Source organism: Actibacterium pelagium, from assembly GCF_002285415.1.
Classification (GTDB): Bacteria; Pseudomonadota; Alphaproteobacteria; order Rhodobacterales; family Rhodobacteraceae; genus Actibacterium_B; species Actibacterium_B pelagium.
On record NZ_NSBU01000005.1, the window covers coordinates 1 to 56,074 of the forward strand.

Genomic DNA, 56,074 nt, shown 5'->3' on the forward strand with positions numbered 1-56,074 from the left:
AACTTCGAGCTGTTCGACATTGATGGTACGAAGTTCGACGATTTGGACGGTGACGGCTCGATTGAAGATGGAGAGCCTGGCCTTGGTGGTGTGACGATCTTCATTGATCTGGATGGCAACGGCGAGTTTGACTGGACGGATACCGAAGGTGAGGAGAACGGTGTCTGGGACGCAGGCGAAGGGGATCGCTGGACGGTGACGGCCAATGATGGCACGTGGTCGTTCACGGATCTGGACTGGACCTACGACGAAAAGACGGTCTACGAGGTTCTGCCGGATGGCTATGTGCAGACGGTGGGTGCTTCGGGCTACGAGATCGACGGCACCTCTGGCAATGACCAGTCGAACCTGGACTTTGCGAACTTCGAGTTGGCCAGTATTGAAGGCTACAAATTCTGGGATCTGGATCGTAGCGGTACTTGGGACTTCGTCGATACTAATGACAACGGTATTCGCGACGGAGACGAAATCACGGCCGAAGGCGGCGAGTCTGGGGCCCAGGGTTGGACCATCCTGCTGTACAAAGACGATGGGGACGGCATCTTTAATGAAACTACAGCAATAGACAGCACTGTTTCTGACGAGACCGGATACTGGTCATTCGACGGTCTGATGGCAGGCACTTACTTCGTCAAAGAGCAACTTCTGGCAGGGTATGTTCAAACGACACCTGATGCATTTGGAGATGGCTACTTCAAAGTGGTCGTCGATACGTCCGGTCAAGTCGTGATCACCGACGTGGAAGATAACTTGCTCCTCTTTGGCAATGACCAGATCGACGGGCCGGGTGTTCGGACTCCGGGCTTCTGGCAGGGTCAGTTGGGACAGACGTACTGGGATGGCAACCCGGATAATGATGGCATTATCCCCGGTACGGGTAACACCGAGGAGAAAGAAGGAGCTGAGTTCGCCGAGAATGATGTGATCGTCATGAACTATGGCGGCAACTTCGACGCTAATGGTGAATATGTCGATGGTGGGGACCCTGACTATTGGGATCGCGTTGCGGCGACGGACCCAGACGATCTTCTGTTACTGATCGGTGACTGGAACTTCGACGGGAACGATAGCGGGGAAGATTGGTATAAAGACGGAGAGGGAGTGACACTGACTGAGGCCCTCTACGCGCTGCAAGGTTATGGTTTGGATGGTACAAAGGACCGAGGTAAAAATAAGGATTGGGGAAAAACTGAACTGATTGAGCGTGACCTTGTCGCAGCCTGGCTGAACGTGATGGCGGGTAACGAATATCAGACGGCTCCAGAAGATGGGGAGTCGTTTGAAACTGCCGAATATTGGATTGATCAGGCCATTGCTTACCTCAACTATTACTATGATGAAGCTAGCCCCCAACATAAAAAATCGGCTTGGCACGACGGCTTTAATCCGGATGGCATTGACGGAAACGGGGACGAGATTGTAAGCGGTTCTGAAATCCACAACGCGCTCGACGGCTGGAACAACTCAGGTGAATTGGACGGTTTCTACGTTGCCTTCGATGGTGACAATGGTGGAACCACTACAGCCCTGTCTTACTTCGCTGCAGAAGAGAATTACGACTCCGTTGCCTAAAACTTATCTCACGGGTCGGATCAATTCGACCCGTGTGGCCCCTTTTATTACTGAACGAGTTAGAGTGAGAAGAGTATGTTGAATTTACTTAAGAACGCTGCCCCTTTGTCAAAAGAGCAGCACAGTGAAACCTACCTTGAAACCGGTATGGGATATGATTTTACAAAGGGCATGGCCTTTGTGCCAACCCTTGTGACAGAAATCCCCAACCTCATTTCCGACTATGCGTTGGCATTTGTCGAGAAGGGCGGAAATGTTGCACTGGTGGCTCTTTTGGGGCTGAAGGAAGGGGAGAACCTATATCTCAATGCCGACGGTACTTGGGCCGCCGATTATGTTCCGGCCGTTCTGCGTCAATATCCCTTTGCGGCGATGATGGGCGGAGAGGGCCAAGAGCGCCGGGGCGTTCTGTGTATTGCGGAAGATTTTCCGGGTATAAATACCGAAGGAAAAGGAGTGGCGCTGTTTGGTGAAGACGGCGAGGCGAGCGATCTTGTGACATCTGCCCAGAAGATGGTGACGGAATTCGCGAGCGGGGCTTTGCGTACTAAGGCTTTCAACGCTGAGCTTCAAAAGCACGAACTGCTGAAACCCATGCGGGCCATTTTGAAGAATACATCGGGTGAAGAACGGCGAATTTCTGGGCTACTGGCAGTGGACAGAACGGCCCTGAAAGAGCTACCTGCCGAAGACCTGAAAGCATTGCAGGACTCTGGTGCTTTGGAGCTGATTTATCTTCAGTTAGCCAGCATGAAAAACCTGCGCGAATTGGCTTCGCGGATTGGAGAAACACCGAACGCCACGCTCAATTGATGCCACACCAAGTTACAGGAGGGAGAAGAGCCTCCTGACAGAAGCGCATTTCTTACCTAGAATACCGATGTATTTGAGTTGAAAGGTATTCCCAATGGCGCAACCTACGTTGTTCGCGCAGACCATGCGGGCCGGGCGAAAACATTCTACGGGGTTGTTTTTGCTAAGTTTTTTGGCCAACCTTTTGTTGTTGGCTTCTTCCGTCTACATGCTTCAGGTGTTCGACAGGGTGCTGGCCAGTGGATCGTTCGACACGCTGATGTGGCTGTCGGTGATCGCGCTTTTGGCGATCGTGACCTACGGATTTCTGGAATTTGCCCGTCGCAAGGTCCTGTCGCGGACAGGAGCTTGGATATCTGCCGAACTGTCGCCCGAGGTGATCCGCAGGTCGATCTCGGACCGGTTGGAAACGGGGCGAAGTCCGGCGGGGCTTGGGGATGTTCAGGACATTCGGAATTTCATTGGCGGTGACGCAATTCTGGCGTTTCTGGATGCGCCTTGGACGCCGGTTTTCATTGCTGTGATCTGGATGATGCACCCGGTATTGGGTGTGATCGCTGTTGCCGGGGCCATCGTGTTGTTCCTGATTGGGGTTCTGAACGATCTGGTCACGCGACGGCGGCAGGCCGAAGCCAATGTCAAGCTGCGGCAAGTTCAAAACGATGCTCAGGCTTTTGTTGAAAACGCCGAGACTCTGACGGGCATGGGCATGATCGGGTCTGTGCTGGCGCGGTGGCAGGCGTCTCGCGATGTGGCGGATCAGGAAGGGGCTGGCGCCACAGAGTTGTCGTCAGTTCTGTTCAACCTGTCGCGGGCAATCCGTCTTGGGTTGCAGATTGCTATTCTGGGGGCAGGCGCGGCTTTGGTTTTGATGACAGAGTTGACGGCAGGGGGGATGATCGCCGCCTCAATTATTTTGGCGCGCGCCTTGTCGCCGGTCGAGCGGGCGATTTCCGCGTGGAAGGCATTTGGGTCCTACAGGTTGGCTTCGCGCCGGTTGGAGGCTTTGTTCCGCGCCACCAAGGAACCGACCAAGCGGGTGTCGCTGCCCAAGCCAGATGGCAAGTTGTTCGTGAAGGATCTGCGCTACTTCGCGCCGGATACGCGCGCGCCTTTGGTGAAGTCGGTCAGTTTGCAGTTGGAGCCGGGGCAGCTTTGCGGGGTTCTGGGCCCTTCTGGCAGTGGCAAGTCCAGCCTGTGCCGCCTTCTGGTTGGTGCGTGGCGACCCAGCTTCGGTGAAATCCGCCTTGATGGGGCAGAGCTGGCAGAGTGGGACAGCGAAGAACGCGGACGCTATGTCGGCTATCTGCCGCAGCAGGTAGAGCTTTTTACTGGCACCGTGGCCGAGAACATTGCCCGCATGGGTGACGTCGATGACGCCAAGGTTTTGGCGGCCGCCAAGAAGTCTGGTGCGCATGAGATGATCCTTGCGTTGCCAGAGGGCTATGAGACGAGACTGGGTCAGTTTCGCGACCAGCTTTCTGGAGGGCAGAAACAGCGGATCGGCTTGGCGCGCGCGCTTTATGATGATCCAAGCCTGATCGTTCTGGACGAGCCGAACTCTAACCTTGATGGGAATGGTGAAATCGCGCTGCAACATGCATTGGCCGGAATGAAAAAGGCTGGGCAAACCGTGGTGGTCGTGACCCACGTGCCAAGCCTCTTGCGGCAGGTGGACAAGGTTGCGGTTATCAAGGACGGCACGTTGCAGAAGTTCGGTGATCGGGATGAAGTGCTGCGCGAGATGATGGCGAAGCCACGCCCAGCCCCGACCCAAACAAAAGAAGCGGCGGAATAGTTTCATGATGAATTGGGATGCCATCAAATCCGACCTTAACCATCTGAATGAAATGCTGTTTGGTATTTGGCGCAAGGTGACCGCGGCCAATTCGATGGATGCGCCCCTGACCACGACAGAGATTGCCGTGGGGACAGGTGTCTTCCTGCTGGCGGTGATTTTTCTTGTGCTGCTGCTGTCCCTTGTCCGGCCCGCCAGAAAGACGGTTTCGGGCAAGCCGCTGTCCGGTCAGACCCGTGGTGCCCGGATACTTGGCTATGGCGTTGCCCTGCTGTTCTTCGGGGTTCTTGGGGTGTGGTCGTGGTATGCGCCGCTTTCCAGCGCCGCACTGGCGCCGGGTGTGGTCAGTCCGGATGGCTCTCGGAAGACGGTGCAGCATCTGGAAGGCGGGATCATCCAGCGCATCCATGTGCGCGAAGGTGAAACAGTCGCGGCAGGCGATACGCTGATCACGCTGGAAAACGTCCGCGCTCTTGCGCGGCTGGACGAGTTGCGGGAACGGATGATCTTCCTTCTGGCGACCGAGGCGCGGCTTTTGACCGAGGCGGATGATCGCGACACCATCAATTTCGACTTCCCCGCTGATCTGATCGAAGCCGCTTCGGCGCAGGTCGAATTGGCGAGCCGTGGTCAGAGGCAGCTGTTCGAAAGCCGCCGGGAAACGCAGGACGCGCGCGCCCGCATCCTTGCCAAACGCATCGACCAGTTGAACGAAGAGATTACCGGCCTTGAAGAGGTCATCGCAGCCCAGAACGAACAGTTGGGCCTGATCGGTCAGGAACTTCAGGCGACCAAGGAACTTTACGATCAGGGTTTGCAGCGCTTGTCCCCGTACCTCGCGCTTCAACGACAAGAGGCCGACCTGAAGGCAGAGCGGGCCGCCAACCGGGCCTCGATTGCGCGCTTGGGTCAGCAGATCGGTGAAACAGAGCTTCAGCTTTACGCGATCGGCCAGCAGTCGCGCGAAGAGGTGAACGAAGAGCTTAGCCGCGTGCGGACCGAACTGGCGACGATCCGGTCACAGATACCGGAACGCGCCGACGCCCTTGAGCGCACCACGGTCACAGCGCCGATTGCGGGTCAGGTCCTGAACATCCGTGTCACCACCGAAGCCGGCGGCATCCTGCGTCCGGGTGGCGAGATTCTGGATATCGTACCGGACAATGCGACCATGATTGTCGATGCGCGGGTCAGCCCGCAGGACATCGACACGGTTTATCCGGGGATGAGCGCTCAGGTTCTGCTGACGGCCTATGCGCAGCGCAACCTGCCGAGGATTTATGGAACGCTTCAAAGCGTCTCTGCCGACCGTCTGGTGGATGATCGCACCGGAGAGCCATATTTCCTGGCCAAGGTCTTTGTGGATGCCGATGAGCTGGCGGCTTTGGCCGAAGAGGTCGAGCTGATGGTGGGTATGCCCGCGGATGTCATGATCCTGACCGGAGAGCGGACCATGCTGGACTATCTTCTGAAGCCCTTCTCGGACAGTTTGCGGGGGTCCTTCCGCGAAAGCTGATCTTGGTGCCTGCCTTCGGGCGGCCCAAACACCCGAGCCAGACAGTCGCAGTCTTTCTTTCCTTGATGTGAGGTGGTTAAGTTCCGTCGACGCGCTTTGAGGCGGGGCCAATAGAAATGGTTCAGAGGTAGACATGAAACCACTCAATCCACACTTTTCACCCCCTGCCGACGCACAAGATCGTAAGTCAATTTCGCCGGTGATTTGTTATTCACCGGAAACACTCCCAAACCCCAATCTGGGGGTTCTTCAGGCGCTTCGTACCCAAGCAGAAAAGACGGGCGAGTTGATCGTAGCACCACGAGATGCCGGGTGCTGTGACGTTCCTGCAGGAACCTTCTTTCGCATTTCTTCAATCGAAGGGGCGCAAGTCGGAGACATGAACCTGTGGAGCAAATCGGATCTGACCGAGCGTTTCTATTCGGGTAAGACGCGCGCATTGCACGGGACGCATGTCTCGACAGGGGATCGGCTTTGGTCAACTTTTCCCAACATGCGTCCGATGGCAACCATCACGGCTGACACATTGGACTGGTATGGCTTCGATGAATTCGGAGGGTCTGTGCATGACGTGATTGGCACGCGATGCGATCCTTACACTCACCACCTTTTGCAGCATGACGATTATCACTACTGTTGCCACTCGAACCTTACGCGCGCCCTTGCAAAGCACTGCGATCTTTCGCTGGACGAGGCAGAGCGGCATGTGCATGACGTTTTGAATGTCTTCATGTGCACCGGTTTCACCCGGGACACAGGGCAATATTTCATGAAAGCAAGCCCCGTACGACCGGGTGACTACCTAGAGTTCTATGCAGAGATCGACCTGATCATGGGGCTTTCGGCATGCCCCGGCGGGGATTGCTCGCAAGAGCATTCTTCTGATGCGGCCGCTTGCTACCCTTTGTTGGTCGAAGTGTTCGATCCCGGTGAAGAAGCGCGCGCGGCTCATAGAATATCGGCCCCGTCCGGTTACGACCGATCCCACGGAACGAAGTAGTATCAAAGGCGATCAGCATTTTCGTTTTGCGCGCAATTTCTTGACTCAAATCCCTCGGTGAGTTTTCGTCAGGCGATCAGACAATGGAGATCGCAGCATGTACATCCTGAACAATCCCCATCGGTCTGGCGCAAAACTAGCCGCAAATGCCCCATATCCGTCGGTTGAGGCAAGCAAGGTTGGTGCTTTGCTTTCGCGATGTCCGGCGGCAAAAGAAACGCCGTTGGTGGATGCCACAGGTTTGGCCCCGGTTGCGAAGTTTTGGATCAAAGACGAACGCGAGCGGATGAACCTTGGGTCGTTCAAGGCGTTGGGGGCGGCCTATGTCATCGCCACCCACGCCGTCGCCGCATCGCCCACCCCTGATGCAACCACGTTACGGGGAAGAACCTATGTCACCGCGAGCGCTGGCAACCACGGCATGAGCGTCGCCGCAGGCGCAAAAGTGTTCGGCGCGCAGGCCGTTGTTTTCATTTCCGAAACCGTGCCAGAGACCTTCGCCGAGCGCTTGAAAGCGCAAAATGCAACGGTGGTGCGAGATGGGGCAGATTATGCCGCCAGCATAGAGGCCGCGATGAAGGCCGCAAATGCAAATGGCTGGACACTCCTCTCGGATAGTTCGTGGGACGGCTACGTTGATCTTCCGCACCTCTTGATGGAAGGCTACCTGCAAATGGCCGCTGAAGCCGTCACCCAATGTGATGCGGTGCCAACCCATATTTTCCTACAGGCGGGTGTGGGTGGAATGGCCGGCGCAGCGGCGGCTTATGCTCGTAAGGCTTGGGGCGACGAACCGCAGATTATCATCGTGGAACCAGATGCCGCCCCCGCGTTACAGGCCAGCATTTCGGCGGGCAAAAGCACCTTTGCAGATGGTCCGGACAGCATCATGGGCCGGCTTGACTGCAAAGAGCCATCGCTCATTGCCTTGAACGGGTTGGCCCGAGATGCCGACAAGTTCCTGACGTTGTCGGATGATGAAGTACTGGAAATGCTGCCAGTGCTGGAACAACACGGGCTTTCCACAACAGCATCGGGCGGGGCAGGCATCGCAGCCGCCATGCGACCTGACGTGCAAGAGGCTTTGGGCATCGGTCCAGAAAGCCGCGTTTTGTGCATACTGTCCGAGGTTGCGGAATGAGAGGGTTCGCGCGCTCTGAGTTCGAGGCGCGGACAAGACGCGCTCAGTCGATGATGGCCGAACATGGGGTGTCGGCCTTGCTGCTGACGACAGAACCTGAGCTGCGCTACTTCACGGGATTTCTGACCCGGTTTTGGGAGAGCCCAACCAGACCTTGGTTCTTGGTCGTGCCTTCCCAAGGCAAGCCAGTCGCGGTGATCCCCTCGATAGGCGCAGACTTAATGGGGCAGACATGGATAGACGATATCCGAACTTGGAGCGCCCCTGACCTTGAGGATGACGGTATCTCATTGCTTGCCGACACTTTGGGCGAGCTGACCCCGGTTGTCGGAGTGGTCGGCATTCCCGACGGTCACGAGACCCATTTGCGCATGCCGATCGCGGACTTTGATCGGCTTCGAAGGTCCTTGGGTAAACGAACAATCGCTGGCGATCATGGGATCATGAAAGCGATGCGGATGATCAAATCTCCTGCCGAGATAGAAAAGATTGAAACCGCTTGTTCAATTGGCGGGCGGGCATTTGCGCGTGTTCCGGAAATCGCAAGGCAAGGCGAACCGCTGGAAAGGGTTTTTCGAAAGTTTCAGATGCTATGTCTGGAAGAGGGGGCTGATTGGGTCCCCTATCTTGCTGGCGGCGCAGGGCAAGGCGGATACTCGGACGTGATATCGCCTGCAACTTCCGCGCCGTTGGTGGCAGGTGACGTCCTGATGTTGGACACCGGGCTGGTATATGATGGGTACTTCTGCGACTTCGACCGCAATTGGTCTGTTGGACCGGCAAGTGCAGAGGTGCGGGCCGCTCACGCGCGACTTGTGGAAGCGTCCGAGGCCGCGTTTCAGGTCGCACGACCCGGCGCAACGGCTGCGGATCTGTTTCACGCAATGAACGATGTGCTTTCGGGCGAAGCCGAAGGTACCGATGCAGGGCGGTTGGGCCATGGCTTAGGCATGTCCCTGACCGAATGGCCGTCGTTGATCCCCACGGATTCCACCCGGCTAGAGGCCGGAATGGTGCTGACCCTCGAACCGGGCATTGCGGTTAACGACCGGATACTCGTCCATGAAGAGAACATCGTTGTCACCGAAAAGGGCGCGCGTTTCCTTAGTTCGCGAATTGGGCCGGAGCTGCCAGAGCTATGACCCTGCTTCGCTACAAACTGGATTTGGATGACCCCAATTTGTCACCGCTAGGCCTGATCGTGTTGCAGGTGGACGAGACGCTGGAACCAGAGTTTCACGAATACTTTTCAGACAGCAAATGCCCGATCTACGTCTCGCGCATTCCAAGCGGGGCAGAGGTGTCGACAGACTCTTTGGCCGAGATGGAGGTTACCCTTCCGGCCGCCGCCGATCTTCTTCCGAAGGCGCGACCCTACAAGGTTGTTGGCTATGCCTGCACCTCCGCAAGTTCGGTGATTGGATCGGAACGGGTCGAAGAACTGGTGCAAGAGACCTGCGACGTTGCTGTTGTGACAAACCCGCTTCGGGCAGCGGTGGCGTGCGCGGGCGATCTGGGGGTGTCAAAGCTTGCCTTGCTCTCCCCCTATGTCGAAGAGGTCAATGAAACCTTGCGCGCGGCCTTTGATCAGCAGGGGCTTTCAACCGATGTGTTCGGCTCGTTTGGCGAGTCCGAAGAAGCCAAGGTGGCACGGATTTCGGTCAGCTCCATCGTCGAAGCGGCCTGCGAGTTGGGCCGTGATCCATCCGTCGAGGCTGTCTTCATGAGCTGCACAAATTTGCGAACCTTAGCGGCGATTCCACAGATTCGGGCTCTGATTTCCAAGCCTGTTCTATCCAGCAACCAGTGCCTTGCGTGGCACATGCAGTGCCTAAATTCGGCTTAAAATGCTGAACAAAAGGCATAAACCAGCATGACGTTAGGGAAGCCTGACAAAATTCCGGGTTGCTTCAACAGAGGTCCATGTCCTTTAATGACCGTAATCGATCAAATGAAAGACCTGGATTAACCGGGCAATCAAATGACGAAACAGGGGGGCCTTGTGGCCGATAATTCCAACGACGCCGCGTTCGTCGAATTTCAACGCGTCCAGAAATCCTATGACGGCGAGATTCTCGTCGTGAAGGATTTGAACCTTGCGATGCCCAAGGGCGAGTTCCTGACAATGTTGGGGCCGTCCGGCTCTGGCAAGACGACTTGCTTGATGATGCTGGCCGGTTTTGAAACGGCAACGCATGGCGAGATCATGTTGGACGGACAACCGATCAACAACATTCCGCCGCATAAGCGGGGGATCGGCATGGTGTTCCAGAACTACGCCCTGTTCCCGCATATGACGGTTGCAGAAAACCTGTCGTTCCCGCTTGAGGTTCGCAAAATCGGCAAGTCCGATCGCGAAGCCAAGGTTAAGCGTGCTCTGGACATGGTTCAGATGGGCGACTTTGGAAACCGACGCCCGGCCCAATTGTCCGGCGGTCAGCAGCAGCGTATCGCCTTGGCCCGTGCACTTGTCTTTGAGCCCGAACTGGTCTTGATGGATGAACCGCTTGGTGCCTTGGACAAACAGTTGCGCGAGCACATGCAGTTCGAAATTACGCGCCTCGCCCACGAGCTGGGCATCACGACCGTCTATGTGACCCACGACCAGACCGAAGCTTTGACGATGTCTGACCGCGTAGCGGTGTTTGATGACGGGCGCATTCAGCAACTGGCACCGCCTGATCAGCTGTACGAAGAACCTGAAAACAGTTTCGTCGCCCAGTTCATCGGCGAGAACAACACGCTTCAGGGTGTCGTAAAGTCGATCAGCGGTGACACATGCATTGTCACCCTAGAGGATGGCTCTGAGATCGATGCGAAACCCGTCAATGTCAGCCAACCCGGCGAACGTACAACGGTGTCGATCCGTCCAGAACGGGTGGAGTTCAACAAAGACCGCCTGCATGACGATGCGCATACTTTGAAAGCCACCGTCACAGAGTTCATTTACATGGGCGATGTCTTCCGCTTCCGCATGTCGGTCGCTGGCAATGATGAATTCATCGTCAAAACAAGAAACGCGCCCGACGCTGTAAAGCTGAAGCCTGGTGAAGTGATTGAAATCGGCTGGTTGCCGCAGGATTGCCGGGCATTGGACGCCTAAAACGAGATCGCGTCCCCCAAACGCGTTTTTAATTGGGGATTTGCTGGCAAGGGTCCCTATGCCAGCCGTTGAGATAAACACGGACCCAACGGGAGAAAACAAAATATGAAACCACTCAAATCTATAGTGATTGCAACCGCTCTGGCGACTGTCGCCGGGGGCGCAATGGCGCAGGAGATGACAATCGTCTCTTGGGGCGGCGCATATTCCAAATCGCAGCTGAAGGCCTATCACGAGCCCTATTCCGCAAAAACTGGTGTTACCATCATCAACGACGACAGCTCTAACGAAGCCGTCGCAAAGCTTCGCGCCATGAACGAAGCTGGCAACGTGACTTGGGATGTCGTTGACGTTGTCGCCGCCGACGCGATGCGTCTTTGCGACGAAGGCCTTGCAATGGAAATCGATCCGGACACGCAGCTTGCGCCAGCACCGGACGGTACATCAGCCGCAGATGACTTTGGTGATCTTCTGGTCAGCGAATGCTTCGTTCCGCAGATCGTTTATTCGACCACCTTCGGTTACCGCACTGACATGGTTGGTGACACACCGCCGACCAGCGTTTGCGCCATCTTTGACACCGAAACCTATCCGGGCAAGCGGTCCTTGGAAAAGCGCCCGATCAACAATGTCGAATGGGCTTTGGTCTGTGACGGTGTTGCCGCCGAGGATGTCTATGACGTTCTTGAAACCGAAGAAGGTCAAAACCGCGCTCTGGCCAAGCTGGACACCATCAAGGACGACGTCGTCTGGTGGTCGGCTGGTGCCGACACTCCGCAGCTTCTGGCCGACGGCGAAGTTGTGATGGGCTCGACCTACAACGGTCGCCTGTTCAGCGTCATCGAAGAGCAGAACCAGCCGGTTGCCATGCTCTGGGATTACCAGGTGTTCGATCTTGACGGTTGGATCATTCCTGCCGGCCTGAGCGAAGAGCGTAAGCAGCGTGCTCTGGACTACATCTATTTCGCGACTGACACTCAGCGTCTGGCAGATCAAGCGAAGTATATCTCTTACGGTCCGGCTCGTGCTTCTTCGGCGCCGCTGGTTGGCAAGCACGCTGACCTTGGCATCGACATGGCACCACATATGCCGACCGACCCGGCGAACTCGAAAACCGCTGTTCTGTACAACTTCGAGTTCTGGGCTGACTATCGCGACGACATCGACGCGAAATTCCAGGCCTGGTTGGCTCAATAATCCCTAACGGGTTCTACTAAATCGGCGAGGGGCCGCCCGACCGGCCCCTCGCCCAGACCGAAGGGACAGAAATGACTGACGCAAGCCAATCCGGGCCCATGCTGGCCGCTGACGGAACGCCACTGAAACTATCGCTGGCACGCTCGCTCAGACGCCAAAAGATGCGGGCGCTGATGTTGATTGCACCGCTTTTGGTCTTTGTCCTTCTTTCCTTTGTCTTGCCAATTGCATCGATGCTGTTTCGATCCGTCGAGAATAGCATCGTTTCCGACACCCTTCCCCTGACAGTTGAAGCCCTTGCCGAGTGGGATGAAACCTCGGGCGAGTTGCCTGACGAACCCGTCTACGACGCCCTGACCCATGATATGGTCGCTGCGGTCGAGGCCAAGATCCACACCCGCCTAGGGTCGCGTTTGAACTATGAAGAAACCGGGATGTCGTCGCTGTTCCGAAAGTCCGGGCGACAATTCAAGAAGCTGGATCCGGCAACCGACGGTCCTTTCAAAGACAAGGTTATCGACATTCACGATGGCTGGGGCGATGTGGAAACTTGGCGTGTGATCAAGACCCATTCGGTCAAGATTACAAACGGCTATTTCCTGAACGCGGTGGATATGCGCCGAACGCCCGAAGGGGCCCAAGCGCAACCTGAAGACAAGCAAATCCTTGTGAAGCTGTTCGGCCGAACGCTCTTCATGTCGCTGGTCATTACGGGCACCTGTATCCTTCTGGCCTATCCAATTTCGTATCTGTTGGCCAATCTGCCAATGCGGGTTTCCAACCTGCTAATGATCCTAGTTTTGTTACCGTTCTGGACGTCACTACTTGTGCGAACGTCAGCGTGGAAAGTCATGCTGCAGCAACAGGGGGTGATAAACGATACGCTCGTCTGGCTGGGGTTGGTCGCTGATGATGCTCGACTTGTGATCATCAACAACCAGATCGGTACGATCGTAGCGATGACCCACATTCTTTTGCCGTTCATGGTTTTGCCGATGTATTCGGTCATGCAGACCATTCCGCCCTATTATACGAGGGCTGCGAAATCCATGGGGGCAACAAACTGGACGACGTTCTGGCGTATTTATTTCCCCCAGTCCATTCCCGGTATCGGGGCGGGGTCGATCCTCGTTTTCATCCTTGCGATTGGCTACTATATCACGCCCGAGATTGTTGGCGGCACCAAAGGTGTCTTCATCTCGAACCGGATCGCGTATCACATCTCATCATCGCTGAACTGGGGCCTCGCAGCGGCCCTTGGGACCATACTTCTGGCGGTCGTGCTGCTCCTCTACTGGGTCTACGACAAGATCGTCGGCATCGATAACGTGAAGTTGGGATAAAGATCATGGCAGCACTCACCCCGATTTCGCGCAAACCGCTTTCAATGGTCATCCCGGCTGTGGCCGCGGCCGGTGCGTTCTTTGGTATCTTCGTTGGCGCAGGAAACGGTTCGGTCTTCCTTGGCATCATTGGCGGGGCAGCCATTTTGGCGGCTCTGGCTTGGGTCTATATCACTGTTCTCAAGAACGAGCGTATGGCCCGCTGGATCACCATTGCTTTGTTCGGTGTTCTTGGGCTCGTTTCCGGTGGCGCAATGGGCGCTGTACTGGGCTTGCTCGCCGGGTGGTTCTTCGGTTTCTTCATCTACTGGCTATACGAAGGGCGTTACCGTCGCAAATTGCTGCCCTACATGACCTCTGGTCAGGTGTTATGGCACTATGGTTTCCGTGTGGTTTGCGGTGCAATTTTCGTGTTCCTGATCACGCCCATTCTTGTGGTCTTGCCACTTTCCTTCAACGCGGAAGACTTCTTTACCTTCACACCAGAGATGCTGCGTCTGGATCCGGAAGGCTATTCGCTGAAACACTATCGCGATTTCTTCAACAACAATGAATGGCAGCGCAGCTTCAAAAACTCGCTCATCATTGCGCCGATCGCGACGATCATTTCGGTCTCTCTTGGCACTTTGGCAGCGATCGGACTTAGCCAGTCTCATGTTCCCGGGCGCCGGGCCATCATGGCTGTACTGATCTCACCGATGATCGTGCCGTTGATTATTTCTGCCACCGGTATGTTCTTCTTCTACAGCGACATTGGCCGTTTCCTTGAGGGAACGCTGGGGATGAACAAGAACTTTGTGGGGTATCTTAAGGTGATCCTTGCGCACGCGGTGCTGGGCATTCCCTTTGTGATCATCACTGTGACGGCAACCTTGGTCGGCTTTGACCGGTCATTGACCCGCGCTGCTGCGAACATGGGGGCTGGTCCGGTCAAAACCTTCTTCTCGATCCAGATGCCATTGATCTTGCCGGGGGTGATCTCGGGCGGACTATTCGCCTTCATTACCTCGTTCGACGAAGTCGTGGTCATTCTGTTCGTTGGCTCTGCCAGCCAGAAGACCCTGCCTTGGCAGATGTTCACAGGCCTGCGCGAACAGATTAGCCCAACCATCCTTGCGGTGGCGACAATTCTGGTCGTGATCTCGATCGCGCTTCTGACAACCGTTGAACTGCTTCGCCGGCGGTCCGAACGGCTGCGTGGTCTCAGCCCGTCTTGACGGAAATCAGTCGTTGAACTAACAAAAATCCGTTCACTCCTGTCGCGATGGCGTCACGACGTTAAAGGAGGTGTTCGGCTCTCGGACCCCGAGACCGCCTGACCTGTACGCCGGGTCATGTGGCCGGGTTTTGCACATCCGGCAAAGAAGAGAGACCAGACATGACAGACCTTTCAAATCGCCCCGAGTATTTCACCTGCCACAATGGCGAGAAGGCCAAGCTGCCTTTCAGCAAAAGCGAATACGACCGTCGCCTTACAGCCCTGCGCGCCATCATGGCAGAGCGCGACATTCCGGTTGTGCTGCTGACGTCGATGCACAACATCGCCTACTACTCTGGGTTTCTGTATTGCTCTTTCGGGCGCCCCTACGGCTGTGTGGTCACACAAGACAGCTGCACCACGGTTTCGGCCAACATTGACGCGGGTCAGCCCTGGCGCCGCTCGGTCGAAGAAAACGTGATCTACACCGATTGGAAGCGCGACAACTACTGGCGCGCGGTCTTCGACCTGATTGGCGACGCCAAGCGGATTGGTATCGAAGGCGACCACATGACGCTCGCGGCCCGTGACGCAGCATTGAAAATGCTTGGCCAGCCCGAGTTGGTCGATATAGCGCCCAACACGATGGCCGCCCGCATGGTGAAATCCGCTGAAGAGATCGAACTGATCAAAGGTGGTGCGCGCACCGCGGATATCGGTGGCGCGGCCATTCATGCCGCGATCCGGGAAGGTGCGACCGAAATCGAGATTGCCATGGCCGGACGCGACGCGATGGAAGCAGAGATTGCCCGCGCCTATCCCGATGCAGAGTATCGCGACACCTGGGTGTGGTTCCAGTCAGGCCTAAACACGGATGGCGCCCATAACCCGGTTACCAAACGAGCGCTCAAACCCGGCGATATCCTGTCGCTGAATACCTTCCCGATGATTTCTGGGTACTACACGGCGCTCGAACGCACGCTTTTCCTTGGAGAGCCGGACGCAGACAGCCTGCGCCTTTGGAAGGCCAATGTCGGCGCGCATGAGCTGGGTCTTAGCCTGATCAAGCCCGGCGCAACCTGTTCCGGTATCACAGAAGAGATCAACCGGTTCTTCGCCGACGAAGGGCTGCTGCAATACCGTTCGTTCGGCTACGGTCACTCTTTCGGCATCCTTAGCCATTACTACGGCCGCGAGGCGGGGCTTGAACTGCGCGAAGACATCGACACCGTGCTGGAACCTGGGATGGTTGTGTCTATCGAGCCGATGCTTTGGGTCCCGGAAGGCCAGCCCGGTGCAGGCGGCTATCGCGAACACGACATTCTGGTCGTTGGCGAGGACGGTGCCGAAAACATCACCGGCTTCCCATATGGGCCAGAGCACAACATCATCCAGGCATAAGATCTTGGAACGGGCGTAACGCCCGTTCCCACCTAGGCCCGTTTGGCCCGCTCGTGGAAGATGAACCCTATGAAGTTCAACAGAAGCTGGGCCGCAAGTATTTGCGTACTTTCTGTTGGGTCATAGGCTGGCGCAACCTCGACAAGGTCGATGCCGACAACGTCTCCGCGCTGGGCAAGCCCTTGCAGGATCTCCAGCACATCATAGTACAGAAATCCGCCGTGGCTGGGTGTTCCAGTGCCCGCTGCAATCGATGGGCAGAAGGCATCAATGTCGATGGTGACATAGTATCGGGCGCCAGCGGGTATCCGGTCCAGCACACCTTCTGTGCCAAGCTTGCGAACCTGCCTTACGGACAGGATGTCTGAACCTCGGGCTCGTGCGTCCTCGTACCCCTCTTTTGCAGTGGATGAGACATTGCGGATGCCAAGCTGGGTCATGCCGCTGACGTAATCTTTTTCGATGGCGCGGCGCATCGGGTTGCCATGCCCTGCTGTAACGCCATGGCGTTCGTCCACGAAATCAAGATGCGCATCGATCTGAACCACATGAATTGGCCCATTCGCGGCACAATCGTCTGCGAAGGCGTTCACGCAGGGTATGTTGATCGAATGGTCCCCGCCGATAACCACCGGCAGGGCCCCGGCGCTTAGGATTTTGCGTACACCTAGGGCGATATTCTCATGGCTCTCATCCGTCTTGGTGTGGATGATATCTGCATCCCCGATGTCGACCATGCGCACCGACGAATCGAGATAGGTGGCATCGTCCTCGTGGTCATACGCCCCTGCATGACCAAAGCTAAACAGAGTCGATGCTTCACGCACTGCCCTGGGGCCAAAGCGTGCTCCGGGCCTCCACTGTGTGCCGAAATCGAAAGGGGCACCTAGGACAGCCACATCAGCGTCGATCCGATCCCAATCTTCGACGTAGGGCGATTTACCAAAGGTAGAGAGGCCTACGAAAGGCAGGTTAAGGCGTCCGTCCGAATATCCGTGCGTGCTCATAATGTGGGCCCTGTAATCTATACCGTTTCGACCAATCTAGACTGAACGAACCCGTACGTCTTCAGAAAGAGAGCAAACAGCTAAGGGAGGGGGGCTTACACCGACGTCGAAAAGACAAAGGGCTTAGCCATTGCTGGCTAAGCCCTTGGTGAAGTGGTGAGCCGTGCAGGATTCGAACCTGCGACCCACTGATTAAAAGTCAGTTGCTCTACCAACTGAGCTAACGGCCCACTTGAGGCCCCCCATCTATGAGAAGCCCCCGGGGGGGTCAAGCACATTTTTGCAGTTTTTTAGTCCGGCTCTGGATTCATTTCCGCAGGAGGTCTATATGCCCGCTCATGCAACAGAAACTGCTTACCTCTGGCTTGCCCTTTCACAAGATGCATGGGGCAGGGAATGACTTCGTTGTCATCGACTCGCGCGGGCGTCAGCCTGTGACGAACCATGCGCTTGCGCAGGCCGTTGGCGACAGGCATCGCGGGGTTGGGTTTGACCAGTTGGCCGAGATCGGCACCGGGGATGACAGTGACATTACGCTGACCTTCTGGAACAGCGATGGCAGCATTGCTGGTGCTTGCGGGAATGCAACACGCTGTGTTGCTGACTTGGTTATGCAGGACACCGGGAAATCGTCGCTAAACATTCGTACCTCACGCGGCCTTCTTTATGCTGAACGCACCGATGACAACCGTGTGCGCGTGAATATGGGGCCGCCGCAGTTGGATTGGCAGGATATTCCTCTGTCGCACAAGGTCGATGTCCAGCATTTGCCGCTAGAGGGTGATCCGGTTGGCGTGGGTATGGGCAATCCGCATTGCGTCTTCTTCGTCGATGACGTCTCGCATGTTGATGTTGCGGGTTGGGGCAGCCGGGTAGAGCATGATCCTTTGTTCCCCGAAGCCACCAACGTGGAATTCGCGGAGGTTCGCAGCCGGTCCGAGATTCGGATGCGTGTCTGGGAACGCGGCACTGGGATTACCCTTGCCTGTGGGTCGGGGGCCTGTGCGACCGCCGTAGCGGCGCATCTGCGTGGGCTGACAGATCGCGCGGTCGAGATGGAAGTGGACGGTGGCTGGCTGTCGCTGGATTGGCGCGAAGATGGGGTCTGGATGGCCGGTCCCACCGCACATGTCTTTAGCGCCGAGTTGAGCCCAGAGTTTTTGGCAGGGCTTGAATGACAGCTCCGAAGTTCACCACTCTTGGCTGCCGCCTAAACGCCTATGAAACCGAGGCGATGAAGGAATTGGCAGAGCAACATGGCGTGGACAATGCCGTGGTGGTGAACACCTGCGCGGTAACGTCAGAGGCCGTGCGGAAGTCCAAGCAAGAGATCCGCAAGCTGCGCCGGGATCACCCCGACGCCAAGGTGATCGTGACTGGCTGCGCGGCGCAGACCGAACCGGCGACCTTCTCTGCGATGGCCGAGGTCGATCTTGTCATCGGCAACACAGAGAAGATGCAACCCGAGACCTGGGCCGCGATGAAAGGTCCCGATTTCGTCGGCGAGACCGAGAAGGTTCAAGTCGACGATATCATGTCGGTCACGGAAACCGCAGGTCACCTGATCGACGGGTTCGGCACCCGCAGCCGCGCCTATGTGCAAGTGCAAAACGGTTGTGACCATCGCTGTACCTTCTGCATCATTCCCTATGGCCGCGGGAATTCTCGGTCCGTTCCTGCAGGCGTCGTGGTAGACCAGATCAAACGTCTGGTGGACCGGGGCTACAACGAGGTTGTGCTGACCGGTGTTGACCTGACCTCTTGGGGGGCTGACCTTCCGGCCGAGCCAAAGCTGGGCGATCTGGTCATGCGCATCCTGAAGCTGGTGCCGGATCTGCCGCGTCTTCGGATCAGTTCTATCGACTCGATCGAGGTGGATGAGAACCTGATGCAGGCGATCGCGACAGAGCCGCGCCTGATGCCACACCTACACCTGTCTTTACAGGCCGGGGACGACATGATCCTGAAGCGGATGAAGCGTCGCCACCTGCGCGACGATGCGATCCGGTTCAGCGAAGAGGCGCGCAAGCTGCGGCCCGACATGACCTTTGGCGCTGACATCATTGCCGGTTTCCCGACCGAGACCGAAGCGATGTTCGAGAACTCGCTTAAGCTGGTGGAAGAGTGCGACCTGACGTGGCTGCATGTCTTCCCCTACAGCCCGCGCCCGGGAACCCCTGCGGCCCGGATGCCGCAAGTAAACGGCAACGATATCAAGGCGCGCGCCGCGCGGCTGCGTCAGGCAGGGGCTGCACAGGTGCGCCGGCATCTGGAAGGTCAGATTGGCCGGACTCATCACGTTTTGCTGGAAAACCCGCGAATGGGCCGGACCGAGCAGTTCACCGAGGTGACTTTTGAGACGGATCAGCCAGAGGGCCAGATCGTCACCACCGCCATCCGCGCCCATAGCGACACCCAATTGATCGCATGACCCCGATCTTGTGGAGCTTTCGCCGCTGCCCTTATGCCATCCGCGCCCGTCTAGCGCTGGCGGTCTCAGGCCAGCAGGTCGAACTGCGCGAGGTCCTGCTGCGGGACAAGGCAGAAGAGTTCCTGCAAACATCTCCCTCGGCGACTATTCCTTGCCTCAAGACAGAGGATCAGGTGATCGACGAAAGCCTCGACATCATGCTCTGGGCCTTGCGGCGGCATGATCCCGAAGGCTGGCTTGATATGCCGTCCGAGGGGATGGACCTGATCACCCTGTTCGACGGGCCCTTCAAAGCCGCGCTCGATCGATACAAGTACCACACGCGCTTTGTCGATGCCGACGCTATGACCGAACGCGACACCGCCAGTGCCATTCTGCGGGACCTGAACGCAAGGCAGGAAAACGGTGCGATCTTCGATCAGCCTCGGCTGGCCGATTTCGCAATCCTGCCCTTCGTTCGCCAGTTTGCCTTTACGGACAAGCCGTGGTTTGACGCTCAGGACTGGCCGCATCTGGCGGCGTGGCTAGAGGCTTTTCTGACCTCGGATCGGTTTGCGCAGGTCATGCCCAAGTATGCTTTCTGGTCCCCGGGCGACACGTCGGTGATCTTCCCCGCGACTTAGGGTCCACCGTCAGGACGTTGGAATTCCGGTTGGCGGTGGGCGCAATTCGGGTAAATTCTGCAGGGTGCGATCAACCCGTCACAAGGCCCGACCCATGCATCCCAACCCCATCTTCCGTAACCGCCCCGATCAGTTGAACCTGTCTTTCGCCAAGGCGCGCGGGTTTGGCACGCTGGTCGTCTCGACAGCAGGCGCACCCCTGATCAGCCATGTGCCCTTTGTTCTGGATGAAATTGCGCGCACGGTGGGAATGCATCTTGTGCGCTCAAATCCCATAGCGCGGTTGGTCAAAGAGTCTACGCCAGCAACCGTGGCCGTGGTTGGCCCGCATTCCTACATCTCGCCCGATTGGTATGAGACCCCAGATCAAGTCCCCACTTGGAACTATGTCGCTGTGCATTTGACCGGGATGCTAGAGCCCCTGCCGCCGAAAGACCTGCGTCCGCATCTGGAAGAGCTGTCGCATCAGTTTGAAGAACAGCTCGCGCCGAAGCCGGAATGGCTGTTGGATAAAATGGGGGAAGAGCCCTTGGCCAAGATGATCCGCCAGATCCTGCCCTTCCGCCTGCGCATCGCGGACGTCGATGGCACGTGGAAGCTGAACCAGAACAAAACGGATGAGGTCCGCCTGCGCGCGGGGACGGCGGTTGCCGAACATGGGATCGGCAACGCCTTGTCAGAACTGGCGGCGCTGATGGCAGAGCCGCCAGAGAAACAGGCTTAAGCCGCCAGCGAGGCGCGTGCTTTTCCAACCATTAGGGCTGCGCGGGCTGCCTCGCGGCCTTTTTCGACGAAATGGGCGCGGTAGATGGCGTTGTGATGATCGGTTTCCTGATACTGGTGCGGCGTCAGAGAGACTGACAGGACCGGAACGCCACTATCAAGGCTGGCGCGCATCAAGCCGTCCACAACAGCTTGGGCGACGAAATCGTGGCGATAGATGCCCCCATCTACGACGAAGGCGGCGGCTGCGACTGCACCATAGCGGCCAGTCTCGGCCAGATCACGGGCCAGAAGGGGCATTTCAAATGCGCCGGGAACGTCGAAAACATCGACCTGCTCGGCGGGAATGATTTCGGTAAAGCCCGCAAGGGCCTGATCGACGATATCTGCGTGCCAGTTGGCTTTGATGAACGCATATCGGGTGTGTGTCATGGCTATCTCCTTCGGTTTGACACGTCACCCAAGGCGATAACGAACAGGAACCCGCCCGGAAGGCGCGCCCTGTCGTTCTCTTTCATCCGGACTGTAACCGTCGGCTCTGGCCTCTCACCAGATCTGCTGACCCTTTGCCGGGGCAAAGGCGCTCGCGGGCTGACGGGGCGTACCCCGTATACCGCCGGTGGGGAATTTCACCCCGCCCTGAGAACAGCGACCTTGTCGCACTTCCCGTCAGAGACAGCAAGAGGGGTAAGCAGGCGGACCAAGGAGTGCCGCGGGGCTTTGCCAGCGCATGATGCCGGTTTAGACTTGGGCGAGGATTCGGGATGAATTTGTTTTGAGACATTTTTTTAAACAAATGAGACGTGCTTGGCTCGTCACGTTGTTTGGTGTGATCGCTAGCGCAGCCAGCGCTGGCGAGCGCGTGGCACTGCTGATCGGGAATTCGATTTATGATCGGCCAGAGATGTCGTTGCGCAACCCCTCGAACGATGTAGATGCCTTGGGCGCGACGTTGCGGGCGCTGGGTTTCACTACCTACGAGGCCGTGGATCAGGACCTATCCGGAATGGAGGCCGCGTTAAGCGCTTTTGCGGATCAGGCTAACGGTGCCGAGATGGCATTATTCTTTTATGCAGGACACGGGGTTCAAATCGGTGGCGATAACCTGCTGATCGGAACAGAATTGCAGGCGCTGGATACAGACATGGTGCGCCGCAGCTCTTTACCCATGTCGCGAGTCCGCGAAGCGCTGGCGGCTGCGAATCCCGAGATTGGAATCCTGATGCTGGACGCTTGCCGTAATAACCCTTTCAGCGATGCAGGACTTGTGGACAAGGGGTTGGTGCGAACACGGGGTGGCGTAGGTCTTCTGGTGGCCTATGCCACCGACCCGGGCAACGTGGCCTATGACGGCGTGGGTGAAAACAGCGTCTTTACCGAGGCACTTTTAAAACACCTGAGCACTCCGGGTATTGATCTTCGGCTGGTGCTAGGACGTGTGCGCCAGCAGGTGGTTCTGGAAACCCGAGGCCAGCAAGTGCCATGGGTGGAGGAGGCGGTCTTGGGAGAGCACTATCTTGTGCCCGCTATCGCAACGACCGCTGGTGAGGATCCTTTCAAGGCAGAGATTGATCGTTGGCGGCAGATTGCTGCCAGCACCGATACCGCAGATTTTCAGGACTATTTGATCGCGTTTCCCGACGGGATGTTCGCCTCTTTCGCATCCGACCGGATCAAAGCGCTTGTGAAGCCGGACAGAATGTCGGGCGAAGGCAACAGTCTGGGCCTGCTGGCCTCGTCCGACCCGACACAGGTGGCAGACGCGCTGACCGCGCTTGGTCTGTTGCCGTCTCAAAACCCCTTGACCCGCGCAGTTGAGGCCGATCTGGTGCCAGCGCTGGATAGCTATCGCGCGCAACTGCCTGACCCCGGTGGCGCCAGTGCGCAACAGCTGTTCACCGATGCCACTCGCGTGTCGATGTTCTTGGCTGCAACGACCCTGCAACGTATCCGCACTGACATCGTTGCGTTGCGCAGCGTAGAGGGAACCCTTGGCATTGCCGAAGACGCCCTGAACAAGATACGTGACATCGCCGAGGCAAACGAGGCCGCCAAGCCGATCTTGGAGCAAGCAGAGAAGGATGTGGGCGACATCCGCCTTGCCCGTGCTGACATTCTGCGGCGGCTCGACAACTCGCGCAGTTACTATGACGACATTCTCAAGCGGGCCGTGTCCTTTGTTCCGGAAGAGGCATCACCCGCATTGATTGGTGGCGTAGATCGCTCTCGGAATATCGGGCAGACGAACCGACAGTTGCTGAGCGATGCCAATTTATTTTTGAAGCACGTCAAGGATTCTGACGAAGCCACTAAAGGAAGCTACTCATGGCTGACCGACCTTATTTCCGAAAACTGATTTCCGCGGCGCTTGTAGCCACTCTGGCGCTTTCGGCCTGTAACACGACAACCCCCGAGCCCGAGGCGAAGCCGGCTTTGACCATGGCGCAGAACGAACAACTTTTACGCCAGCAAGCGGAAGCTATGCAGAAGACAATACTGGAAGGCGCGATTGCCGGGGCTGCCGTTGGCGGTGGTGGAGGGTTTGTTCTTAGCGGTGGCAGCGGTGATAGCGCGCGTCGTGGGGCAAACTTTGGCCTGTTCGCCGGGGCGGCTGCAGGTACATATGTTGCCTTCATTCAGCGAAAATATATTCGTCGTGAACGCCGGTTGGATGCCATCAAGGAAGACCTCGACAAGAACGCAATTGAAATGCAGACCACGATCAATGTGATGCGCGACGTGCTTGTCGTTCAGAAGGCCGAACTGGCGGCACTTCAGGCAAGGGCGGCGGCTGGTGAAGATGTGTCCGCAGACCTTGGGGCTGAAGTAACACAGGCACAGGCCAATCTGGCCGAGATGGAGAAGGCCATCAGCGGGGCCACGAACCGTCAGGTAGAGTTTGGAGAGGCACGTGGACTGACCCTCGCCGGAAACGAGACATTGTCGCCGATTGATCCCGAATTGGCAGCCCTTTCTGAACAGATCGCGGCGATGAAAGCCATCGCACAAGACCTGTCACAATCCTTGGGAGAAGCATGATGCACTTGAAAGCTCTACTTCTTGCTGGTGCAGCCTTTGGCCTTCTAGGCTGCGTAACTAGCGACGATCCGTCAGAGGGCGGGTTTTTCAACGGTGTGTCGGGCATCAGCTCTGGCACCTATGAGGGCCGCATTGCCGAGCGTGAGCAATCAGTGGACGAGGCAGAGGCCCGGAACGAGGCTCTTGCAACCGAACAGGCCCGCTTGTCCTCGCAGATTTCTTCGGCGCGAAGTGAGCTGGCCAAGCTGAAGCTGCGAATCCTGAACCAGCGAAACGCTGCAGGGTCCTTGGATGCAGGTACCGAGGCAAGGGTACAGTCCGTCCTAAATGCGCAACCGGCTGGGCGAACTCAATCTGAACATCTGGCCGCGCTGCGAAAGACGATCACAGACGCCAAAGCGTTGAGCGCAGACCTTGCCAAGTTGTCAGGCTAACAAAAAGAGAAGGCGGCAGGTCACGCACCTACCGCCAACTGTTACCTGAGAAATTTCGGGCAACCACTCTCTCTTTGGTAATAAAAGCAGAACTGTTTAAAATTACTTAGTACAGTCATACTTCACCTCGGCAGCCCGTCAGTCCAACAGTAAAAGAGGCTGGTAACCAAAAGTATATGTTTTGAAAGGTTGAAAATCTAATGTTGGGCCAATTGGTCAGATTTGTAGATATTTTGGAAACAATTTGCCCCTGAACTGCCTGAATTCAGTGAGCCCTAGCGTGATTCGCTTTGCGAGCTAGAAAACCGTTTTCCAAATGAAGGCCATGGCCCTTAAGCTGGCCTTCTCTGGAAGGATTGGGATTAACGATGCAGCTTTTCTACGCAGTGACTTCTCCATTTGTGCGCAAGGTCATGGTGGTTCTGGCCGAGACCGGACAGACCTCTGATGTAGAGATCCTGCCGGTATACGGAACACCGGTTGATCCAGGAGATTTGCCACTAGACAAGAATCCCTTGGGCAAACTGCCGACATTGCTGCTGGAAGACGGTCGCGCGATTTACGACAGCCGGGTCATAACGAGATATCTGGACGAAAGGGCTGGGGCCGGTCTGTATCCGCAAGCGCCAAAGCTGTGGGATAGCCTCACGCTTGAGGCAACTGGGGACGGAATTCTCGATTCGGCATTGCTGATGGTCTATGAGGACAGACTAAGAGACCCCCAGCATCGCTCTGCCGATATTATTGAGGGGTATTGGGGCAAGATCGAGCGTGCGCTGGCGTTGCTATCGCAGCAATGGATGACCCATCTCAACGGGCCGCTGGACATCGGGCAAATCGCGGCTGGCTGTGCGCTGGGCTACATCGATTTCCGCTTGCCGGACCGGGATTGGCGGCCCGACAACCCGAAACTCGCCGATTGGTATGAAACCTTCAGTCGGCGCGACTCGATGCTATCATCTGTGCCCAGTTAAGGGCCCTTGATCAGAAATTCAGGCTGACACCAACGTTCAACGCGTTGGTGATAATGTCGGTTTCCAGTTCCCCACCGCCATCAAGTTCGACCTTGTTTTGCGAATAAGTCCCTTTGTACTCACCAAAGATCGACCAGCGGTCGTTCAGCGCATAGCTGGCCCCTGCAACCCACTGCACAGCCGGGCCGGTCAACTGATAGCCGAAGGTACGGTTGTCGCCGTGGGTGATGTCGACATGCGGAATCGCAGCGCCGATACCCGCGCCGACATATGGGGTGTATCGACGGCTGTCTTGCTTCCAGCGGTAAAAGACATTCGCGGTCAGGATGTTATGACCGTCGGTAAACTCGAGGCGGTCAAAGCCGCCCGCTGCCAGAGAATCGTCGTCGGCATAAACTTTGGCGTGGTTGAAATCGACACCGAAGCCGATCCGATCGTTGCGCCAGTTAACGGCACGGAAGCCATAATAGGGCGGCATTTCAAAGGATTTACCATCCCAACCGACGTTAATATCGATGGGAATTGCGCCATCATCTTCTCCGATTGCCCCGTCAAGACCGCTATGCGGTGCGGATTGCGTGCCGGTATAGAAGCTAAGCTCCCATTCAGCGAGAGCAGGGCTGGCAGCCAAAAGGCCGGCGACGAGGGGCAAAAGGTACTTTTTCATCGTAAGCTCCGACAAACTGGTGATGAACCAAAATTCCGCAGTTGCAGCATGCCAAATCCTGACGAAAAGGACAACCAAACAGCCTGCACAATGAATTCAGAACACAAATACTGTGCTTAAACTGTGTTTTCCCTGCAAAAAATCAACACCTGCGACGTTGTGTGTATCAATGACCGCTGGACCTGAGAGGACTCTGCCGCTAAGACCCGCGCGTAAGGCTGCGGTCCCCCTGCGGCTCGAAATTCTATGCCGTCCGGACTTTTCCGGCAAAGGAAGGGAGATATCTCGTGTCCCACGCAGAAGACCACGAAGGCACACGCCGCGATTTTCTGTACTTCGCAACCGCTGGCGCAGCCACCGTCACCACTGGTGCCGCTGTCTGGCCGCTGGTCAACCAGATGAACCCAAGCGCTGACGTTCTGGCGCTGTCGTCCATCGAAGTTGACGTCGCAGACGTTGCCGAAGGTACTCAGCTGACCGTCATGTTCCAGGGTAAGCCGGTGTTCATCCGCCGTCGTACCGCCGAAGAAATCGAAGAAGCCAACGCTGTTGAGCTGTCCGAGCTGATCGACCCCGTTGCCCGTAACGGTAACATCGCCGAAACCGCCGATGCATCCGACGCGAACCGCGCGCTGGACGAGAACGGCGAATGGCTGGTGATGATGGGTCTGTGTACGCACCTTGGCTGCGTGCCTCTGGGTGACGGCGCAGGCGACTTCCACGGTTGGTTCTGCCCCTGCCACGGTTCGCACTACGACACTGCTGGCCGTATCCGCAAAGGCCCGGCGCCCGAGAACCTGCCGGTTCCGGTTGCCTCCTTCGTCAACGAAACAACCATTCAACTCGGTTAAGGGAGCGTCTGATGTCTGGAATTCCTCACGACCATTACGAGCCCAAGTCGGGCGCGGAAAAATGGCTGCATAAACGCCTTCCGATCGTTGGCCTGTTGTATGACACGCTGATGATCCCCACACCGAAGAACCTGAACTGGATGTGGATCTGGGGCATCGTTCTGGCATTCTGCCTGGCGCTGCAGATCATCACCGGTATCGTTCTGGTAATGCACTACACCCCGCATGTTGATCTGGCCTTTGCCTCGATCGAGCACATCATGCGTGACGTGAATGGCGGTCACATGATCCGCTATGTCCACATGAACGGCGCATCGCTGTTCTTTGTTGCGGTTTACGCACACATCTTCCGCGGCCTGTTCTACGGGTCGTATAAGGCTCCCCGCGAAGTCACCTGGATCATCGGTATGCTGATCTATCTGGTGATGATGGGCACCGCCTTCATGGGCTACGTACTGCCTTGGGGTCAGATGTCGTTCCACGGTACAGCTGTTATCACCGGCCTGTTTGGCGCGATCCCGTTCATCGGTGAATCGATCCAGACCTGGCTGCTGGGCGCAAGCGCTGTGGGCCAGCCGGCTCTGAACCGCTTCTTCTCTCTGCACTATCTGCTGCCCTTCGTGATTGCAGGTCTGGTCATCGTCCACATCTGGGCGTTCCACCACACCGGCAACAACAACCCGACCGGTGTTGAAGTGCGCCGTACCTCGAAGAAAGAAGCGCAAGCGGACACCGTTCCGTTCTGGCCCTACTTCGTGATCAAGGACTTCTTCGCTCTGGCCGTTGTCCTGGTTGTGTTCTTCGCAATCGTAGGCTTCATGCCGAACTACCTTGGCCACCCCGACAACTATGTCGAGGCGACCGCGCTGGCGACCCCGTCGCACATCGTTCCGGAATGGTACTTCCTACCGTTCTACGCGATCCTGCGTGCGTTCACCGCTGACGTCTGGGCCGTTCAGTTCGCAAGCTTCATCACTGCGGGCATCATCGACGCCAAGTTCTTCGGCGTTCTGGCGATGTTCGGCGCGATTGCAGTTATGGCGCTGGCGCCGTGGCTGGACACCTCGTCGACCCGTTCGGGTGTTTACCGCCCGATGTTCAAGTGGTGGTTCCGCCTGCTGTGCATCGACTTCATCGTCCTGATGTGGGCGGGTGCGATGCCTGCCGAGCCGCCCTATTCGACCATCTCGCTGATCGGTGCGACCTACTGGTTCGCTTACTTCCTGGTCATCCTGCCGCTTCTGGGCGTGCTGGAAACCCCGGAAGCCGAAGTCGAGACCATCGAAGATGACTTCAAAGCCAAGTACGGCAAGTCCGACGCGACCCCGGCTGAGTGAGAAAGGTTCTAGGAACAATGATCAAGCGTATCACAACATCCGCGATCGTCGCTCTGGCCCTGACCACGGGTGGCGCAATCGCCGCCGGTAGCAGCGAGCAGCACATCGAAGACTTCTCGTTCTCGTTCGAAGGTCCCTTCGGCAAGTTCGACGAAAACCAGCTGCAGCGCGGCCTGAAGGTCTACACCGAGGTTTGCTCGGCCTGTCACGGCCTGAAATACGTCGCGTACCGCAACCTGGGCGATGAGGGTGGTCCCCACCTTCCCGCCGATCAGGTCAAAGCCTTCGCCGCGCAGTTCGAAACCTTCGATCCCGCGATCGACGATTTCCGCACTTCAACCCCGGCAGACAAGTTCGGCGCTTCCAACCTGGAAAGCGCACCGGATCTGTCTTTGATGGCCAAGGCACGTGCTGGTTTCTCTGGTCCTGCGGGTCTGGGTCTTAACCAGCTGTTCAAAGGCATGGGTGGCGCCGAGTACATCGCCTCGATCCTGACCGGGTACACCGGCAAAGAGAAAGAGGAAGCAGGTACCGTCTTTTACGAAAACACCGCCTTCCCGGGTGGTTGGATTGCCATGGCTCCGCCGCTGGTAGGTGAAGACGTAGACTTTGACGATGGTCACTCGAACGATCTGCACCACATGTCGGAAGACACTGCTGCCTTCCTGATGTGGGCCGCCGAGCCGAAGATGATGGCTCGGAAAGAAGCTGGTCTGAAGGGTGTTATCATCCTGATCCTGCTGTCGGCTCTGCTGTACATGACCAACAAGCGGATCTGGAAGCCGGTGAAAGCCGCTGCCAAGCAGTAAGCTTCTAGGCATTCAAACAATAGCAAAGCGCGTCCTTCGGGGCGCGCTTTCGCGTTTGGGTAGGGAAATGATACCAATGTCCCTGCTTGACGTTACTGAATGCGCCAAATTCGCGCATGTCAAAAGCCCACAAGGCCTCTACATTGTCGTTCAAATCGATTCTTTTGGAGGAAGCCCCGATGAAGTTTACTGTCGCTTTTGCCGTCACCGCATTGCTGGCCGCGCCGGCGTTTGCTGAGACCCCCACCGGGGACGCAACTGCCGGTGAAAAAGCATTCAAGAAATGCGTGTCCTGCCACGTCGTGAAAAACGACGAGGGCGAGACCCTTGCCGGTAAAGCCGCGAAAACCGGTCCGAACCTGTATGGCATCGCCGGTGGCGCAGTTGGTCAGCAGGACTTCAAATATTCGAAAGTTGCTGCGGCAGCGGCTGAAGCCGGTGTCATCATGACCGAAGACAACATGGTTGCCTTCCTGGCGGATCCGTCCAAGTACCTGTCGGAAGCCGCTGGCCAGAAAGGCCGCTCGAAGATGAGCCTGAAGGTCAAGAAAGAGCAAGACGCACGTGATGTGTTTGCCTATCTCTACAGCCTGCAGCCCGCCCCCGAGGCGGCAGAGGAAGCCACCACCAACTAAGTGTTGGCGTAAGAATTCTGGAAGCACCGCCCCTTCATCGGGCGGTGCTTTTCTTTGGGGATTAGGCCGGCAGGAATTGCTCGGCGATCTGAACCGCGTTCAGGGCCGCGCCTTTCAAGAGCTGGTCGCCCACGACAAAGATCGAAAGCGAGCGCCCGGAAGGATCGCCCAGATCTTCGCGAATGCGTCCCACTAGAACATCTTCCTGACCGCTGGCATCGACGGGCATGGGGAAGTAATTCGCCTCGCGGTCATCCACCAGTTTCACACCCGGTGCATCTTGCAACAGGGCGCGGGCTTGTTCGGGGCTGACTGGCTGGTCGAATTCGATGCTGATGGCCATGCCGTGTGCCCGCAGGATCGGAACACGGATACAGGTCACGCCAATGGGCAGGGCGGGGCGCTCCATGATGCGGCGAACCTCGGCGATCACTTTGTTTTCTTCGCCGTTATAGCCGTTGTCTTCGATATCGGCATTGTGGCTGAAGAAGTTGAACGCATAGGGATGCGGCAGAACCTCTGGCTGGAAGTCGTCACCGTTCAGATAGGCTTGGGTGCCTTGGCGCAGCTCTTCCATCGCTGCCGCACCGGCGCCACTGGCGGCCTGATAGGTTGCAAGGTTCAGTCGCTGGATGTTGAAAGCCTTGTGCAGCGGGGCCAAAGCAACGGTTGCGATGGCGGCAACGCAGTTCGGGTTTGCCACGACACCTGCGTGGCCCGACATGGCGGCGGCATTGGCTTCTGGCACGACCAGCGGCACATCTGGATCCATGCGGAAGGCCGAGGAGTTGTCGACCACCAGCGCACCGGCCGCCACAGCAATTGGCGCGAATTTGCGGGACAGGGTCGCACCCGCCGAGAAGAAGGCGACGTGCACGTCGTCAAAGCTGTTCTCGGACAGTTCTTCCACGATCAGGGTGCCGCCGTTGAACGATACCTCTTTGCCTGCAGACCGGGCCGAGGCCAGCAGTTTCAGGTTCGCCAACGGAAAGCCGCGCGCGGCAAGGGTGTTCAGTAGTTCAACGCCAACAGCCCCAGTGGAGCCAACGATGGCAACGTTGGGATTGGCGGGCAATTGCGCGGGTGGGTTTTGGTCCAGCATGGGTCAGTCCTTGGTTTTGAAGGAAGCGGACGCTGGCATTTCCGATTGGCCCCGTCCGTCTTCGGCGGGGCGTTTCGGGTTTCGTTCGATCTAGATCGCGCGCACACCAAAAAGCCCCGCCGTGGCGGTGGTCTTTGTGGTGGTCTTGGTGATCATCATTGCGAACATGGAATGCCGCTTAGCAGCATTGACCTATAAGGGCAATAGACTTGCGTTACCCGGGGCAGGCGGCTAAGCCGACCATCAAAGGAGCCCGCACTATGAGCATGAACAGTTTCGGCCATCTTTTCCGTGTAACGACTTGGGGCGAAAGCCACGGTCCAGCGCTTGGTGCGACGGTTGATGGGTGCCCTCCGGGTGTGCCAGTGGCCGAAGAGGACCTGCAGGTCTGGCTGGACAAACGCAAGCCGGGCCAGAACAAGTTCACCACTCAGCGCCGCGAACCCGATCAGGTGAAAATCCTGTCCGGTGTGTTCGAGGGCAAATCAACGGGTACCCCGATCCAATTGATGATCGAGAATACCGATCAGCGGTCGAAGGACTACGGCGACATCGTCGAGAAATTCCGCCCGGGTCACGCCGATATCACGTACTGGCAGAAATACGGGATCCGTGACTATCGCGGCGGGGGGCGGTCTTCTGCACGGGAAACCGCAGCGCGGGTTGCGGCGGGTGGTGTTGCACGCAATGCGCTGCAGGCACTGGTGCCGGGCATCCAGATCAAGGGCTACATGACCCAGATCGGACCGCACAAGATCAACCGCGACAACTTTGACTGGGACCAGATCGACCAGAACCCGTTCTGGACACCGGACGCAGCGGCAGCGGCTGACTGGGCCGAGTATCTGGATCAGCTGCGCAAGGACGGCAACTCTGTTGGTGCCGTGGTCGAAGTTGTGGCGCGCGGCGTTCCCGCCGGACTTGGCGCGCCGGTCTACGGCAAGCTGGACACCGATCTGGCCGCCGCGATGATGAGCATCAACGCCGTCAAAGGCGTCGAAATTGGCGAGGGCATGGATGCCGCGGCCCTGACCGGCGTCGAGAATTCCGACGAAATCTTCATGGGCAATGACGGCAAGCCGGTCTTCAGCTCGAACCACGCGGGCGGCATTCTGGGTGGGATTTCCACCGGACAGGATGTAGTCGTTCGTTTTGCAGTGAAGCCAACGTCGTCGATCCTGACCACGCGCAAGACGATCACCAAGTCCGGAGAGCCGACAGAGATTATCACCAAGGGTCGTCACGATCCTTGCGTCGGTATTCGCGCGGTTCCGGTTGGTGAGGCGATGATGGCTTGCGTGATCTTGGATCACCTGCTGCTGAACCGCGGACAGGTCGGCGAGGAGCTGCCCGGTAAGATCGGCTGATGCTCGGTATCTTCGGGATCACATTTCCAATCTTTGCCCTGATCGGATTGGGATACGTCGTCACGCGCTATGAGGTGTTCAAAGCCTCTGACACGCGGGTCTTGGGCAAATACGTGATGAACATCGCGCTGCCAGGCTTGCTGTTCAACACGGTTGCGACGCGCCCAATCACTGACGTTATCAATCCGGGGTACATGCTGGCCTTTGCCTTGGGCGGCTTCGCAACATTGCTGCTGGTTTTTGGGTTTCTTGGTCTGACACGGACCGGTCCCAACCGTCGCGCGATTGCCGCGATGGGATCGACCTGCCCGAACTCGGGCTTTGTCGGGTACCCGATCCTGCTGCTTGCCTATCCCGATCTTGCGGGTGTCGCCTTGGCGATGAACTTCCTTGTGGAAAACATCCTGATCATCCCGGCCTGTCTGATTCTGATCGAGCTTGCACATAGCGGCGGGGAAAGCAGTTCGGTCGGGCGCAGGATCGCAGGAGCTTTTGGAACGCTGCTGCGTCGCCCATTCGTCATCGGATTGATCGTGGGCTTGGCTGTCTCGGCGGCCGGTCTGCCGGTGCCAGAGCCACTGACCCGTTTGACAGGAATGCTTGCCGTTTCAGCAGCGCCTGTTGCGCTTGTGGTGATAGGTGGATCGCTGGTCGGATTGTCGCCCAAAGGCAATCTGTTACTGGCCGCACAAATCGTGGTGGGCAAGCTTGTCATTCACCCTTTGGTGACGGCAGGCATCGCGCTTATCCTGATGTCAGCGGGCCTTTCGATCAGCCCGGACATGTGGGCGATTTTGATCCTGACAACCTCGATGCCGATGTTCACAACTTGGGTCGTGATTGCACAGGAATCGGGACACGAAGGTCTGGCCTCGCTTGCACTTCTGGGGGCGACGGCGATGTCCTTCGTGTCTCTTAGCGTCGTTCTTGCAATCGTCTCTTAGGCGGTGGCCGCGGCGAGGGCCGTGTCCATCAGTGCCTTGATGTCTTTCTTCGATGTTCCAGCGACGATTCGGCCCAACTCTTGGTCACCACGCAGGACAACAAGGGTCGAGCGGCGTGGAATATTAAGCTCTCGCGCAAGGGCGCTGTTGCCGTAGTTGTCCCAGTCCACATCAATGAAAGTCACCGATTTCTCGTAGGCCGGGTTCTCTTTTTTCAACGCATTGATAACACGTTCCTGCGCGGCGCAAGTGCTGCACCAGCTGGCTTTGAAATCAACGAAGACGGTTTCACCTTTCGCAAGATGCTGTTTTACAAGGCCGTCTCTGTATTCCAGCGATGCCCAAGCGGGCATCGGCAGGGTAACAGCGGCGGCACCGGTTAGGGCGAAAAAGTCGCGACGGTTCATTTGGGTCTCCTTTTAAATGGCGACGGACAGATCGATGAGCCACGGGGGCAGAACTTCGAGCGCCCAGATTTCAATGATCTTGTGAAGTTGGAAGAGGATCGCGAGACCGACGGCCACGAAGATGGCCCCCATGATCGGACGCGATTTGCTGGCAAAGCTGCGCAACATGGCCTGTCGTTTCTGGATTACAGACCGCGCGCCATAGCCAAGGGCAAGGATGATGGTCGAGACGCCAAGCGCGAAGCTGATCATGATCGTGGTGGCGAACAGAAGGCTTTCACCTTGGCTGGCCAATGAGATCGCACCGCCAAGGGTCGGGCCGATGCATGGGCTCCAGACCGCGCCAAGCAGCATCCCGCCAAGGAACTGACCCTGCAGGCCAGAGCGGTCGATGCGGTCAAGTTGGTCGTCGGCGCCGCTTGCCAGACTGCCGGTCGCCGTGGCGAATTGGGTCGAAAAGCGCGGAACCAGAAGGATCAGGCCGAAACCGACCATCAGGATCGCGCCGCCTTGGGCGATGGTTTCCTCGGTTACGCCAAGGCTTCGGCCCGCGACGCTGAGCAGCATGCCAAGCGCGACGAAAGATGTGCTCATCCCGGCGGCAATGGCGACGGGGCCCAGCTTGTGCGCCTGAATGGCCGTGGCCAGAACGATCGGCAACACCGGCAGAACGCAGGGATTGATCAGGGTCAGCAGGCCCGCAAAATATCCAAGGACGATATCCATGGGTCGGAAATTGGCGTGGGGAACCCGAAAAGTCACCCAACATCGGCTTACAACCGATCACTTAACCGTCAGTTTTGTTGCTTTGAAAGCTGCACGGCAAGGATCGAGAACGTGATGATCACTACCCCAAGGATGTCGTAGAACCCCATCTTTTCCCCAAGCAAAACGGCAGCGATGGCGACGCCGAAGAAGGGGTTCAAAAAGTGATAGGTTGCCGCTTTGACGGCGCCGATCCGGCCAACAAGAACAAACCAGATGATCGTCGCAGTAAGGCCGGGGACCAGCGTCGTATAGACGAAGGCAACGCCCAACTGCCAGCTTGGGGTGAAGGTGGGCTCTTCCAGAATCAGGCCCGCGACCAGAAGGCAGGCCCCGCCGACCAGCATCTGCAGGCCAACGACCGTGATCAGGTTCCCGCCAGAGCTGGCCCCCCGAACTGAAAGTGTTGCGATGGACAGCGCCAGAACGCCAATGACACAGTAGGCAATTCCAGCCAGATCAACGCCCCCGGACAGTCGCGTGCCCATGATCACAGCAACGCCACCCAAACCTGCGACAAGACCAACCAATCCAAGCAGCGGCAGGCGTTGTTTCAGGAACAGCCAGCCAAACAAGCCGACGATCAGTGGCATAGAGGATGCGATGATCGCGGCCAGAGAGGCCTCGACCGTTTGCATCGCGACGAAGAAGAGGCCCAGATAGAGGGCATTCTGGCAAATCCCGAAGACAATCGTGGCGCGCCATTGTTCCCGGCTTAGTCGAAAGCTTTGTCCCAAGGCCCAGGCGATCAACAGGCCCAGAAGGCCGGACACGAAAAAGCGCAACGAAAGTGACAAGAGCGGCGGCGCATATTCCACGATGACGCGGGCCGAGGTGAAAGCCGAGGACCAGAAGAGCGCAAAGCTCAGCCCCAGAATGAGTGATCGGAAATCCAAAGGAACCTCGTGAAAAAGAAAAGGGCCGCCCGAAGGCGACCCTATTGTAATTTTTGGCGGGGACAAGCCCCTGCGGCCTTAGCCGTTCACGCTGTCTTTCAGCGCTTTGGCGATGGTCATTTTGACGACCTTGTCCGCCTCTTTCTTGATCTGCTCGCCGGTGGCCGGGTTGCGAACCATACGCTCGGGGCGCTCACGGCAGTAGATTTTGCCAACGCCCGGAAGGGTCACGGCACCACCGCCGGAAACTTCCTTGGTGATCACGCCGGTGATCGCGTCCAGAGCAGCCGAAGCCGCTTTCTTGTCGGCGCCCATTTCTTCTGCCAGAGCAGCAACCAGCTGTGTCTTGGTCAGGGGTTTAGCCATGTATTTATCTCCTCAGAATCACCCCCTGTCGGGGCTAGTAAGACCCCATTTGGGGTTTATGAGCGCCACTCTAACTTTATCTTGCGATCAGACACAATGTTTTGTGTCATAAAAATAAGGCTTTTGTGCATTTTGTGGTGGGTTACGTCGCTTACAGGAAGGCTGTTTCCTCGAAGCTGCGCAATTTCCGGCTGTGAAGCCGTTCCAACGGCATCTCTCGCAGGCTTTCCATCGCGCGAATCCCGATCAACAGGTGACGGGCAACCTGCGTCTTATAGAAGTCACTTGCCATGCCGGGCAACTTCAATTCGCCATGCAAAGGTTTGTCCGAGACACAAAGCAGCGTGCCGTAGGGGACCCGGAATCGGAAGCCATTCGCGGCGATGGTGGCGCTTTCCATATCCAGCGCAATGGCGCGGGACTGTGACAGGCGCTGAACGGGGCCAGATGTCTCGCGCAGTTCCCAGTTTCGGTTGTCGATCGTGGCGACGGTGCCGGTTCGCATTATCCGTTTCAGGTCATAGCCGCTGAGTTCGGTGACCGAGGCCACGGCCTCTTCCAAAGCGATCTGGATTTCGGCAAGCGGCGGGATCGGCACCCAGACCGGCAGGTCATCATCCAGTACGTGGTCTTCGCGCAGGTAAGCATGTGCCAGAACGAAATCACCAAGCGATTGCGAGTTCCGCAGCCCCGCACAATGTCCGACCATCAGCCACGCATGCGGACGCAGCACCGCGATATGATCGGTTGCGGTCTTGGCGTTCGAGGGGCCGACACCGATATTGACCAGCGTGATCCCTGCGCCATTGGGGGCCTTCAGGTGATAGGTTGGCATCTGTGGCAATTTCGTCGGGGTCGGCAGATGTGCGTCACGGGTCGTAATCTCAGCATTCCCGGGGCCGACGAATGAATTGTATGCACTATTGGGATCGGCAAGGGCCTCTCGGGCATAGGCTTCGAACTCTTCCACGTAGAACTGGTAGTTCGTGAACAGGACGTGGTTCTGGAAATGCTCGGCCGACGTCGCGGTGTAGTGCTGAAGGCGCGCCAAGGAATAGTCGATCCGTTGCGCCGTAAAGGGTGCCAGTGCATGGGCGCCATCGGGGTAGCGGAAGCCGAAACCGTTGACGATGTCATCATGGGTGGTCGACAGGTCCGGCACATCAAAGAGATCGCGCAATGGCAGGTCCAGCGCACCTTCTTGCGGGACTGTTAGATCCTGATCGGACGCCACGGCAAAGTGCACCGGGATCGGTGTCTTGGACGGGCCAATGGTGACCGGTACCCCGTGGTTGCTGAGAAGAAGGCCGATCTGCTGTTTCAGATAATTCGAAAACAAGTCCGGGCGCGTGATTGTCGACGCATAGGTTCCGGGTTCTGCAACGTGGCCAAAGCTTAGTCGGCTGTCGATTGTGGCAAAGCTGGTCGTTGTGATTCGGACCTCGGGGTAAAAGGCGCGATAGCGGGCGGATGGAATATCGCCACTCAGCGCTTGTCGAAATTTGTCCCGTAGGAAAGTGGTACTTTCGGAATAGATGGCCTGAAGATAGCTGACCGCCTCTTTTGCGTCCGTGAAGGTCTTTGCCTCTGGGACTGTGGGGGTTTCGATTGAAAATTCCGAAGGTACTGCAGTCATGAAAAGCCTGTCCGTTATAAGTTGCCTACGATTTAAGCGCTAACATAGCGATTTGACCAGTGGCCATTCCACGCGCTTGCACCTGACTTAGCGGCACCGGATAGTGCGAGTATGACAAAAACACTTCTTTCTCTCGGTCATGGGTATTCCGCGCAGGCGCTGGCAAGGCTGCTGCCCAATGATTGGCACGTGATCGCGACAACGCGGAGCCAGGAAAAGGCCGATGCCTTGTCCAAACGAAATGTCGAGACCCGGGTCTGGCCGGGTGAGGACCTTCGCACAGACCTAGGCCGCGCCACTCATCTTTTGATGTCGATCGCCCCGGGGAAAGACGGCGACCCGATTCTTTCTGAAATGGCCGAGGATTTGCAGGCGGCCAGCCATCTGGAATGGGTGGGGTATCTGTCGACGACCGGCGTATATGGCGACCATGACGGGGGCTGGGTGGATGAAGCTACGCCCCTGACCCCCTCAACCGTGCGCGGTCAGCGACGGGTTGCGGCCGAAGCCGCGTGGGCAGAGCTTGGCCTGCCGCTACATATTTTCCGCCTTGCAGGTATCTACGGACCGGGCCGCGGCCCTTTTGCAAAGGTGCGTAAAGGCACGGCCCGCCGTATCATCAAAGAGGGGCAGGTGTTCTCGCGCACCCATGTAGATGACATTGCGCAGGTTATCTGGGCCTCGATCAACCGGCCAAACCCCGGTGCTGCCTATAACGTCTGCGACGACGATCCGGCCCCGCCCCAAGATGTGATCGGCTATGCGGCAGAGCTATTGGGCGTTCCCATTCCGCCTGAAGTTTCTTTTGAAGAGGCTGAGATGACCCCGATGGCACGTAGTTTCTATGCTGAATCAAAAAAGGTCCGGAATGACCGCATCAAGCAAGAGCTGGGGGTCGAGCTGCTGTACCCGGACTATCGCGCGGGTTTGCAGTCGCTTTTGAGGTTGGAGACGACATAATCCCCTGTGACCTTTAACGTCTTGTTGGATGACAGACGCTAGCCCTGTTGGTAAGCAATGCCCTAATTTAAGCAAGACGAGGCTCTTCGTGGATATTCAAAATACGATCCTGCCCGGTGTGAAGCTTCTCATACCACGCCGCTTTGGCGACCATCGGGGGTTCTTCTCGGAAAGCTGGAACAAGAAGGTTCTGGCAGATGCGGGGCTAGAGATCGAATTTGTTCAGGACAACCACTCGCTTTCACGCGAGGTCGGAACGGTCCGGGGCTTGCACTTCCAGTCACCGCCACATGCACAGGGCAAGCTGGTACGTTGTGGCAAGGGTCGTTTGTTCGATGTTGCTGTGGATGTGCGCAAGGGTTCTCCGACCTACGGGCAATGGGTCGGGGAAGAGCTTAGCTTTGAGAATGGCAAGCAGTTGTGGATTCCGGCCGGTTTTCTGCACGGGTTCATCACGCGCGAGCCGGATACCGAGATCATCTATAAATGCACCGACTATTACGCGCCGGAATGCGACGGGGCGGTCCGTTGGGACAGTTGCGGCATCGATTGGGGGGATGTGGGCAACGCCATCTTGTCTGAAAAGGATGAAGCGGCCCAACCCCTTTCTGATTTCGACAGTCCTTTCTTCTGGGAGGGTGCAGAATGAAGATTCTGGTAACCGGTGGGGCCGGGTTCATTGGTTCAGCCGTGGTGCGGCTGTCAGTGGCGCGCGGGTATGAGGTGGTCAATTTGGATGCGCTGACCTACGCTGCTTGTCTTGAGAACGTTGCACCCGTGGCCGACAGCCCTCTTTATGCGTTTGAACAAGCCGATATCCGCGACCGCGCGGTGCTGGATCGCGTGTTCGCGAAACACCAGCCTGACGTGGTCATGCATTTGGCCGCCGAAAGTCATGTGGATCGGTCTATCGACGGGCCGGGTGATTTCATCGAGACCAACGTGACCGGCACCTACAACATGCTGGAAGCCGCGCGTGGCTATTGGATGGAAAAAGGCCAACCAGAAAGCTTCCGCTTCCACCATATTTCGACCGACGAGGTCTATGGATCACTTGGCGAAACGGGCATGTTCACCGAAGAAACACCCTACGATCCGCGCTCTCCCTATTCGGCCTCAAAAGCCAGCAGTGATCATCTGGTGCGTGCATGGGCAGAGACCTATGGCCTGCCGATATTGGTGACCAATTGTTCGAACAATTATGGGCCCTATCACTTCCCCGAAAAGCTGATTCCGGTCGTGGTTTTGAAGGCTCTAGCCGGGCAACCGATCCCGGTTTACGGCGACGGCTCGAACATCCGCGACTGGCTTTATGTTGAAGATCACGCCGACGCGCTGCTGACCGTGATCGAAAAGGGAGAGGTCGGTCGCACCTATAATATCGGGGGCGAGAATGAGGCGAAGAACATCGACCTTGTCCGCACCATCTGTACCCTGCTGGATGAACTGCGCCCGGGCGAAGCGCCTTATGCTGACCAGATTATCTTCGTGACGGACCGCCCCGGCCATGATCAAAGATACGCAATTGACCCGACACGCATCCGGACGGAATTGGGCTGGCGCCCTTCTGTGACGGTGGAAGAAGGGCTGCGCAAAACTGTCGAATGGTATCTGGCAAACGAAGACTGGTGGCGTCCGCTGCTGGATCGCGACGGGGTTGGCAAGCGATTGGGTGTCGCATGAAGGCTTTGGTTTTTGGGAAGACCGGCCAAGTGGCTCAAGAGCTGCACAGGCTTTTACCGGATGCTGTTTACCTTGGCCGGGATCAGGCCGATTTGACCAATCCAGAGGTCTGTGTTGCGGCCATCCAAGGCGCAGAGGTTGACGTTGTCATCAACGCCGCAGCCTACACGGCGGTCGACAAGGCAGAAGAGGATGAGGCGACTGCCGCGCTGATTAATGGTCAGGCCCCCGGTGCCATGGCCGAAGCTTGCGCCGTCAAGAACATCCCCTTCCTGCATATCTCGACGGATTACGTGTTCGACGGGTCTGGCGAGCAGCCCCGTTCTGTCGACGATCCGGTTGCGCCGCTTGGGGCCTATGGCTGGACCAAGCTGGCGGGCGAGCGCGCGGTCGAGGCTGCGGGCGGTCGCCACGCAATTCTTAGAACCAGCTGGGTGTTTTCCGCACATGGCAACAATTTTCTGAAGACCATGTTGCGGCTGTCTGAAACCCGCGATGCATTAAGTATCGTGGCCGATCAGATCGGCGGCCCAACCCCGGCGGCAGAAATCGCTTCAGCATTGGTTGAAATGGCAAAGTCGATGGTTGCCGGACAAGGCGGGCAGGGGATCTATCATTTCTCGGGTGCCCCCGATGTAAGTTGGGCCAATTTCGCGACAGAGATTTTTCGGCAGGCGGGGCGCAAGGTGACCGTTACCGATATCCTGTCCAGTGACTATCCGACCCCCGCGAAACGGCCATTGAATTCTCGATTGGATTGCCGTCGGATAGAGACGGATTTTGACATCCAGCGGCCCGATTGGGCGGCTGGTGTCGGGTGTATTTTGAAAGAATTGCAGGTGATCTGATGGCACAACGTAAAGGCATCATTCTGGCGGGCGGGTCCGGTACGCGTCTGTATCCGATCACCATGGGCATCTCGAAACAGCTGCTGCCGATCTACGACAAGCCGATGATCTATTATCCGATCTCGGTGCTGATGCTGGCCGGCATCCGCGAGATCGCGATCATCACCACCCCGGACGATCAGTCTCAGTTCCAGCGCCTGCTAGGAGATGGCTCGCAATGGGGGTTGACATTTGAATGGATCATCCAGCCCTCGCCAGACGGTTTGGCACAGGCCTATATTCTGGCCGAAGACTTTTTGGATGGGGCGCCATCGGCCATGGTTCTGGGTGACAATATCTTCTTTGGCCACGGTTTGCCCGAGGTGCTGCAACGCGCCGGAGACCTGTCCGAAGGCGGGACCGTGTTCGGTTACCACGTGGCCGATCCCGAAAGATACGGGGTGGTTGCGTTCAATGCCGATGGCGAGGCAACCCAAATCATCGAAAAGCCCAGGGTGCCTCCGTCGAACTATGCGGTGACGGGCCTCTATTTTCTTGACGGCAAAGCCCCGGAACGCGCGAAGCAGGTCCAGCCGTCTGCGCGTGGTGAGCTGGAAATTACGACCCTGCTTGAAATGTATCTACATGAGGGCTCCTTGAACGTGGAGCGGATGGGCCGCGGCTACGCCTGGTTGGATACGGGCACTCATGGCAGCCTTCTGGATGCCGGAAACTTCGTGCGCACTCTGACCACGCGGCAGGGCATGCAATCGGGTTGTCTGGACGAGATCGCATTCGAAAAGGGCTGGGTTTCGCGCGACGAACTTCGTAAGCGGGCAGAGAAGTTCAAGAAGAACGACTATGGCGATTATCTAAGTGGGCTTTTGCGCGAATAATCTGCGCAAACCACGGATCACCGAAATAGCCCTTTAGTTGTTGAAAGAGCATCATGACTGAAAGAACTCTCCCGGCTGAATCTGGCCTTGGCACATTTGAACGCTGGCTCTCTGTCTGGGTGGCACTGGCCATCGGGGCGGGTGTTCTTCTTGGGAATCTGTTCCCGAACTTGTTCGGTTTCCTCGCCTCGTTAGAGGTTGCTTCGGTGAACCTGCCCGTTGCCGTTTTGATTTGGGCGATGGTCTATCCAATGATGGTCGGCGTCGATTTCGGTGCTTTGCGACAGATTGGTGACAGACCAAAGGGATTGATTGTCACCTTGATCGTGAACTGGCTGATCAAGCCTTTCACCATGGCCGCTTTGGGGGTGCTTTTCTTCAACTACGTGTTCGCCGGCCTGATCCCGCCAGATGACGCACAGGCCTATCTGGCGGGTGTGATCCTGTTGGGCGCGGCGCCCTGTACGGCTATGGTCTTTGTCTGGTCCAATCTTACACGAGGCGACCCCACTTACACCTTGGTTCAGGTAAGTGTGAATGACGTCATTATGGTCTTCGCATTTGCGCCCATCGTGGCCTTCCTTCTGGGCGTAACGGACATTGTTGTGCCTTGGGATACGCTGTTGTTGTCAGTGCTGCTGTATGTGATGGCACCACTTCTGGCCGGGTATTTCACGCGAAAACGGCTTGTACAGCGGGGCGGTGAGGCTGCGGTGGACGCCTTCAAGGCCCTCGTTCAGCCATTCTCTGTCATTGGGTTGCTTGTAACCGTTTTGCTGCTTTTCGCATTTCAAGGAGAGGTCATACTGGAAAGTCCGCTGGTCATCATGCTGATCGCGGTTCCATTGTTGATCCAGTCCTATGGCATCTTCTTTCTGGCCTATGCCGCGGCGCGGGCTTGGAGGGTACCCTTCAAAGTTGCGGCTCCGTGTGCGTTGATCGGGACCTCGAACTTCTTTGAGCTGGCCGTGGCCGTGGCAATTAGCCTGTTTGGACTGGGTTCCGGCGCCGCGCTTGCAACGGTTGTTGGTGTTCTGGTCGAGGTGCCGGTGATGCTATCCTTGGTGGCCTTTGCCAACAAAACCCGGCATTGGTTCCCGTCCGAGTAGGATGGAAGTGGGAACTGTCCAAACGGGTCAACCTGCCCAGAACGACGGAAACCTGACTCGTCAAACAAGAAACGCCGCCCAAGTGGGGCGGCGTCTTCATTCGTATCAGCGTTAAGCCTTAGCGACGACGGTCGCGGCGCGAGCTCATTGGCTGGAAGGCCACGCCCACATGCGCTTCGCAATAAGGTTTGCCTTGCTGCACGGACAGGCCGCAGAACCAGAATTCGTCTGTGGCGGGGTCACCGATCGGCCATTTGCAGGTGCGCTCGGTCAGTTCCATCAGCGACAGCTTTTTGGCGCCCTTCTCGACTTCGCGCACTGTGGCCAGTGCCTCGGGGCTGATCTCGTTCGCAGAAGGCTGCGGCGGCAGGGGCTGGCCCGCAGGGATGATCTGCTTGCGCACGGCCGGAGTGGTCGCGGGCGCGGCAGCGGCCGGCTTTTCCGCCTTCGGCTCTGCCTTCGGCTTGGGCGCGGGTTTCGCCGGAGCTTCAGCCTTGGCTGCGGGTTTTTCCTTGGCGGTTTTCGCCGTGGTCGAGGTCGCGCGATTCGACAGGCCCAAGCGGTGCACTTTGCCGATCACGGCGTTGCGGGTCACGCCACCCAGTTCCTTGGCGATCTGAGAGGCCGATTGCCCCTCTCCCCACATCTTTTTAAGCGTCTCGACGCGTTCTTCTGTCCAGGACATATGGTTTCCTTGGCTGAGCAGGGCCGGCATGCCATTTGGCGCAGCCCTCTTGAGAATTCTTATAGCACCCTATTCTAATCGTTTGACCGGTTGGGTTACAAGCGGGTTAGCGGAACAAGGAATTTGGGGTTCAAAGTGCAGAATTCAACAGGTGTCGCCGAGCGTCGTTTCGGAAAGATCAACTGGCTTGGCCTATACACTTTGTCGTGGCGCGAGATTCGCCGGTTTCTGGGGGTGTGGAGCCAAACCTTGGCCGCCCCGCTGGTCACCGCTGGGCTGTTTCTGGCGGTGTTTTCGTTAGCCTTCGGAAGCAACCGTGCCCCGGTCATGGGCGTGCCGTTCCTGCATTTTCTTGCACCCGGTATCCTGATGATGACCGTCATCCAGAATGCTTTTGCCAATACGTCCAGTTCGATCATGATCGCGAAGGTGCAGGGCAACATCGTTGATACCTTAATGCCGCCCTTGTCGCCGTTCGAGCTGATGCTGGGCTATCTTGCCGGAGCAGTCGCGCGTGGCTTGTTCGTAGCGGTGGCGATTTCCGGTGTCTTGATCGTCGTGCTTGGTCTGCCTTTGGCGCATCCAATCTGGGCGTTGGTCTTTACGCTTCTTGGATCGGTGTTTTTGGGCGGGCTTGGCATTCTTGCCGGGATCGTTGCGCAGAAATTCGACCAGATGGCCGCTATCACCAATTTCGTGGTGACACCGCTGTCTTTCCTGTCCGGCACGTTCTATTCGATTGAGCGCCTGCCAGAAGCGATGCAGATCGCAACCCACTTCAATCCGATCTTCTACCTTATTGACGGGGTCCGTTTCGGGATGATCGGCGCATCGGACAGCTCTCCTTGGTTGGGGCTGACCGTTTGTCTGTTGTCTTGTGGGGTGGTGTGTGGCCTCAGCTGGTACTGGCTGCGCACAGGGTACCGGCTGAAGCCGTAAGGTCTCGCGCCCGAAGGCGCGAGCGTAAATCTTAAGCGGCCAGGGCTTGCACGTCTGCTTCGAGACGCGCGATAGAGGCTTCTGCGTCAACCGCCATCTGGTCGGCGGCAATGATCTCTACCTCGGTGATGCCGACAAAGCCCAGAACGTGGCGAATGTAGCCGGTTGCAAAGTCGACCGGCGAACCGACCGGAACACCGCCAGACGCCGCAACGACGATTGCGCGCTTCCCTTCCAGCAGGCCTTTGGGGCCGCTTTCGGTGTACTGGAACGTCACACCAGCACGGGCAATCAGGTCAATCCAGGCTTTCAGGCTTGCGGGAAGGCTGAAGTTGTACAGCGGCAGGCCGATCACGACCACGTCGGCGGCTTTCAGCTCTGCGATCAGCTCATCCGATAGGGCCAGCTTGGCTTTCTGTTGGTCCGTACGTTCGTCCACCGGGGTGAAGTTCGCGCCGACCCACTCTTCGTCGATGAAAGGCAGAGTTTGAGCCAGATCGCGGGTCAGGACGGTTTGCGGGTTCAGGCGGTCCAAAACCTTCTGGGTGTATTTGCGGGTCACAGAGTCGGCTTTGCGGGCCGAGGCGTCGATGTGAAGAGCTGTGGTGGTCATGGTGGTCTCCATTCAAATTCGTTGACCCGTAGATGCGCATCTGCAAAAACAAACTCAATCTGCGATTTGAAACCGTTTATGTTGGGATTTGCACATATGGATTTTGACAACTGGGATGAGGTCAGAACAGCGTATCAAGTCGCACGGCTTGGAACCGTCAGCGGGGCGGCGGATGCTTTGGGTGTGCACCACGCGACGGTGATCCGGCATATCGACTCTTTGGAAGACCGTTTGGGTGTGAAACTTTTCCAACGCCATGCCCGAGGGTACACGGCAACAGAGGCCGGGTTGGACCTGCTGCAGGTGGCGCAAGCGACGGCCGATCAGTTTTCACATCTAGCAGGTCGTTTGCGCGGGCAGGGCTCTGCTGTGACCGGAGAGTTGCTGGTGACTTCTGTCAGCACGCTGTCCTCTTTATTGGTGCCGGTGTTGGCGGACTATCAGCATGAACACCCAGAGCTTCAGGTCCGTTTTTTAACGGACACGCGGGTTTTCCGGCTTGAATATGGCGAGGCGCACGTGGCGATCCGCGCCGGGAACCAGCCGAAGGAGCCGGACAATATCGTACAGCGGCTGGGCGACATGTGCACCGGCATGTTCGCGCACAAAAGCTATGCCGAGAAATATGGGATACCTACGACCGAAGCGGATTACGTCCATCATAACTTCATAGGTCCGACCGAGGAAAACCATCGCGCTTTGTTCTACAAGTGGATGCGGGAACATGTGCCGGCACAGAACGTTCGTTTTCGGGTCAGCGATCTGCGCGACGCCTTTGGGGCGGTGATCGCGGGGGCAGGCATTGGCATGTTGCCGATTTGGCAGGCAATAGAGCGGGACGACCTTGTTCAGGTTCTTCCGCCAAGACCTGAGTGGGCGACCAAGATCTGGTTGGTGACCCATGTCGATCTGCATCGCACCGCAAAAGTGCAAAGCTTCACCGCAAAGCTTAAGGAATCTGCCAAGCTGTGGCCGACGGATTGTACGTCACTCCCCGTCGCCCAAGCCGTGTAGCTCGACATCCAGAAAACGTTCGAACGCGTCCAGATTGACGGGTTCGAACTGCCCGAACCCCTGCATCCAGACCGACGCCTCTCTCATGGCGTCGGGTTCCAGCTTGCACCATTTCACCCGTCCGCGTTTTTCCTGACTGATCAATCCGGCTTTGGTCAGGATGCTCAGGTGCTTCGAAACTGCGGCCAGAGAGATATCGAAAGGCTCTGCAACATCGGTCACGGCCATGTCGTCTTCCAACAGCATGTTCAGAATTGCCCGCCGGGTCGGGTCTGCCAGTGCGGCAAAGATAGAGTCGAGTTGGCCTGTCATGGCGGGCAGACTACCCCCGCGCGCCGAAAAGCGAAAGCAGTGCCCTATCACGCGCTTTGATCCCCACCATAAGCAGTTTGAATTTGTGGTTCGCCCCGCGTGCCCATAGGGTCGGCAGGTTCGAGCCAAATTGGGGGCACAATGTTAAACTGGGCGCTGATCTTGCTGCTGGGTTTGTCCTGGGGCTCTTCCTTTTTCTTCAACGAGATCCTGCTGAGAGAGCTGGGTCCGATGTGGATATCCGTCGGTCGCGTAGGGATCGGGGCACTTGGCTGCTGGGTTTGGATTTTCCTGTCCCGGCGATCTTTGCGCGTGTCGGCCGGAATGTGGCTGGGTCTTGGGGTGTTTGGACTGTTCCAATACGCGGTGCCGTTGACCGTTTATCCCGCCACCCAGCAATTCATTACCTCCAGCGCGGCCGGGATCATTAATGCGATGACACCAATCATGGTGGTGATCGTCAGCCACTTCTGGCCAGACGGAGAGCGTGCAACCCGTTTGAAGTCCCTTGGCGTCGCGTTGGGCTTCGCCGGTATCATCGTGTTGGCATTGCCGGACGTTCAGGCGGATGAGGGCAGTTCGACCCCCGTGGCGCTTTTGGCAACGATGATTTCGCCTTTCTGCTATGGCATCGCCATGAACTTGCTGCGCAGCCTTGCAGGTATTGACCGAGTTCTGATGACCGCTTGGTCTCTGACGATTGCGACGGTGATGGTTCTGCCGATCGCGTTTGCCCGCGAAGGCGTACCAACCATCACCCGGGTCGAGACTTGGGCCTCTCTGCTTGTGATCGGCCTGATCCTGACCTCGGCCGCATTCATCCTCCTATACTGGCTGGTGCCGCGGGTTGGGGGCACCACGGCCTCAACCATCACATTCGTCGCACCGATCTCTGCCGTGCTGTTGGGCGTGTTTATCCTGAATGAAACACTGACGTTGGTTCACCTGCTGGGAATGGCGATCATCTTTGTTGGCTTGCTGTTCATTGATGGTCGCGTGGTCAGGTTGCTTCGAAACCATCAACCAAATGGTTGAATATGGAAAACCGCGCTTGTCGAGCGCCGAAGTGGGTGCGACATTCCGCGATATTTAGAAATAACGTTTATTTTCAGTGGTTTATTTAATCTCTGCGGTGCGACATCGCACCTTGACTCATGGCGCCCCCTAACACTAGTTTGCGCGCAACTTCCTGCAGGGGCTTCAAAGTGGTCGATCCGGAACAAAAAGAGCAGCTTGCGCAGCTCGAACAGCGGATCGAGGCGGCTAAAACCGCGGCCAAGCCCGACAAGCCCCATCAGGAGAGCCATTATTCCCAAGCCAACATGGCCTGGCGGATGGTGACAGAGCTTGTAGCCGGTCTGGGGATCGGCTTTGGCATCGGGTTCGGGTTGGATGCTCTTCTGGGCACAACACCTTGGATGATGGTGCTGTTCATATTCTTCGGCCTTGCGGCGGGTGTTCAGACCATGCTGCGAACGGCCAAAGAGATACAAAAGAACCAGCAGGCCAAATCGGCCGGCAAGGACGGGAAAGAGACACGCGATGGCGACTGAAGCACAAGGCGCAGAAGAAGGCGGCCTGGTATTCCACCCGATGGATCAGTTCATTGTGAAGCCGCTGTTTGGTGGCGAGAACATTGGTCTGTTCACTCCGACCAACGTGACGCTGTGGATGGCGCTGGCCGTTGTGGCGATCTTCGCACTTCTGGTTCTGGGTACCCGTGGTCGCGCCATGGTTCCAAGCCGCGCCCAGTCGGTTGCCGAGTTGGCCTATGGTTTTGTCTACAAAATGGTTGAAGATGTCGCCGGCAAAGACGCGGTTGGCTTCTTCCCCTACATCATGACGCTGTTCATGTTCATCGTTTCGGCCAACTTCCTCGGTCTGATCCCGATGTCTTTCACCACCACCTCGCACTTTGCGGTCACCGTGGTGCTGGCGCTGGCGGTCTTCCTGACCGTGACTGTCGTCGGTTTCGTAAAGAACGGCACCAAATTCCTCGCCCTGTTCTGGGTTTCCAGCGCGCCTCTGCCGCTGCGCCCGATCCTGGCGATCATCGAACTGATTTCCTACTTCGTACGCCCTGTTAGCCACTCGATCCGTCTTGCTGGCAACGTCATGGCGGGCCACGCGGTTATCAAGGTTTTCGCAGGCTTCGCCGCGATCTCTGTGATCAGCCCGGTTTCGGTCCTTGCCATCACCGCGATGTACGGCTTGGAAATCCTCGTGGCCTTCATTCAGGCTTACGTTTTCACAATTCTGACCTGTGTGTACCTGAAGGACGCACTGCATCCGGCACACTAAGGTCCGATCACCCTATACCTACACTTCCAAATCGTAAGGAGATTTCACCATGGAAGGTCAACTGGCACACATCGGCGCAGGCCTGGCAGCAATCGGTTCGGGCGCAGCCGCAATCGGTGTTGGCAACGTAGCAGGCAACTTCCTGTCGGGCGCTCTGCGTAACCCGTCGGCAGCTGGCGATCAGACCGCCACCCTGTTCATCGGTATCGCATTTGCAGAAGCACTGGGCATCTTCTCGTTCCTGGTCGCTCTGCTGCTGATGTTCGCCGTCTAATCCTAGCGGAACACTAATCCTTACGTTGGCGGGGCCGTTAATGCGGCCCCTCCGTCACCGGAAAGTTCCCTTAGGAGGACGCTATGGCGAGTGAAACAAAAGAAGCCGCCAGCCACGCAGCGGACGCAGCGGCCTCAGCGCCGGGTATGCCGCAGCTGGACTTCTCGAACTGGGGTAACCAGATCTTCTGGCTGGTGATCACGCTCGTCGTGATCTACTTCATCCTGTCGCGCATCGCATTGCCGCGCATCGCGTCGGTTCTGTCAGAGCGTCAGGGAACCATTACCAACGATCTGGCAATGGCAGAAGAGCTGAAGCTGAAAGCGCAGGAGGCAGAAGCTGCCTACCAGCAAGCGCTAACAGATGCTCGTGCTGAAGCTAACAAGATCGTGGCTGACGCCCGCGCCGAAATTCAGGCTGATCTGGATGTCGCGACGGCCAAAGCCGAAGCAGAGATTTCTGCCAAGTCGGCAGAATCCGAGAAAAAGATTGCTGAAATCCGCGAAGGCGCGATGGAAGCTGTGACCGAGGTCGCTAAAGACGCTGCGAAAGAAATCGTAAGCGCTCTGGGCCAAAAGGCAGACGCCCGTTCGGTTACTGCTGCTGTTAACGCACGGCTGAAAGGATAAGACGATGAAAAAACTGTCCATCCTTCTTGCCCTGATGGCCAGCCCGGCCATGGCCGCATCCGGCCCGTTCTTCTCTCTTGGCAATACCGACTTTGTCGTTCTGATTGCCTTCATCGTCTTCATCGGCGTGCTGGTTTACTTCAAAGTACCGGGCATGCTGGGCGGTATGCTGGACAAGCGTGCCGACGGTATCGAGGCCGAACTGGAAGAAGCGAAAGCCCTGCGTGAAGAAGCGCAAAGCCTGCTGGCCTCGTATGAGCGCAAGCAGCAAGAGGTCAAAGAACAGGCAGAGCGCATCGTCGCCCACGCCAAGGAAGAAGCTCAGACTGCGGCCGAACAGGCCAAGGAAGAGCTGGCCAAGTCGATCGCCCGCCGTCTGGACGCGGCACAGGATCAGATTGCCTCGGCTGAAGCTTCCGCTCTGAAAGAGGTTCGCGACCGCGCTGTTTCCGTGGCTGTTGCTGCAGCTGGCGATGTCATCGCGAAGAAGATGACTGCTGAAAATGCAGACGCTCTGATCGACAATGCAATTGCGGATGTTCAAAGCCGCCTGCACTGAGCGACGACTCAATACGTCAAAAAGAAACCGGGGCTCTTGCCCCGGTTTTTTTTATTGTGAGGTCTGCGCCTGAGGGAAGACCGACCTGAAGTAGTCGCTGAGGAGCACGTAGTCTTGCGGCGGTAAGGTCGTCGGGGCGATACTGACCGGTTCCAGCTGAGTTTGTTCAACCGTCGGCTGTTCGGGTTTTGGGCCGACTGATTTGTGAAGCTCGCTAAGAATCTCATTCATCAACTGGTTTTGATAAGTCTCTGCCACAGTCGTGGGCGTTATGGTTTCAGTTTCATCCATCTCTGCCTCTGATCCCATTTCTATGATCATTAGCGCTGTCTTGGCGTCCAGCCCGATCTCGGTCATCAGGTATTCAAGACGTGCTGCCAATGTTCCGGCTTCCGCTTTGGGGCCTGTGCCCGCCTGCGGATAGGACGCCTGTTCTGGTTGAGTGGCCGCCGGGGTTGCTGAGGCGACAACTGATGGCGCGGCCGGAAACATCTCTGTCTTATGGCCCAAGGCCTCTTGGTTTGGGGGCTGGGCCGCGGATCGCAGACGTTCTAGCTCTGCCTGCAATTCTGCTGCATTTCTTTCCAGCTCTACGATACGAAGGGCTTCTTGTGACGGTGACTGAACGGGGGACGCAACAGGCTGCGTTGAAACCGAATTTTGAGAATGCCGTTCAAGAAGCAGTTCGCGCAGCACATTCAACTCGCCTTTTACTTCTGCCATTTCTGCATCAACCCCAGTGTCGACTGTTTGAATTGGGGTCTGCGGTTGCGGCATCGGTGATTGCCAGTTTGCGGCCTGGGTTAGGTTCGCGTCCGTCGCTCCATTGGCGCCGTTCGGGATCGGCCAGCCGCGAGGGAGTACTGTGTAGTCCTGTCTTGCCGAAATCCAACGCAGATATGCACTGACCGCGCCAAATCCGACTAGCGACACGCGATCCACCTCATCCTGCCCGCGCCGGATGATGAGTTCGTCGCTAGAGGACAATAGCGTCTCCATCCGATCGTCCAGCGGTTGAAGAATGCGGGCAGGGACCTCTAACTCGCTAATCCCTTCTACCACGAAGAACCGGTCACCTTCGGCCGCGTTTTCCAGACGAATTTGTAGCTCGCCCCTTGAATTCAGCATGTAGGAAAGTGTCCCCTTCCGGCCCATGCAGGAATAGGTTCGTGGGCGACAGACGACTTCGAAAACATCAGTGTCGAGCCGCGGGTTGGGAGAGAAGCGCGCATAGCCGTCCGGGTCGAACCGAAAGTAAACACCATCAACCAATCCTTCTTGGAAGGTGGGCCAACCAAAGGCCCCTCTTAGTTCCTGCCGAGCCTCTCGTGCGCCGATCGCAAACAGGATAGAGGTGTCGAGGATGGCGTTTTCTGAGGCGAAATTCTCGACATTCTGAATTTGAACCTGAGAACCCGCTGCCGTCACTGAAACGCCAATGAGAAGTCCAGCAAGCGCTGTGTTTTGAAATGTAAGCATCAGAAGTCCGCCTGTGTTTGTTCAGAATGTCGAAGTGCCGGTAACCAGTCTTCTTTTTGTGGGGGGTCGGGATAGTTTCGAACGATCCGAATGTCCTGATCGCGGTACGCGGTGTACCAGACTTCGGTCTCGCCGGTGTATGGCGTCAGAATCGTGCCCTGAACCTTGTGCAGAAGAGATGTCAGGATGATCCCGTTGTTGTTGGCCGTGAAAATCTCAACGCGCCCCTGACCGCGTTCGTACAACCCTTCGAACATTCCGGTCTCTGGGTCGTAGAGTTCGATAATCGCCTCATACAGAACATCTGTGTAATCTGTATCCCAAAGTGCCCACAGGCCCAGTGCGGCTTTCGCTGCCACTGCTGCGTGATCTGGGACATAGTCGCCCCTTGGGGTCACGGTGTTCCACGGATAGCCGTCTGAAAAGATGGTGTCATAGGTAAAGTAGGGCGGGCCTTTGACGTTATGTTCCGAGCGCGCGGTCATGAACCCGGTGCGGCGCCAGCGGTTTTCCTGCACCTGGTAAATGCGGTCTGCAAATTCCGCGCGCCAACCGTCTGAGTGCAGCCAGTCAGGGCTAGAATCGTCATGGGGAAGATCAAAACCCAGTTCCAGTCCGTCCTGTAGATAGGATTCCGTGACCACGTAATTCTGAGAGTGGAAAATGCGGGGGTCGCGCCCGTCATAAGGCACCTGAACGCCATAGATTGACGCAGTCAGAAACGGCTCGGCCCGGTGGGCGAGGTATGGCTTGAAACCCCATAACGCAAAGCCCTTCGCGGCGTATTCTTCGTATCCCAGGCGCCCTTCTTGCGCGTAGACAGTCTCGCCCGAGTCCTTGTCAACGTAAGAGCCGAACATCAGTCCTTCGTCGTCGATCACATTCCGAAAGTCCCACTTCAGCAGCACTGAATCAACGGTGTTGCCAAGATGCGGGTAGCGGTTTTTGACGATCCGCAGCCAAACAAGAAAGCGGCCGATATCGAGGGCTGAAAACCCGATCTCTCCGGGCTTGTTGGTATAGTCCACCTTCGCCCCGGTCTTGGTGTGATACACTTTGTTCGGAAGCTCTTTCCGGAACAATTCTAGCCCTTTGATCGTGGTCAACAGTTGTGTGATGCGTTTGTCGAACTCGGGCTTCTCGATGATGCAAAGCTCATAAGCTGCAACCGCCCCTGCGATGTAGGACGCTGTGTCCCAAAGTGTGGTCGAAGGATAATTGCCCACCGAGTTCGCAAGGCCGGTGCTCTCTTGCGTGAAGAGTTCAAAATAGTGCCAGGCCGTCCGAGCTGCACGCATCTCTCGCTCATTCAGGAACCCCCTTCGCGGGCGATATTTGCGGACATATTCGTTGCGCCGGGTGTACCCAGAGGCCTGGTCCAAACCCTGATCAATTTTTTCGAAATAATCCTTCGGCATTTCGCACATGCGCGGCGGTTTGGTGCGCTTATGCTCACCTGCAAGCGAACTGGTTGTGGCGACGGGCAAGTTGCCGCGCATCAGGGCGGGGATATTGTCTAGATCCCCACCTGCGATGATCGGGATGATCTCTTCTTCCTGCGCCAAAAAAATGGAACGGGCGCCTGCACCTACAGAAAATACGGCCCCAGCCAGCACGGCCCCGGCACCCGCTAGAAGGGCGATACCGTAAGATACAGACTTCTTTGACGTAACTGATTTCTTCACCATGGGTCGATCCAATTGCGCGTTTCCGCCCTTGATAAACGCCATAAAGTTAACAAAACGAGAAATGGCAAAGAGGTGAAGATCTCAGAAACCCTATTGTAAACAATGCTTTGTTAACGATGCCTCGATAACGCTGGTCCCGCACGCAACCAGACCGAGGCAGTTCGATGGACCAAACGACACCAACGTCAAAGACGCAGGGAACGATCCTTTCAGAGGGTCAAGCCAGCGCGCCTGTGCCCATGCAGCGCGACAGGATGGTCCCGGGATGGGTGCGTATCGTCAGCTATGTTTTCACCCTTGGGACCAGTCTTTGTATCCTGTCGATCTCTGTACTTGCGGTCTTTTTCCAATCGTTGGTCGTGGATGAACAGCAACTGATCTTGTCACCTTTGTTCGCAATGGTTGGCGCTGTCGCCGTGTTTGGAATTCTATTGATGGAATTCGCGCACAGCCGAGCTCTTGCAGGTTACCGGGAAGACCGGCGGAAGCTGGCGCAATATGCCCAAGGCGGCATTGGCGTGCTGATTGCCCTCTTCCTGGCTTTGGTCCATCCGCTGCTTGCGTTACCCTCGTTGATCGCGGCCGCCATTTCATTCGGCGGACTTTCGTTGCTTACAAAGTATATGCGAAAGACCCCTCAGTGGGACTTCAACGCGCAGGAATCGATTCCCATTCTGTCAGGAAGAGACTTCTTTGGTTTCGGGTTGGCCACGACCTACCCCCGGTTGCCAGAGCTTGCTTGGACGTTACATCTGGCCAGTGTTGTGACCGCCGGGCTTAGCGGTATGGCAGTTTCCAGCTGGCTTGCAGGCCAAGAGGTATTGGCAGGTAATGCCGTCGGCAGTGTCGCGCTTATGTCGCTTTGGGCAGCCCATTGTCTGGGAATGCGCGCCCTTCTCAAGGCCGAAGCCCAGCCAGAAATAACTGAGCAATCCCACAGCGTCGTACCCGTCGAGCAAGCGGACGATGAAGAAGAGGAAAGCGCGGGGCTGCGCATCCGGAACCTGAGTGTTGCTATACCAGGGGGGCGTAACCTTTTGACGAATGTCTCTTTGGATCTGCCCCCGGGCAGCATCACCGGGGTGATCGGCGAAACGGGTGCCGGGAAAAGCCTGCTGCTGCAGGCTTTGTCGGACCCGTTCGGACTGCGTGGGTTGGATGTTAAGGGGCGCGTTCATGTCAATGGATCGAACATTTGGGAACGTAAGTCTTATGAGCTCGCTCCTCAGTCCGCATTCCTGCCCAATCAGCCGTTGATTTTGCCTGCTTCTGGCGAAGACAATTTGACCTGTTTCCATAAAGAATTGTCCGGCGACCGCGGGAAGCGATATCTTGAGAAACTTGTCTTTTCATCGCAAACCGCGTCGGACATCTGTGCAGTCCACGATGCCAGCTGTCTCCCCGACACTCAGAAACGGTGCCTGGCCTTTGCCAGAGCTTTTCTCTTGTCACCGCCGATCTACCTGATGGATCGGCCCGAAGACGGTCTTCCTGAGAAACAAATTGCGGCGTTGCTTGGCTTGATCCGGCAAGAGATCCGTTTGGGACGAAGTGTGATCATGGCAACCGAAAACCGCGCATTGCTTGAAGCTTGCGACAAGGTCGTCGTCTTGCAAGAAGGGCGCGTGATCGATTTTGGGGATGCGCGCGAGATGCGGACGCGACGCTCCTCTGGCTGGATGCGCTTTGTAGGGGAACGACAACTGGAGACAGAGGACAATCTGGACACATGGATCAGGTCGCATTTCAAGCGTGACGGAGATGAAGCAAACAGACGCAAGATGTGCGTGGTTGCGTCTGAAATGCTTGCCTTTTCCTGTCAGAACGCACGCGCAGCCGAGACCGAAAAACTAAGCTTCGAGTTCAAGCACTTTGAAGGGTATTGCGTCCTTAAGCTTCAGGACAAAGATTCTGCAGTCACCAACGCGCAACTGGATAAGGCCCGTAAAGCAGCAGAAGCGGCAGAAACCACAGCGAGATTGACGCCCCTTGCCGCAGTCATTCGGGAAAGCCTTGAGGTTGAAACGACGGTCGAGATGGACCGGCGTGTTCTGACGGCAAAGATTGAAACCTATGACCCGCGCAAGACGGGCTCTTTTACAGGGGTTGGGCATGCGGTTAAGAAGTCGTGAGCCCAAGAGCTTAGGGCGCCCAAAATCCGGGCCAACCATGGGCTTTCTTTGGTGGGCGGGCATTCCATTTTTACTGCTTTGGGGCGCTATTCAAATCGCTGTCGAGGTGAGTGATAACCTGACCTTGCCACGCTCTTTGGTTTTCTCCGGGGAGTTGCGGCCTGAACAGGAAGTCTTCCCGGTGATCTTGCCTCAGGGATTGGCCTTGAAAGAGGTGGTGGTCTCAGAGGGAGAGCAGGTAAACGTTGGCCAAACACTAGCAGTTCTGGATGGCGAGCGAATTGCGCTTCGGCAGCAGGAAGTGAGCGCAGAACTGGCGGCGATTGATGTCTTCCTCGCTTGCCTGCGGGCAAATGACGGGGACGTACCAATCGCGGAAGCCATGCCGCAAAGCGAGTTGGGAACGGCTGTGAAGGATGCCCTGCGCGAGTGTCGGCTCACACGTGAATCCCAAAAACTTGGCGTAGACCACCTACGTTCAGAGGTTGCGCTTTTGGAAGAACAGAAGAGCCTTCTTCAGCACAAAATCAGGCTCTCTCGATCGTTTGAGAACAAACAGGACTTCGAGGGTTTGGAAGATATCGTTTCCGCAGCTTTGGCGGCGACTAAAATAGATGAAAGAATTCTTGAAATACAGGCGAGGCGGAAGGACTTGGATCTGCAAAACGAAGACGAGATACTTGCGAAACTTCGGCAGACCAAAGCAACCAAGCGCGAGCGAGAGGACGAAAACAGACTTTTGGCAGAGGCGTTGTCGGCACCTCGCATTGTGGCGCAGGTTGCTGGGCGGGTTGGTCGGGTAAGGACCCTGCCCGAAGGCTTTCTTTCGCAGGAAGACACTGAATTCACCGTGTTGCGCCCGGGTGAGCGGGGTGGCTA

General features: G+C 57.1%; 57 protein-coding genes, 1 tRNA gene and 1 riboswitch (1 of these 59 cut by a window edge). Of the genes, 43 read left to right on the top strand and 15 right to left on the bottom strand.

All coding sequences use genetic code 11. The features are described 5' to 3' along the window. The 13 genes from CLM58_RS17110 to CLM58_RS05075 all read left to right on the top strand — a co-directional run. On the top strand, positions 1–1,572 hold a 1,572-nt coding region (locus CLM58_RS17110; protein WP_198950954.1), incomplete at its 5' end, for an SdrD B-like domain-containing protein. A 75-nt stretch (positions 1,573–1,647) separates the two neighbouring features. Then, complete coding sequence (locus CLM58_RS05020) at positions 1,648–2,385, top strand: SapC family protein (protein WP_095594852.1); 738 nt, start codon at positions 1,648–1,650, stop codon at positions 2,383–2,385. A gap of 124 nt (positions 2,386–2,509) precedes the next feature. Further along, positions 2,510–4,183, top strand: coding sequence for a type I secretion system permease/ATPase (locus CLM58_RS05025; RefSeq protein WP_269843635.1), 1,674 nt, complete (start codon positions 2,510–2,512; stop codon positions 4,181–4,183). A gap of 4 nt (positions 4,184–4,187) precedes the next feature. After that, complete coding sequence (locus CLM58_RS05030) at positions 4,188–5,699, top strand: HlyD family type I secretion periplasmic adaptor subunit (RefSeq protein WP_198950955.1); 1,512 nt, start codon at positions 4,188–4,190, stop codon at positions 5,697–5,699. A 133-nt stretch (positions 5,700–5,832) separates the two neighbouring features. Further along, on the top strand, positions 5,833–6,699 hold the full coding sequence (locus CLM58_RS05035; RefSeq protein ID WP_095594854.1) for an urea carboxylase-associated family protein: 867 nt from the start codon (positions 5,833–5,835) through the stop codon (positions 6,697–6,699). 97 nt (positions 6,700–6,796) lie between these two features. Continuing rightward, complete coding sequence (locus tag CLM58_RS05040) at positions 6,797–7,840, top strand: pyridoxal-phosphate dependent enzyme (protein ID WP_095594855.1); 1,044 nt, start codon at positions 6,797–6,799, stop codon at positions 7,838–7,840. Next, positions 7,837–8,982, top strand: coding sequence for a M24 family metallopeptidase (locus CLM58_RS05045; protein ID WP_095594856.1), 1,146 nt, complete (start codon positions 7,837–7,839; stop codon positions 8,980–8,982). The genes CLM58_RS05040 and CLM58_RS05045 overlap by 4 nt, the downstream gene beginning before the upstream one ends. Beyond that, positions 8,979–9,686 (top strand): maleate cis-trans isomerase family protein, encoded by a 708-nt coding sequence (locus CLM58_RS05050; protein ID WP_095594857.1) that lies wholly within the window; start codon positions 8,979–8,981, stop codon positions 9,684–9,686. Before CLM58_RS05045 ends, CLM58_RS05050 begins: the two co-directional genes overlap by 4 nt. Positions 9,687–9,842: 156 nt before the next feature. Then, positions 9,843–10,943, top strand: coding sequence for an ABC transporter ATP-binding protein (locus tag CLM58_RS05055; protein WP_095595201.1), 1,101 nt, complete (start codon positions 9,843–9,845; stop codon positions 10,941–10,943). Between the two features lie 105 nt (positions 10,944–11,048). Continuing rightward, positions 11,049–12,140 (top strand): extracellular solute-binding protein, encoded by a 1,092-nt coding sequence (locus tag CLM58_RS05060; RefSeq protein ID WP_095594858.1) that lies wholly within the window; start codon positions 11,049–11,051, stop codon positions 12,138–12,140. Positions 12,141–12,211: 71 nt separating this feature from the next. Next, positions 12,212–13,483, top strand: a complete 1,272-nt coding sequence (locus CLM58_RS05065; protein ID WP_095594859.1) for an ABC transporter permease — start codon at positions 12,212–12,214, stop codon at positions 13,481–13,483. A 5-nt stretch (positions 13,484–13,488) separates the two neighbouring features. Next, positions 13,489–14,700: an ABC transporter permease gene (locus CLM58_RS05070; protein WP_095594860.1), complete on the top strand. Its 1,212-nt coding sequence runs from the start codon at positions 13,489–13,491 to the stop codon at positions 14,698–14,700. 161 nt (positions 14,701–14,861) lie between these two features. After that, the gene (locus CLM58_RS05075; protein ID WP_095594861.1) at positions 14,862–16,082 is read left to right on the top strand and encodes an aminopeptidase P family protein; all 1,221 of its coding nucleotides are present in this window, start codon (positions 14,862–14,864) and stop codon (positions 16,080–16,082) included. A 32-nt stretch (positions 16,083–16,114) separates the two neighbouring features. On the opposite strand, the gene speB is transcribed toward CLM58_RS05075, so the two are convergent. Together speB and CLM58_RS05085 are read right to left on the bottom strand one after the other, a co-directional pair. Continuing rightward, positions 16,115–17,089: an agmatinase gene (gene speB / locus CLM58_RS05080; RefSeq protein ID WP_095594862.1), complete on the bottom strand. Its 975-nt coding sequence runs from the start codon at positions 17,087–17,089 to the stop codon at positions 16,115–16,117. 154 nt (positions 17,090–17,243) lie between these two features. Then, positions 17,244–17,319 (bottom strand) — tRNA-Lys (locus CLM58_RS05085). Positions 17,320–17,427: 108 nt separating this feature from the next. Between CLM58_RS05085 and dapF the strand changes: the two genes are divergently transcribed. From dapF to CLM58_RS05105, 4 genes are all read left to right on the top strand, one after another. Next, complete coding sequence (gene dapF, locus CLM58_RS05090; protein WP_095594863.1) at positions 17,428–18,267, top strand: diaminopimelate epimerase; 840 nt, start codon at positions 17,428–17,430, stop codon at positions 18,265–18,267. Continuing rightward, entirely contained in the window at positions 18,264–19,520 is a 1,257-nt protein-coding gene (gene mtaB, locus CLM58_RS05095; protein ID WP_095594864.1) for a tRNA (N(6)-L-threonylcarbamoyladenosine(37)-C(2))-methylthiotransferase MtaB, read from the top strand. Before dapF ends, mtaB begins: the two co-directional genes overlap by 4 nt. Further along, positions 19,517–20,143 carry a glutathione S-transferase gene (locus tag CLM58_RS05100; protein ID WP_095594865.1) on the top strand — a complete coding sequence of 209 codons (627 nt, stop codon included), beginning with the start codon at positions 19,517–19,519 and terminating at the stop codon, positions 20,141–20,143. The genes mtaB and CLM58_RS05100 overlap by 4 nt, the downstream gene beginning before the upstream one ends. A 94-nt stretch (positions 20,144–20,237) precedes the next feature. Continuing rightward, entirely contained in the window at positions 20,238–20,867 is a 630-nt protein-coding gene (locus CLM58_RS05105) for an FMN-binding negative transcriptional regulator (RefSeq protein ID WP_095594866.1), read from the top strand. On the opposite strand, the gene CLM58_RS05110 is transcribed toward CLM58_RS05105, so the two are convergent. After that, positions 20,864–21,298, bottom strand: coding sequence for a 6,7-dimethyl-8-ribityllumazine synthase (locus tag CLM58_RS05110; RefSeq protein ID WP_095594867.1), 435 nt, complete (start codon positions 21,296–21,298; stop codon positions 20,864–20,866). The two genes, CLM58_RS05105 and CLM58_RS05110, sit on opposite strands and share 4 nt — an antisense overlap. Positions 21,299–21,368: 70 nt before the next feature. Next, a riboswitch (FMN riboswitch) is annotated at positions 21,369–21,517 on the bottom strand. A 145-nt stretch (positions 21,518–21,662) separates the two neighbouring features. Between CLM58_RS05110 and CLM58_RS05115 the strand changes: the two genes are divergently transcribed. The 4 genes from CLM58_RS05115 (at position 21,663) to CLM58_RS05130 (ending at position 25,313) form a co-directional block, all read left to right on the top strand. After that, positions 21,663–23,222: a caspase family protein gene (locus tag CLM58_RS05115; RefSeq protein WP_095594868.1), complete on the top strand. Its 1,560-nt coding sequence runs from the start codon at positions 21,663–21,665 to the stop codon at positions 23,220–23,222. Further along, entirely contained in the window at positions 23,192–23,905 is a 714-nt protein-coding gene (locus tag CLM58_RS05120; protein WP_095594869.1) for a hypothetical protein, read from the top strand. Before CLM58_RS05115 ends, CLM58_RS05120 begins: the two co-directional genes overlap by 31 nt. After that, positions 23,905–24,339: a hypothetical protein gene (locus tag CLM58_RS05125; protein WP_143226525.1), complete on the top strand. Its 435-nt coding sequence runs from the start codon at positions 23,905–23,907 to the stop codon at positions 24,337–24,339. The genes CLM58_RS05120 and CLM58_RS05125 overlap by 1 nt, the downstream gene beginning before the upstream one ends. A 368-nt stretch (positions 24,340–24,707) precedes the next feature. Continuing rightward, on the top strand, positions 24,708–25,313 hold the full coding sequence (locus tag CLM58_RS05130) for a glutathione S-transferase (RefSeq protein ID WP_095594871.1): 606 nt from the start codon (positions 24,708–24,710) through the stop codon (positions 25,311–25,313). Positions 25,314–25,323: 10 nt separating this feature from the next. Here CLM58_RS05130 and CLM58_RS05135 read toward each other — a convergent pair whose 3' ends face one another. Then, complete coding sequence (locus CLM58_RS05135) at positions 25,324–25,980, bottom strand: outer membrane protein (protein WP_095595202.1); 657 nt, start codon at positions 25,978–25,980, stop codon at positions 25,324–25,326. Positions 25,981–26,267: 287 nt separating this feature from the next. On the opposite strand from CLM58_RS05135, the gene petA reads away from it, so the two are divergent. From petA to CLM58_RS05155, 4 genes are all read left to right on the top strand, one after another. Further along, complete coding sequence (gene petA / locus CLM58_RS05140; RefSeq protein WP_095594872.1) at positions 26,268–26,831, top strand: ubiquinol-cytochrome c reductase iron-sulfur subunit; 564 nt, start codon at positions 26,268–26,270, stop codon at positions 26,829–26,831. An 11-nt stretch (positions 26,832–26,842) separates the two neighbouring features. Beyond that, entirely contained in the window at positions 26,843–28,168 is a 1,326-nt protein-coding gene (locus CLM58_RS05145) for a cytochrome b (RefSeq protein ID WP_095594873.1), read from the top strand. Between the two features lie 17 nt (positions 28,169–28,185). Further along, positions 28,186–28,977: a cytochrome c1 gene (locus tag CLM58_RS05150; RefSeq protein ID WP_095594874.1), complete on the top strand. Its 792-nt coding sequence runs from the start codon at positions 28,186–28,188 to the stop codon at positions 28,975–28,977. Positions 28,978–29,156: 179 nt separating this feature from the next. Next, on the top strand, positions 29,157–29,612 hold the full coding sequence (locus tag CLM58_RS05155) for a c-type cytochrome (RefSeq protein ID WP_095595203.1): 456 nt from the start codon (positions 29,157–29,159) through the stop codon (positions 29,610–29,612). A 61-nt stretch (positions 29,613–29,673) separates the two neighbouring features. On the opposite strand, the gene CLM58_RS05160 is transcribed toward CLM58_RS05155, so the two are convergent. After that, complete coding sequence (locus CLM58_RS05160; RefSeq protein WP_095594875.1) at positions 29,674–30,714, bottom strand: aspartate-semialdehyde dehydrogenase; 1,041 nt, start codon at positions 30,712–30,714, stop codon at positions 29,674–29,676. Positions 30,715–30,974: 260 nt separating this feature from the next. On the opposite strand from CLM58_RS05160, the gene aroC reads away from it, so the two are divergent. Beyond that, on the top strand, positions 30,975–32,081 hold the full coding sequence (gene aroC, locus CLM58_RS05165; RefSeq protein ID WP_095594876.1) for a chorismate synthase: 1,107 nt from the start codon (positions 30,975–30,977) through the stop codon (positions 32,079–32,081). Further along, positions 32,081–33,025 (top strand): AEC family transporter, encoded by a 945-nt coding sequence (locus CLM58_RS05170; RefSeq protein ID WP_095594877.1) that lies wholly within the window; start codon positions 32,081–32,083, stop codon positions 33,023–33,025. Before aroC ends, CLM58_RS05170 begins: the two co-directional genes overlap by 1 nt. Here the strand turns inward: CLM58_RS05170 and CLM58_RS05175 are convergent. The 5 genes from CLM58_RS05175 to CLM58_RS05195 all read right to left on the bottom strand — a co-directional run bounded on the left by CLM58_RS05175 (position 33,022) and on the right by CLM58_RS05195 (position 37,095). Beyond that, complete coding sequence (locus tag CLM58_RS05175; protein ID WP_095594878.1) at positions 33,022–33,432, bottom strand: thioredoxin family protein; 411 nt, start codon at positions 33,430–33,432, stop codon at positions 33,022–33,024. The two genes, CLM58_RS05170 and CLM58_RS05175, sit on opposite strands and share 4 nt — an antisense overlap. A gap of 12 nt (positions 33,433–33,444) precedes the next feature. Next, positions 33,445–34,158, bottom strand: a complete 714-nt coding sequence (locus tag CLM58_RS05180; protein ID WP_095594879.1) for a cytochrome c biogenesis CcdA family protein — start codon at positions 34,156–34,158, stop codon at positions 33,445–33,447. Positions 34,159–34,226: 68 nt separating this feature from the next. Further along, the gene (locus CLM58_RS05185; protein WP_095594880.1) at positions 34,227–35,093 is read right to left on the bottom strand and encodes a DMT family transporter; all 867 of its coding nucleotides are present in this window, start codon (positions 35,091–35,093) and stop codon (positions 34,227–34,229) included. Between the two features lie 78 nt (positions 35,094–35,171). Beyond that, positions 35,172–35,459, bottom strand: coding sequence for an HU family DNA-binding protein (locus CLM58_RS05190; protein ID WP_095594881.1), 288 nt, complete (start codon positions 35,457–35,459; stop codon positions 35,172–35,174). A 151-nt stretch (positions 35,460–35,610) separates the two neighbouring features. After that, entirely contained in the window at positions 35,611–37,095 is a 1,485-nt protein-coding gene (locus CLM58_RS05195) for an AMP nucleosidase (protein WP_095594882.1), read from the bottom strand. A 111-nt stretch (positions 37,096–37,206) separates the two neighbouring features. Between CLM58_RS05195 and CLM58_RS05200 the strand changes: the two genes are divergently transcribed. The 6 genes from CLM58_RS05200 to arsB all read left to right on the top strand — a co-directional run bounded on the left by CLM58_RS05200 (position 37,207) and on the right by arsB (position 42,570). Continuing rightward, a complete protein-coding gene (locus tag CLM58_RS05200) occupies positions 37,207–38,055 on the top strand; it encodes an SDR family oxidoreductase (RefSeq protein WP_095594883.1) in 849 nt (282 codons plus the stop codon). A gap of 88 nt (positions 38,056–38,143) precedes the next feature. Beyond that, a complete protein-coding gene (gene rfbC, locus CLM58_RS05205) occupies positions 38,144–38,704 on the top strand; it encodes a dTDP-4-dehydrorhamnose 3,5-epimerase (RefSeq protein ID WP_188720484.1) in 561 nt (186 codons plus the stop codon). Beyond that, positions 38,701–39,738: a dTDP-glucose 4,6-dehydratase gene (rfbB, locus tag CLM58_RS05210; RefSeq protein ID WP_095594885.1), complete on the top strand. Its 1,038-nt coding sequence runs from the start codon at positions 38,701–38,703 to the stop codon at positions 39,736–39,738. Before rfbC ends, rfbB begins: the two co-directional genes overlap by 4 nt. Further along, positions 39,735–40,586: a dTDP-4-dehydrorhamnose reductase gene (gene rfbD, locus CLM58_RS05215; RefSeq protein WP_095594886.1), complete on the top strand. Its 852-nt coding sequence runs from the start codon at positions 39,735–39,737 to the stop codon at positions 40,584–40,586. Before rfbB ends, rfbD begins: the two co-directional genes overlap by 4 nt. Continuing rightward, positions 40,586–41,461, top strand: coding sequence for a glucose-1-phosphate thymidylyltransferase RfbA (gene rfbA, locus CLM58_RS05220; RefSeq protein ID WP_095594887.1), 876 nt, complete (start codon positions 40,586–40,588; stop codon positions 41,459–41,461). The genes rfbD and rfbA overlap by 1 nt, the downstream gene beginning before the upstream one ends. 53 nt (positions 41,462–41,514) lie before the next feature. Beyond that, on the top strand, positions 41,515–42,570 hold the full coding sequence (arsB, locus tag CLM58_RS05225; protein WP_095594888.1) for an ACR3 family arsenite efflux transporter: 1,056 nt from the start codon (positions 41,515–41,517) through the stop codon (positions 42,568–42,570). 118 nt (positions 42,571–42,688) lie between these two features. On the opposite strand, the gene CLM58_RS05230 is transcribed toward arsB, so the two are convergent. Then, positions 42,689–43,255 (bottom strand): GcrA family cell cycle regulator, encoded by a 567-nt coding sequence (locus CLM58_RS05230; protein ID WP_095595204.1) that lies wholly within the window; start codon positions 43,253–43,255, stop codon positions 42,689–42,691. 135 nt (positions 43,256–43,390) lie between these two features. On the opposite strand from CLM58_RS05230, the gene CLM58_RS05235 reads away from it, so the two are divergent. Continuing rightward, positions 43,391–44,194 carry an ABC transporter permease gene (locus CLM58_RS05235; protein WP_229666158.1) on the top strand — a complete coding sequence of 268 codons (804 nt, stop codon included), beginning with the start codon at positions 43,391–43,393 and terminating at the stop codon, positions 44,192–44,194. Positions 44,195–44,225: 31 nt separating this feature from the next. Here CLM58_RS05235 and CLM58_RS05240 read toward each other — a convergent pair whose 3' ends face one another. Beyond that, positions 44,226–44,807 carry an FMN-dependent NADH-azoreductase gene (locus CLM58_RS05240; RefSeq protein WP_095595205.1) on the bottom strand — a complete coding sequence of 194 codons (582 nt, stop codon included), beginning with the start codon at positions 44,805–44,807 and terminating at the stop codon, positions 44,226–44,228. A gap of 96 nt (positions 44,808–44,903) precedes the next feature. Between CLM58_RS05240 and CLM58_RS05245 the strand changes: the two genes are divergently transcribed. Then, positions 44,904–45,821, top strand: a complete 918-nt coding sequence (locus tag CLM58_RS05245; protein WP_095594890.1) for a LysR family transcriptional regulator — start codon at positions 44,904–44,906, stop codon at positions 45,819–45,821. Here the strand turns inward: CLM58_RS05245 and CLM58_RS05250 are convergent. After that, complete coding sequence (locus CLM58_RS05250) at positions 45,795–46,133, bottom strand: ArsR/SmtB family transcription factor (protein WP_095594891.1); 339 nt, start codon at positions 46,131–46,133, stop codon at positions 45,795–45,797. The two genes, CLM58_RS05245 and CLM58_RS05250, sit on opposite strands and share 27 nt — an antisense overlap. Before the next feature lie 141 nt (positions 46,134–46,274). Between CLM58_RS05250 and CLM58_RS05255 the strand changes: the two genes are divergently transcribed. From CLM58_RS05255 to CLM58_RS05280, 6 genes are all read left to right on the top strand, one after another. Continuing rightward, a complete protein-coding gene (locus CLM58_RS05255; RefSeq protein ID WP_095594892.1) occupies positions 46,275–47,168 on the top strand; it encodes a DMT family transporter in 894 nt (297 codons plus the stop codon). 170 nt (positions 47,169–47,338) lie between these two features. After that, a complete protein-coding gene (locus tag CLM58_RS05260; protein WP_095594893.1) occupies positions 47,339–47,686 on the top strand; it encodes an AtpZ/AtpI family protein in 348 nt (115 codons plus the stop codon). Further along, positions 47,676–48,434: a F0F1 ATP synthase subunit A gene (locus CLM58_RS05265; protein WP_095594894.1), complete on the top strand. Its 759-nt coding sequence runs from the start codon at positions 47,676–47,678 to the stop codon at positions 48,432–48,434. Before CLM58_RS05260 ends, CLM58_RS05265 begins: the two co-directional genes overlap by 11 nt. A 49-nt stretch (positions 48,435–48,483) precedes the next feature. Further along, positions 48,484–48,708: a F0F1 ATP synthase subunit C gene (locus CLM58_RS05270; protein ID WP_095594895.1), complete on the top strand. Its 225-nt coding sequence runs from the start codon at positions 48,484–48,486 to the stop codon at positions 48,706–48,708. Between the two features lie 83 nt (positions 48,709–48,791). Continuing rightward, the gene (locus tag CLM58_RS05275; RefSeq protein ID WP_095594896.1) at positions 48,792–49,337 is read left to right on the top strand and encodes a F0F1 ATP synthase subunit B'; all 546 of its coding nucleotides are present in this window, start codon (positions 48,792–48,794) and stop codon (positions 49,335–49,337) included. Positions 49,338–49,341: 4 nt separating this feature from the next. After that, a complete protein-coding gene (locus tag CLM58_RS05280) occupies positions 49,342–49,896 on the top strand; it encodes a F0F1 ATP synthase subunit B (protein ID WP_095594897.1) in 555 nt (184 codons plus the stop codon). A gap of 51 nt (positions 49,897–49,947) precedes the next feature. Here CLM58_RS05280 and CLM58_RS05285 read toward each other — a convergent pair whose 3' ends face one another. Beyond that, positions 49,948–51,375: a hypothetical protein gene (locus CLM58_RS05285; RefSeq protein ID WP_095594898.1), complete on the bottom strand. Its 1,428-nt coding sequence runs from the start codon at positions 51,373–51,375 to the stop codon at positions 49,948–49,950. Then, on the bottom strand, positions 51,375–53,105 hold the full coding sequence (locus CLM58_RS05290; RefSeq protein WP_233132990.1) for a DUF3131 domain-containing protein: 1,731 nt from the start codon (positions 53,103–53,105) through the stop codon (positions 51,375–51,377). The genes CLM58_RS05285 and CLM58_RS05290 overlap by 1 nt, the downstream gene beginning before the upstream one ends. A 122-nt stretch (positions 53,106–53,227) precedes the next feature. On the opposite strand from CLM58_RS05290, the gene CLM58_RS05295 reads away from it, so the two are divergent. Together CLM58_RS05295 and CLM58_RS05300 are read left to right on the top strand one after the other, a co-directional pair. Beyond that, complete coding sequence (locus CLM58_RS05295; protein ID WP_095594899.1) at positions 53,228–55,195, top strand: ATP-binding cassette domain-containing protein; 1,968 nt, start codon at positions 53,228–53,230, stop codon at positions 55,193–55,195. 37 nt (positions 55,196–55,232) lie between these two features. Then, a protein-coding gene (locus tag CLM58_RS05300; protein ID WP_095594900.1) for an HlyD family secretion protein crosses the window boundary here: on the top strand, positions 55,233–56,074 show its 5' portion. It continues 400 nt past the right edge of the window; 842 of the gene's 1,242 nt are visible here — the first part of the coding sequence; its start codon is at positions 55,233–55,235; its stop codon lies beyond the right edge, outside the window.

Coding starts and splice junctions, on each gene's coding strand:
- CLM58_RS05020 (WP_095594852.1), top strand. CDS start 1,648: ATGTTGAATTTACTTAAGAACGCTGCCCCTTTGTCAAAAGAGCAGCAC.
- CLM58_RS05025 (WP_269843635.1), top strand. CDS start 2,510: ATGCGGGCCGGGCGAAAACATTCTACGGGGTTGTTTTTGCTAAGTTTT.
- CLM58_RS05030 (WP_198950955.1), top strand. CDS start 4,188: ATGATGAATTGGGATGCCATCAAATCCGACCTTAACCATCTGAATGAA.
- CLM58_RS05035 (WP_095594854.1), top strand. CDS start 5,833: ATGAAACCACTCAATCCACACTTTTCACCCCCTGCCGACGCACAAGAT.
- CLM58_RS05040 (WP_095594855.1), top strand. CDS start 6,797: ATGTACATCCTGAACAATCCCCATCGGTCTGGCGCAAAACTAGCCGCA.
- CLM58_RS05045 (WP_095594856.1), top strand. CDS start 7,837: ATGAGAGGGTTCGCGCGCTCTGAGTTCGAGGCGCGGACAAGACGCGCT.
- CLM58_RS05050 (WP_095594857.1), top strand. CDS start 8,979: ATGACCCTGCTTCGCTACAAACTGGATTTGGATGACCCCAATTTGTCA.
- CLM58_RS05060 (WP_095594858.1), top strand. CDS start 11,049: ATGAAACCACTCAAATCTATAGTGATTGCAACCGCTCTGGCGACTGTC.
- CLM58_RS05065 (WP_095594859.1), top strand. CDS start 12,212: ATGACTGACGCAAGCCAATCCGGGCCCATGCTGGCCGCTGACGGAACG.
- CLM58_RS05070 (WP_095594860.1), top strand. CDS start 13,489: ATGGCAGCACTCACCCCGATTTCGCGCAAACCGCTTTCAATGGTCATC.
- CLM58_RS05075 (WP_095594861.1), top strand. CDS start 14,862: ATGACAGACCTTTCAAATCGCCCCGAGTATTTCACCTGCCACAATGGC.
- speB (WP_095594862.1), bottom strand. CDS start 17,089: ATGAGCACGCACGGATATTCGGACGGACGCCTTAACCTGCCTTTCGTA.
- dapF (WP_095594863.1), top strand. CDS start 17,428: ATGCAACAGAAACTGCTTACCTCTGGCTTGCCCTTTCACAAGATGCAT.
- mtaB (WP_095594864.1), top strand. CDS start 18,264: ATGACAGCTCCGAAGTTCACCACTCTTGGCTGCCGCCTAAACGCCTAT.
- CLM58_RS05100 (WP_095594865.1), top strand. CDS start 19,517: ATGACCCCGATCTTGTGGAGCTTTCGCCGCTGCCCTTATGCCATCCGC.
- CLM58_RS05105 (WP_095594866.1), top strand. CDS start 20,238: ATGCATCCCAACCCCATCTTCCGTAACCGCCCCGATCAGTTGAACCTG.
- CLM58_RS05110 (WP_095594867.1), bottom strand. CDS start 21,298: ATGACACACACCCGATATGCGTTCATCAAAGCCAACTGGCACGCAGAT.
- CLM58_RS05115 (WP_095594868.1), top strand. CDS start 21,663: ATGAGACGTGCTTGGCTCGTCACGTTGTTTGGTGTGATCGCTAGCGCA.
- CLM58_RS05120 (WP_095594869.1), top strand. CDS start 23,192: ATGGCTGACCGACCTTATTTCCGAAAACTGATTTCCGCGGCGCTTGTA.
- CLM58_RS05125 (WP_143226525.1), top strand. CDS start 23,905: ATGCACTTGAAAGCTCTACTTCTTGCTGGTGCAGCCTTTGGCCTTCTA.
- CLM58_RS05130 (WP_095594871.1), top strand. CDS start 24,708: ATGCAGCTTTTCTACGCAGTGACTTCTCCATTTGTGCGCAAGGTCATG.
- CLM58_RS05135 (WP_095595202.1), bottom strand. CDS start 25,980: ATGAAAAAGTACCTTTTGCCCCTCGTCGCCGGCCTTTTGGCTGCCAGC.
- CLM58_RS05145 (WP_095594873.1), top strand. CDS start 26,843: ATGTCTGGAATTCCTCACGACCATTACGAGCCCAAGTCGGGCGCGGAA.
- CLM58_RS05150 (WP_095594874.1), top strand. CDS start 28,186: ATGATCAAGCGTATCACAACATCCGCGATCGTCGCTCTGGCCCTGACC.
- CLM58_RS05155 (WP_095595203.1), top strand. CDS start 29,157: ATGAAGTTTACTGTCGCTTTTGCCGTCACCGCATTGCTGGCCGCGCCG.
- CLM58_RS05160 (WP_095594875.1), bottom strand. CDS start 30,714: ATGCTGGACCAAAACCCACCCGCGCAATTGCCCGCCAATCCCAACGTT.
- aroC (WP_095594876.1), top strand. CDS start 30,975: ATGAGCATGAACAGTTTCGGCCATCTTTTCCGTGTAACGACTTGGGGC.
- CLM58_RS05170 (WP_095594877.1), top strand. CDS start 32,081: ATGCTCGGTATCTTCGGGATCACATTTCCAATCTTTGCCCTGATCGGA.
- CLM58_RS05175 (WP_095594878.1), bottom strand. CDS start 33,432: ATGAACCGTCGCGACTTTTTCGCCCTAACCGGTGCCGCCGCTGTTACC.
- CLM58_RS05180 (WP_095594879.1), bottom strand. CDS start 34,158: ATGGATATCGTCCTTGGATATTTTGCGGGCCTGCTGACCCTGATCAAT.
- CLM58_RS05190 (WP_095594881.1), bottom strand. CDS start 35,459: ATGGCTAAACCCCTGACCAAGACACAGCTGGTTGCTGCTCTGGCAGAA.
- CLM58_RS05195 (WP_095594882.1), bottom strand. CDS start 37,095: ATGACTGCAGTACCTTCGGAATTTTCAATCGAAACCCCCACAGTCCCA.
- CLM58_RS05200 (WP_095594883.1), top strand. CDS start 37,207: ATGACAAAAACACTTCTTTCTCTCGGTCATGGGTATTCCGCGCAGGCG.
- rfbB (WP_095594885.1), top strand. CDS start 38,701: ATGAAGATTCTGGTAACCGGTGGGGCCGGGTTCATTGGTTCAGCCGTG.
- rfbD (WP_095594886.1), top strand. CDS start 39,735: ATGAAGGCTTTGGTTTTTGGGAAGACCGGCCAAGTGGCTCAAGAGCTG.
- rfbA (WP_095594887.1), top strand. CDS start 40,586: ATGGCACAACGTAAAGGCATCATTCTGGCGGGCGGGTCCGGTACGCGT.
- arsB (WP_095594888.1), top strand. CDS start 41,515: ATGACTGAAAGAACTCTCCCGGCTGAATCTGGCCTTGGCACATTTGAA.
- CLM58_RS05230 (WP_095595204.1), bottom strand. CDS start 43,255: ATGTCCTGGACAGAAGAACGCGTCGAGACGCTTAAAAAGATGTGGGGA.
- CLM58_RS05240 (WP_095595205.1), bottom strand. CDS start 44,807: ATGACCACCACAGCTCTTCACATCGACGCCTCGGCCCGCAAAGCCGAC.
- CLM58_RS05245 (WP_095594890.1), top strand. CDS start 44,904: ATGGATTTTGACAACTGGGATGAGGTCAGAACAGCGTATCAAGTCGCA.
- CLM58_RS05250 (WP_095594891.1), bottom strand. CDS start 46,133: ATGACAGGCCAACTCGACTCTATCTTTGCCGCACTGGCAGACCCGACC.
- CLM58_RS05255 (WP_095594892.1), top strand. CDS start 46,275: ATGTTAAACTGGGCGCTGATCTTGCTGCTGGGTTTGTCCTGGGGCTCT.
- CLM58_RS05265 (WP_095594894.1), top strand. CDS start 47,676: ATGGCGACTGAAGCACAAGGCGCAGAAGAAGGCGGCCTGGTATTCCAC.
- CLM58_RS05270 (WP_095594895.1), top strand. CDS start 48,484: ATGGAAGGTCAACTGGCACACATCGGCGCAGGCCTGGCAGCAATCGGT.
- CLM58_RS05275 (WP_095594896.1), top strand. CDS start 48,792: ATGGCGAGTGAAACAAAAGAAGCCGCCAGCCACGCAGCGGACGCAGCG.
- CLM58_RS05280 (WP_095594897.1), top strand. CDS start 49,342: ATGAAAAAACTGTCCATCCTTCTTGCCCTGATGGCCAGCCCGGCCATG.
- CLM58_RS05285 (WP_095594898.1), bottom strand. CDS start 51,375: ATGCTTACATTTCAAAACACAGCGCTTGCTGGACTTCTCATTGGCGTT.
- CLM58_RS05290 (WP_233132990.1), bottom strand. CDS start 53,105: ATGGCGTTTATCAAGGGCGGAAACGCGCAATTGGATCGACCCATGGTG.
- CLM58_RS05295 (WP_095594899.1), top strand. CDS start 53,228: ATGGACCAAACGACACCAACGTCAAAGACGCAGGGAACGATCCTTTCA.